General features: G+C 65.2%; 55 protein-coding genes, 1 other RNA gene and 2 pseudogenes (2 of these 58 only partly in view). 29 read left to right on the top strand and 29 right to left on the bottom strand.

Going from position 1 to position 57380, the window contains the following annotated elements:
* Both IBX18_RS25745 and IBX18_RS25740 read right to left on the bottom strand, forming a co-directional pair.
* On the bottom strand, nt 1-741 hold the beginning of the coding sequence (locus IBX18_RS25745; protein ID WP_194836114.1) for a GGDEF domain-containing protein. The gene continues 828 nt to the left of window position 1, outside the view; the window shows 741 of its 1569 coding nt (coding positions 1-741); the start codon lies at nt 739-741; its stop codon lies off the left edge, out of view.
* Nucleotides 741-1310 (bottom strand): hypothetical protein, encoded by a 570-nt coding sequence (locus IBX18_RS25740; protein ID WP_194836113.1) that lies wholly within the window; start codon nt 1308-1310, stop codon nt 741-743. Before IBX18_RS25740 ends, IBX18_RS25745 begins: the two co-directional genes overlap by 1 nt.
* A 170-nt stretch (nt 1311-1480) precedes the next feature.
* Here IBX18_RS25740 and galK point away from each other — a divergent pair, with 170 nt between their 5' ends.
* The 3 genes from galK to IBX18_RS25725 all read left to right on the top strand — a co-directional run bounded on the left by galK (nt 1481) and on the right by IBX18_RS25725 (nt 4830).
* Entirely contained in the window at nt 1481-2614 is a 1134-nt protein-coding gene (gene galK, locus IBX18_RS25735; protein WP_194836112.1) for a galactokinase, read from the top strand.
* Between the two features lie 248 nt (nt 2615-2862).
* Nucleotides 2863-4566, top strand: a complete 1704-nt coding sequence (locus IBX18_RS25730; RefSeq protein WP_147132641.1) for a sodium:solute symporter family protein — start codon at nt 2863-2865, stop codon at nt 4564-4566.
* Nucleotides 4567-4575: 9 nt separating this feature from the next.
* Nucleotides 4576-4830: a hypothetical protein gene (locus IBX18_RS25725; protein WP_194836111.1), complete on the top strand. Its 255-nt coding sequence runs from the start codon at nt 4576-4578 to the stop codon at nt 4828-4830.
* A gap of 70 nt (nt 4831-4900) precedes the next feature.
* Here the strand turns inward: IBX18_RS25725 and IBX18_RS25720 are convergent, their stop codons facing one another.
* Entirely contained in the window at nt 4901-5380 is a 480-nt protein-coding gene (locus tag IBX18_RS25720; RefSeq protein WP_194836110.1) for a DUF4383 domain-containing protein, read from the bottom strand.
* 17 nt (nt 5381-5397) lie between these two features.
* Nucleotides 5398-5859: an SRPBCC family protein gene (locus IBX18_RS25715; protein ID WP_107658875.1), complete on the bottom strand. Its 462-nt coding sequence runs from the start codon at nt 5857-5859 to the stop codon at nt 5398-5400.
* 288 nt (nt 5860-6147) lie between these two features.
* Between IBX18_RS25715 and IBX18_RS25710 the strand changes: the two genes are divergently transcribed.
* The gene (locus IBX18_RS25710; protein ID WP_194836109.1) at nt 6148-6639 is read left to right on the top strand and encodes an FBP domain-containing protein; all 492 of its coding nucleotides are present in this window, start codon (nt 6148-6150) and stop codon (nt 6637-6639) included.
* Nucleotides 6640-6840: 201 nt separating this feature from the next.
* Here the strand turns inward: IBX18_RS25710 and IBX18_RS25705 are convergent, their stop codons facing one another.
* The 8 genes from IBX18_RS25705 to IBX18_RS25670 form a co-directional block, all read right to left on the bottom strand.
* Complete coding sequence (locus IBX18_RS25705; RefSeq protein WP_194836108.1) at nt 6841-8304, bottom strand: PepSY domain-containing protein; 1464 nt, start codon at nt 8302-8304, stop codon at nt 6841-6843.
* Nucleotides 8305-8562: 258 nt separating this feature from the next.
* Complete coding sequence (locus IBX18_RS25700; RefSeq protein WP_194836107.1) at nt 8563-9123, bottom strand: hypothetical protein; 561 nt, start codon at nt 9121-9123, stop codon at nt 8563-8565.
* Nucleotides 9124-9318: 195 nt separating this feature from the next.
* Nucleotides 9319-10977, bottom strand: a complete 1659-nt coding sequence (locus tag IBX18_RS25695) for an acyl-CoA synthetase (RefSeq protein ID WP_194836106.1) — start codon at nt 10975-10977, stop codon at nt 9319-9321.
* A gap of 171 nt (nt 10978-11148) precedes the next feature.
* A complete protein-coding gene (locus IBX18_RS25690; RefSeq protein ID WP_194836105.1) occupies nt 11149-12774 on the bottom strand; it encodes an acyl-CoA synthetase in 1626 nt (541 codons plus the stop codon).
* Nucleotides 12775-13108: 334 nt separating this feature from the next.
* Nucleotides 13109-13600, bottom strand: coding sequence for a helix-turn-helix transcriptional regulator (locus IBX18_RS25685; RefSeq protein ID WP_194836104.1), 492 nt, complete (start codon nt 13598-13600; stop codon nt 13109-13111).
* Nucleotides 13601-13712: 112 nt separating this feature from the next.
* A complete protein-coding gene (locus IBX18_RS25680) occupies nt 13713-14345 on the bottom strand; it encodes a hypothetical protein (protein WP_194836103.1) in 633 nt (210 codons plus the stop codon).
* A 726-nt stretch (nt 14346-15071) separates the two neighbouring features.
* The gene (locus tag IBX18_RS25675) at nt 15072-16301 is read right to left on the bottom strand and encodes an acyl-CoA dehydrogenase family protein (protein WP_194836102.1); all 1230 of its coding nucleotides are present in this window, start codon (nt 16299-16301) and stop codon (nt 15072-15074) included.
* Nucleotides 16302-16334: 33 nt separating this feature from the next.
* Complete coding sequence (locus IBX18_RS25670) at nt 16335-17729, bottom strand: acyl-CoA dehydrogenase family protein (protein WP_373889227.1); 1395 nt, start codon at nt 17727-17729, stop codon at nt 16335-16337.
* Nucleotides 17730-17858: 129 nt separating this feature from the next.
* Here IBX18_RS25670 and IBX18_RS25665 point away from each other — a divergent pair, with 129 nt between their 5' ends.
* Nucleotides 17859-19349 (top strand): glycosyltransferase family 39 protein, encoded by a 1491-nt coding sequence (locus IBX18_RS25665; protein ID WP_194836100.1) that lies wholly within the window; start codon nt 17859-17861, stop codon nt 19347-19349.
* A 203-nt stretch (nt 19350-19552) separates the two neighbouring features.
* On the opposite strand, the gene IBX18_RS25660 is transcribed toward IBX18_RS25665, so the two are convergent.
* Nucleotides 19553-20314: an alpha/beta fold hydrolase gene (locus IBX18_RS25660; protein WP_194836099.1), complete on the bottom strand. Its 762-nt coding sequence runs from the start codon at nt 20312-20314 to the stop codon at nt 19553-19555.
* 50 nt (nt 20315-20364) lie between these two features.
* On the opposite strand from IBX18_RS25660, the gene IBX18_RS25655 reads away from it, so the two are divergent.
* A complete protein-coding gene (locus IBX18_RS25655; protein WP_194836098.1) occupies nt 20365-20733 on the top strand; it encodes a MerR family transcriptional regulator in 369 nt (122 codons plus the stop codon).
* A 149-nt stretch (nt 20734-20882) separates the two neighbouring features.
* Here the strand turns inward: IBX18_RS25655 and ftsX are convergent, their stop codons facing one another.
* From ftsX to IBX18_RS43485, 7 genes and pseudogenes are all read right to left on the bottom strand, one after another.
* A complete protein-coding gene (ftsX, locus tag IBX18_RS25650; RefSeq protein WP_107658863.1) occupies nt 20883-21788 on the bottom strand; it encodes a permease-like cell division protein FtsX in 906 nt (301 codons plus the stop codon).
* Nucleotides 21788-22477, bottom strand: a complete 690-nt coding sequence (gene ftsE, locus IBX18_RS25645) for a cell division ATP-binding protein FtsE (RefSeq protein ID WP_107658862.1) — start codon at nt 22475-22477, stop codon at nt 21788-21790. Before ftsE ends, ftsX begins: the two co-directional genes overlap by 1 nt.
* A 73-nt stretch (nt 22478-22550) precedes the next feature.
* On the bottom strand, nt 22551-22730 hold the full coding sequence (locus IBX18_RS25640; RefSeq protein ID WP_159080682.1) for a hypothetical protein: 180 nt from the start codon (nt 22728-22730) through the stop codon (nt 22551-22553).
* A 25-nt stretch (nt 22731-22755) separates the two neighbouring features.
* A complete protein-coding gene (locus IBX18_RS25635; protein ID WP_194836097.1) occupies nt 22756-23601 on the bottom strand; it encodes a mechanosensitive ion channel family protein in 846 nt (281 codons plus the stop codon).
* A gap of 115 nt (nt 23602-23716) precedes the next feature.
* Nucleotides 23717-24832 (bottom strand): peptide chain release factor 2, encoded by a 1116-nt coding sequence (gene prfB, locus IBX18_RS25630; RefSeq protein ID WP_135232900.1) that lies wholly within the window; start codon nt 24830-24832, stop codon nt 23717-23719.
* Nucleotides 24833-25097: 265 nt separating this feature from the next.
* Entirely contained in the window at nt 25098-25655 is a 558-nt protein-coding gene (locus IBX18_RS25625; protein WP_228541830.1) for a transcriptional regulator, read from the bottom strand.
* A gap of 51 nt (nt 25656-25706) precedes the next feature.
* Nucleotides 25707-25805 (bottom strand): annotated as a pseudogene (locus tag IBX18_RS43485) (helix-turn-helix domain-containing protein); the annotation flags it as partial.
* A 50-nt stretch (nt 25806-25855) separates the two neighbouring features.
* On the opposite strand from IBX18_RS43485, the gene IBX18_RS25620 reads away from it, so the two are divergent.
* On the top strand, nt 25856-27586 hold the full coding sequence (locus IBX18_RS25620) for a recombinase family protein (RefSeq protein ID WP_194836096.1): 1731 nt from the start codon (nt 25856-25858) through the stop codon (nt 27584-27586).
* Between the two features lie 8 nt (nt 27587-27594).
* Here IBX18_RS25620 and IBX18_RS42840 read toward each other — a convergent pair whose 3' ends face one another.
* Nucleotides 27595-27729 (bottom strand): hypothetical protein, encoded by a 135-nt coding sequence (locus IBX18_RS42840; RefSeq protein ID WP_255528101.1) that lies wholly within the window; start codon nt 27727-27729, stop codon nt 27595-27597.
* Between the two features lie 682 nt (nt 27730-28411).
* Here IBX18_RS42840 and mobF point away from each other — a divergent pair.
* Complete coding sequence (gene mobF, locus IBX18_RS25615; RefSeq protein WP_194836095.1) at nt 28412-32560, top strand: MobF family relaxase; 4149 nt, start codon at nt 28412-28414, stop codon at nt 32558-32560.
* A gap of 345 nt (nt 32561-32905) precedes the next feature.
* Nucleotides 32906-33877, top strand: coding sequence for a hypothetical protein (locus IBX18_RS25610; protein WP_194836094.1), 972 nt, complete (start codon nt 32906-32908; stop codon nt 33875-33877).
* Nucleotides 33878-34182: 305 nt separating this feature from the next.
* Here the strand turns inward: IBX18_RS25610 and IBX18_RS25605 are convergent, their stop codons facing one another.
* Nucleotides 34183-35574, bottom strand: a complete 1392-nt coding sequence (locus IBX18_RS25605; RefSeq protein ID WP_228541779.1) for a hypothetical protein — start codon at nt 35572-35574, stop codon at nt 34183-34185.
* Between the two features lie 153 nt (nt 35575-35727).
* Between IBX18_RS25605 and IBX18_RS25600 the strand changes: the two genes are divergently transcribed.
* The 6 genes from IBX18_RS25600 to IBX18_RS25575 all read left to right on the top strand — a co-directional run bounded on the left by IBX18_RS25600 (nt 35728) and on the right by IBX18_RS25575 (nt 39187).
* Entirely contained in the window at nt 35728-36219 is a 492-nt protein-coding gene (locus IBX18_RS25600; RefSeq protein WP_194836093.1) for a DNA-directed RNA polymerase subunit beta, read from the top strand.
* Nucleotides 36212-36475, top strand: a complete 264-nt coding sequence (locus IBX18_RS25595) for a hypothetical protein (RefSeq protein WP_194836092.1) — start codon at nt 36212-36214, stop codon at nt 36473-36475. Before IBX18_RS25600 ends, IBX18_RS25595 begins: the two co-directional genes overlap by 8 nt.
* On the top strand, nt 36468-36722 hold the full coding sequence (locus IBX18_RS25590; RefSeq protein ID WP_194836091.1) for a hypothetical protein: 255 nt from the start codon (nt 36468-36470) through the stop codon (nt 36720-36722). The genes IBX18_RS25595 and IBX18_RS25590 overlap by 8 nt, the downstream gene beginning before the upstream one ends.
* A gap of 212 nt (nt 36723-36934) precedes the next feature.
* A complete protein-coding gene (locus tag IBX18_RS25585) occupies nt 36935-37303 on the top strand; it encodes a hypothetical protein (RefSeq protein WP_228541778.1) in 369 nt (122 codons plus the stop codon).
* Nucleotides 37303-37953, top strand: coding sequence for a hypothetical protein (locus IBX18_RS25580; RefSeq protein WP_194836090.1), 651 nt, complete (start codon nt 37303-37305; stop codon nt 37951-37953). Before IBX18_RS25585 ends, IBX18_RS25580 begins: the two co-directional genes overlap by 1 nt.
* Nucleotides 37928-39187: a hypothetical protein gene (locus tag IBX18_RS25575; protein WP_194836089.1), complete on the top strand. Its 1260-nt coding sequence runs from the start codon at nt 37928-37930 to the stop codon at nt 39185-39187. Before IBX18_RS25580 ends, IBX18_RS25575 begins: the two co-directional genes overlap by 26 nt.
* Nucleotides 39188-39348: 161 nt before the next feature.
* Here IBX18_RS25575 and IBX18_RS25570 read toward each other — a convergent pair whose 3' ends face one another.
* The 4 genes and pseudogenes from IBX18_RS25570 to IBX18_RS25555 all read right to left on the bottom strand — a co-directional run.
* Nucleotides 39349-40206: a helix-turn-helix transcriptional regulator gene (locus IBX18_RS25570; RefSeq protein ID WP_194836088.1), complete on the bottom strand. Its 858-nt coding sequence runs from the start codon at nt 40204-40206 to the stop codon at nt 39349-39351.
* A 255-nt stretch (nt 40207-40461) separates the two neighbouring features.
* Nucleotides 40462-41517: an LPO_1073/Vpar_1526 family protein gene (locus IBX18_RS25565; protein WP_194836087.1), complete on the bottom strand. Its 1056-nt coding sequence runs from the start codon at nt 41515-41517 to the stop codon at nt 40462-40464.
* Entirely contained in the window at nt 41514-41804 is a 291-nt protein-coding gene (locus IBX18_RS25560; RefSeq protein ID WP_194836086.1) for a hypothetical protein, read from the bottom strand. Before IBX18_RS25560 ends, IBX18_RS25565 begins: the two co-directional genes overlap by 4 nt.
* Before the next feature lie 190 nt (nt 41805-41994).
* A pseudogene (locus tag IBX18_RS25555) lies at nt 41995-42132 on the bottom strand (transcriptional regulator); the annotation flags it as partial.
* Nucleotides 42133-42271: 139 nt separating this feature from the next.
* Between IBX18_RS25555 and IBX18_RS25550 the strand changes: the two are divergent.
* Both IBX18_RS25550 and hisN read left to right on the top strand, forming a co-directional pair.
* Nucleotides 42272-42862, top strand: a complete 591-nt coding sequence (locus IBX18_RS25550; RefSeq protein ID WP_194836085.1) for an NADPH-dependent FMN reductase — start codon at nt 42272-42274, stop codon at nt 42860-42862.
* Nucleotides 42863-42908: 46 nt separating this feature from the next.
* On the top strand, nt 42909-43694 hold the full coding sequence (hisN, locus tag IBX18_RS25545; protein WP_194836084.1) for a histidinol-phosphatase: 786 nt from the start codon (nt 42909-42911) through the stop codon (nt 43692-43694).
* A gap of 167 nt (nt 43695-43861) precedes the next feature.
* On the opposite strand, the gene IBX18_RS25540 is transcribed toward hisN, so the two are convergent.
* The 3 genes from IBX18_RS25540 to IBX18_RS25530 are packed head-to-tail and all read right to left on the bottom strand — an operon-like array spanning nt 43862 to nt 46002.
* Nucleotides 43862-44485: a histidine phosphatase family protein gene (locus IBX18_RS25540; protein WP_194836083.1), complete on the bottom strand. Its 624-nt coding sequence runs from the start codon at nt 44483-44485 to the stop codon at nt 43862-43864.
* Nucleotides 44485-44997, bottom strand: coding sequence for a GNAT family N-acetyltransferase (locus IBX18_RS25535; RefSeq protein WP_228541777.1), 513 nt, complete (start codon nt 44995-44997; stop codon nt 44485-44487). Before IBX18_RS25535 ends, IBX18_RS25540 begins: the two co-directional genes overlap by 1 nt.
* Before the next feature lie 36 nt (nt 44998-45033).
* Nucleotides 45034-46002 carry an SMP-30/gluconolactonase/LRE family protein gene (locus IBX18_RS25530; RefSeq protein ID WP_194836082.1) on the bottom strand — a complete coding sequence of 323 codons (969 nt, stop codon included), beginning with the start codon at nt 46000-46002 and terminating at the stop codon, nt 45034-45036.
* 195 nt (nt 46003-46197) lie between these two features.
* Here IBX18_RS25530 and recQ point away from each other — a divergent pair, with 195 nt between their 5' ends.
* From recQ to IBX18_RS25470, 12 genes are all read left to right on the top strand, one after another.
* Nucleotides 46198-48078, top strand: a complete 1881-nt coding sequence (gene recQ, locus IBX18_RS25525) for a DNA helicase RecQ (protein WP_194836081.1) — start codon at nt 46198-46200, stop codon at nt 48076-48078.
* Between the two features lie 232 nt (nt 48079-48310).
* The gene (gene phoA, locus IBX18_RS25520; RefSeq protein WP_373889226.1) at nt 48311-49801 is read left to right on the top strand and encodes an alkaline phosphatase; all 1491 of its coding nucleotides are present in this window, start codon (nt 48311-48313) and stop codon (nt 49799-49801) included.
* A gap of 76 nt (nt 49802-49877) precedes the next feature.
* Nucleotides 49878-50942 carry a metallophosphoesterase gene (locus IBX18_RS25515; protein WP_194836080.1) on the top strand — a complete coding sequence of 355 codons (1065 nt, stop codon included), beginning with the start codon at nt 49878-49880 and terminating at the stop codon, nt 50940-50942.
* 67 nt (nt 50943-51009) lie between these two features.
* Complete coding sequence (locus IBX18_RS25510; protein ID WP_194836079.1) at nt 51010-51243, top strand: hypothetical protein; 234 nt, start codon at nt 51010-51012, stop codon at nt 51241-51243.
* A 56-nt stretch (nt 51244-51299) separates the two neighbouring features.
* Nucleotides 51300-51773: an SsrA-binding protein SmpB gene (smpB, locus tag IBX18_RS25505; protein WP_107658851.1), complete on the top strand. Its 474-nt coding sequence runs from the start codon at nt 51300-51302 to the stop codon at nt 51771-51773.
* Nucleotides 51774-51781: 8 nt separating this feature from the next.
* Nucleotides 51782-52633, top strand: a complete 852-nt coding sequence (locus IBX18_RS25500; protein ID WP_373889236.1) for an EamA family transporter — start codon at nt 51782-51784, stop codon at nt 52631-52633.
* A gap of 89 nt (nt 52634-52722) precedes the next feature.
* Nucleotides 52723-53094, top strand: a transfer-messenger RNA (tmRNA) gene (ssrA, locus tag IBX18_RS25495).
* 440 nt (nt 53095-53534) lie between these two features.
* Nucleotides 53535-54161 carry a Fic family protein gene (locus tag IBX18_RS25490; RefSeq protein ID WP_194836078.1) on the top strand — a complete coding sequence of 209 codons (627 nt, stop codon included), beginning with the start codon at nt 53535-53537 and terminating at the stop codon, nt 54159-54161.
* Between the two features lie 236 nt (nt 54162-54397).
* The gene (locus tag IBX18_RS25485) at nt 54398-55009 is read left to right on the top strand and encodes an NUDIX domain-containing protein (protein ID WP_306796411.1); all 612 of its coding nucleotides are present in this window, start codon (nt 54398-54400) and stop codon (nt 55007-55009) included.
* Between the two features lie 91 nt (nt 55010-55100).
* Nucleotides 55101-56009 (top strand): LysR family transcriptional regulator, encoded by a 909-nt coding sequence (locus tag IBX18_RS25480; protein ID WP_135232887.1) that lies wholly within the window; start codon nt 55101-55103, stop codon nt 56007-56009.
* A 213-nt stretch (nt 56010-56222) separates the two neighbouring features.
* On the top strand, nt 56223-56777 hold the full coding sequence (locus IBX18_RS25475; protein WP_194836076.1) for a cysteine dioxygenase family protein: 555 nt from the start codon (nt 56223-56225) through the stop codon (nt 56775-56777).
* A gap of 39 nt (nt 56778-56816) precedes the next feature.
* Nucleotides 56817-57380, top strand: partial view of a pyridoxal phosphate-dependent aminotransferase gene (locus IBX18_RS25470; protein ID WP_194836075.1) — the beginning only. Its footprint extends 681 nt past the window's final position; the window shows 564 of its 1245 coding nt (coding positions 1-564); the start codon lies at nt 56817-56819; the stop codon falls past the right edge of the window.

The raw sequence follows: 57380 nt of genomic DNA, 5'->3' as shown, positions 1-57380 counted from the left end.
CCCCAGACTCGTCATCGTCGGATGCAGTGCCGCGACACCGACGATCGCGTACGCCGCCAGCAGCGGCGCCACCTGGATCTCGCGGCTGATCGCCGCGGTGCCCGCCGCCGTCATGTTGTCGGCCAGATCGCCGAGCAGTGCCGCGATCAGCCCGAGGTGGATCAGATCCAGCGAGGTTTCCGAGCGGGTCGAGGTGGCCACCGAATGCGCGACCAGCGTCAGCAAAAGCGCGTCCAGCACCGGATAGGTCGCCGCCACCATCGTCTTCAGCACCGTGTCGTGCGACTGGAGGATCGGCGAGATGAGAAAAGTCCAGGAAGCGAGCAGCGCGCCGAGCCCGATCAGCCCGGAGTCCAGCAGTAGGTCGTGATTGCCGCGAGTCTGGCGCGGGCGCAGCCAGATCAGCGCGGCGAGGCCCACGGTCAGGTACCCGAGCAGGGTGAACGCGTCGTTGAGCCAGTGGTCGGCCTCGCGCAACGCCATCCCCGTCGCGGACAGCACGGCCGAGGCCGACAGCAGATACCAGGGCAGGGGGCGGGCGGGCCGGTGCGTCCAGAGGCCGAAGCCGATCATGGTCAGCGTGCCCGCCAGGATGGCGGTCAGCGTGAGATACGACAGCAGCGGGGAATCGACCCACAGGTGGAGCGCGATCATGGCCGCGCTGCCTCCGAGAAGCAGTGCGTACCACCGTGTTCGGAGCAGGTATCGCCGCTCCGACTGCCGCTGTGCGCTGACTGCCATCAGCCCCCCTTGGTCGCTCCATCCCCTGTGAACCAAGCCCGGTAGTAGGTCTGGGAATCCTCCACCGCTACCTCGAGGTTCGCCTGTGTGTCGAGCACCGTCAGCACGCCTTCGGTGAACCAGGACCGAGTGTTGTTGTACGAGCAAATGTCCCAACCGACCGCGGCACGGTCAGCAACCAGAACCTGGACAACTGACTCGATCATGGCACGAAAAGCCGGTCCTTGTCGCGCACTTGGCGCAACAAGGGTGAAACCGACGTAATAGATCGCGTCGCGTGCGGCGTGTTCCGGATATCGGGCGCTGAAATACTCCGGACTGATCCACGGCACGGTGTCGAGGTGTTTGGAGAGGGTAGTGAGCCCGATCGGCTCGCCGGAATCGTTCCATACCACGTGTTTGTCGACTCTGGGGTCGACCATTTCCGCACAGAATTCGTCGCGATGCAGCACCTGCCGGACCATCGACTTGGTGCGGAGTGGGGCGAACGACTCCTCGTAAAGGCGGTGGAATATCGCTATCTGGTCGTCCGGGATCTTGGTTTCGATGGTGATGCGCAGGTCGTTCATGGGGGTAACTCCAGGACTTCCAGGCTTGAGCGGATCTGAGCCTGTTCGGTGTTTCGACTGTGCATCATGGAACACGAATCGCGCACCTGCGGCGGCCGAAAGCAGTGCTCGTGCGGCGTGTCTCGTAACGTGGGCCAGGGCAACCGGACTCGACAGACAGCGAGGGGCAAGTGCAGACGTGGGTGGCACCGGGGCGGGTCAACATCATCGGTGAGCACACCGATTACAACGACGGCTTCGTGCTGCCCATCGCACTGCCGCTGGTGGTGCGTTGCGCGGCTCAGGCGCGCGCGGACGGGCAGGTGCGGGTCGTCTCCCGGCAGCGGCCGGACGAGACGGTGCTGGTCGCGGTGGCCGAGCTCGCGAAACGCCGGGACGGGGTGCCCGGCTGGTCGCGGTACCCGCTCGGCGTCGTCGCCGAATTCGTGCGGCGCGGTCACCGGATCAGCGGAGTCGAGCTCGAGTTGGACGGCGCCGTGCCGATCGGCGCCGGACTGTCGTCGTCCGCGGCACTGTCGTGTGCGGTGGCCATCGCGCTGCGGGATCTGTTCGCGCCCGCCGTCACCGATCGCGAGCTGATCGACCTCGCCCGTGCCGCGGAGAACGGTTATGTCGGCGCGCCGACCGGTTTGCTGGACCAGTCGGCCTCGATCCTCTGCACGGCGGGGCACGCGCTGTTCCTCGACGTGCGGCGCTTCGCCGCCGAGGCCGCCGATGTGGACACGAATACTGTTGCGCACGAACAGATTCCGTTCGATCTGACACGATTCGGACTGGAGCTGTTGGTGATCGACACCGGCCAGCCGCACGAACTGGTCGACGGTGGCTACGGCGAGCGACGCCTCCAATGTGAAGCTGCCGCCGCGGAACTCGGGGTGCCCGCACTGCGCGACGTCGAATCGGTGGCCGCGCTCGCCCGGATCACCGATGTGGTGTTGCGCCGCCGGGCGCGACACGTGGTGACCGAAAACGCCCGGGTGTTGACAGTTGCCGAAAAATTGCGGAGTGGTGCCGATCCGCGTGCCATCGGGCCGGTTCTCACCGAGGGACACGCCTCACTGCGCGACGATTTCGAGGTGTCGACGCCCGAGCTGGACGCCGCCGTCGCCGCGGCGCTCGCGGCGGGGGCGCACGGCGCGCGGATGGTCGGTGGCGGATTCGGCGGCAGTGTTCTCGCGCTGGTCGATCGCGAACGCACCGAGGCCGTGGTGGCGGCCGTGCGGAATCGGTTCGCCCGCGCGGGCTTTGCCGAGCCCCGCACCTTCGTCGTCGGCCCGGCGGCCGGCGCACACCGCGCCGACTGAGCGACCGCCCAGGTTTTGTCCACGATTGTGGCCCCCGAGTGAGGCACAATCACGCAGAGTAGGTGTCGGCCGACACCATTCGGCCGGCGACGAGGGAGTCGCGCGCGCCACGCAGTACCCGTAGACGCACGATCTCGTACCACGAAGGATCTCGCTCGACGCCCGGTTTTACCGCCAGGAGGGACGCTGTGCCGCTTGTCGATTCACCCGTTCTGCCGTCCGCGCTGCTCGCCGCCGAGCCGCAGTCGATGGCATCGACCTATTTAGACGCTTCGGAGTTGCGACTGGACGCGGCTCCGGTCGACTTCGCGCTGGTCGCCTTATATTTCGTGTTCGTCCTCGGCATCGGCTTACTCGCCAGACAGCGGGTCTCGTCCAGCATCGACTTCTTCCTGTCCGGGCGTTCGCTGCCCGCCTGGGTGACCGGTCTCGCGTTCATCTCCGCGAACCTCGGTGCCGTCGAGATCATGGGCATGTCGGCCAACGGCGCCCAATTCGGTTTCCCCACCTTCCACTACTTCTGGATCGGCGCGATCCCCGCCATGCTGTTCCTCGGCGTGGTGATGATGCCGTTCTACTACGGCTCCAAGGTGCGCAGCGTGCCGGAGTTCATGCGCAGGCGCTTCGGCACCGGCGCGCACCTGGTGAACGCGCTCAGCTTCGCGATCGCCCAGGTGCTGATCGCGGGCGTCAACCTGTATCTGCTCGGCACCATCCTGAATGTGCTGCTCGGCTGGCCGCTGTGGCTGTCGGTGGTCATCGCGGCGGTGATCGTGCTGTCCTACATCACCCTCGGCGGGCTGTCGGCCGCAATCTACAACGAGGTACTGCAGTTCTTCGTGATCGTGGCCGCGCTGCTGCCGCTCACGCTGGTCGGCCTGCACAAGGTCGGCGGCTGGGACGGCTTGCGCGAGAAGGTGTCCGCGTCGCCGGGCGGCGCGACGCAACTGGATTCGTGGCCTGGCAACGAGCTCAGCGGATTCGGCAACAACATGCTCTCGGTGCTCGGCATCGTGTTCGGGCTCGGGTTCGTGCTCTCTTTCGGGTACTGGACCACCAACTTCGTCGAAGTCCAGCGCGCGTTGGCGACACACTCCATCTCGGCGGCCCGGCGCACCCCGATCATCGGCGCGTACCCGAAGATGTTCATCCCGCTGATCGTGGTGATTCCCGGCATGATCAGCGCGGTGCTGGTGCCGCAGATGAGCGAGTACAAGGCGGCGAAGACGGCGAATCCGGACTTCAGCGGTGACACCACCTACAACCAGGCGTTGCTGTATCTGATGAAGGACGTGCTGCCTAACGGCCTGCTCGGGGTGGGCATCGCGGGTCTGCTCGCGGCGTTCATGGCCGGTATGGCGGCCAATATCTCGGCGTTCAACACCGTGTTCAGCTACGACCTGTGGCAACAGTACGTGCGCAAGGACCGCCCGGACGGGTACTACCTGTCGATCGGCCGGTGGGCCACCGTCGGCGCGACCGTGACGGCGATCTTCACCGCGTTCATCGCGTCGAGCTTCAGCAACATGATGGACTACCTGCAGACGCTGTTCAGCTTCTTCAACGCACCGCTGTTCGCGACGTTCATCCTCGGCATGTTCTGGAAGCGGATGACGCCGACCGCGGGCTGGATGGGTCTGGTCTGCGGAACCGGTTCCGCCGTGGTGATTTTCATCCTGCACCAGATGGAGGTGTTCCACCTGTCCGGCCAGGGGTCGAGTTTCGTGGCCGCCGGTGTGGCGTTCACGGTCGACATCGTGGTCAGCGTGCTGGTCACCCAGGTGACCCAGCCCAAGCCCGCCGCCGAGCTCGTCGGCCTGGTCTACTCGGAGACGCCGAAGGAAGTGCGCACCGATCCGGAGCAGGCCTCGCTGCCCTGGTATCAGCGCCCGGTGCTGCTCGCGGGCATCGCCCTGGTGCTCGTCATCGCTCTCAACATCATTGTCGGATAAGGAGCCGCCATGCTTTTCGACATCCGCACCATCGTCGGCGCCCTACTCGGCAGCTACGGCGTCATTCTGATCATCACCGGACTGGTCAGCCATACCGCCGCCGATGACGCCAAAACCGGTGGCATCAATGTGAATCTCTGGGCGGGGATCGGCATGGGCGTGGTGTCCCTGCTCTTCATCGCCTGGGTCGTCTTGCGCCCGATCGCGGTGCCGGAGAAGGCACCCGCCGCGGAGTTACCGGACGAGCCGTCGGAAATGCCCTGACCTCCGCGAAACCCCGCCCGGACTACCCGGGCGGGGCTCGCGCAGAGCGTATTCGGTTGTATCGCAGGGATTATCGGAAGGCCTGGTTGCCCTGACCCGGGTGACCCGGCGCGCCGAGTCGTGGCAGCAGGGCGCCGAGGGCGACCATGCCGAGGCCGAGGCCGAGGTGCAGCCAATTATCGGCGTCGTTGACCGGGACGAAGTTGGCGGCGCTGCCCTTATCGATGATCAGGCCGTACAGCCACAGCACCAGATAGATGGCGCCGCCGCCGAGCAGGAACCAGCGGGCGCCCTGGAAGGTACGTGCGGCGAGCAGGCCGGCTACGCCGAACAGCAGGTGCACGATGTTGTGCAGCACCGAAACCTCGAATACACCAAGCAGTTTGGCGTCGGAGTGGTGCCCGGCGAAGGTCATCGTGTCGTAGTCGGTGGTGACGCCCGGAATGAAGCCGAGGACACCGACTATCAAGAAGACGGCGCCGACGGCGAGTGCGGCGATTCTGGTGGGCGTCCATTCGGTGGTTGCCGTGTTCGGCTGGAATGTTGCCATGACTGGCTGCCTTTCGGTCAGGCGTCCGGACGCGGGATATCGCCGCGCCAGGCGCCGGTCTCGTGACCTTGTTTTTCGATGAACTCCTTGAAGCGCTGCATATCTCCGTTGACGCGGTGCTTCAGCACGCCGAGCTTGTCGGCGGCGTGTTCCACGAAGCCCTCCGGATCGACCTCCATCTGGGCAGTCACCCGGGTGGTGGTATCGCTGAGGCGATGGAACGTGATGACACCCGCATGCTCGGGGCCGCTGTCGGATTTCCAGGCGACCCGTTCATCGGGATGCTGTTCGGTAATGGTGGCGTCGAATTCACGCGTGGCCGGACCGACATGGATCCGCCAGTGCGTGTGCTTGTCATCGAGTTGGCGCACTTCTTCGACGCCCTCCATGAATTGCGGGAACGTCTCGAATTGCGTCCACTGGTTGTACGCGGTGCGTACCGGGACTTCGACGTCCACTGTGGCGGCCAACGTACTCACATGTACCCCTTTCGTCGCCCGACCCCGCAGCCTCGCCGGGGCGGGCACTCTCTCGGTCGCTTGTGTCGTGGCGACTCAGGACATCCCGCGCATACCCGGCGCGATCGGTGACAAACAGACCGCGGCGGCCCACTGCCGCACCCAGTGCGAACCGACCAGTCCGGTGATCCTCTGCACACATAGCTGACCAGCCGGTACGTCCGAGTGAAATGCGTTTGTTCGGTGCCCGCCGCGCCCCGTAACCTCACTGCGGTTTGTTACCGATCAGAAGGAATGGAGTACAACGCCATGAAACCAGTGACCGAGCGCGACATCAGGTCGTCGTTCATCAACTGTTCCAAAACCGAGGCCAAGAAGCTGCCGATGCCGCGGGAGCTCGACGAGCGCCCGTGGGACGACCTCGATTTCCTCGGCTGGAGCGACCCGTCGCTGCCGGGCCGGTGCTATCTGGTCATCCCGCAGGACGACGACGAACTGGTCGGCGTCGCGCTGCGCTACGAAACCGGCGGGACGGGTCGAGCCCAGATGTGCTCGATCTGCCTGACCACGCACACCGGCAGCGGCGTTTCCCTGCTGACGGCGGCCAAAGCGGGCCCGTCCGGACGCAAGGGCAACACGATCGGCACCTATATGTGCACCGATCTCGCCTGCTCGCTGTACACGCGCGGCAAGAAGACCCCGGCGCTGGGCAACCGGTACCGGGAGAACCTGAACCCCGAGCAGAAGGTCGAGCGGATGCTGGCCAATATGCGGGCGTTCATCGCCAGGCTCTCCAGCTAGTCACCGTCGGCTGACCGATCGAAACAATGAAATGGAGGTAGATGCCATGCGCCGACACTCGACACTCCGCTCGCCGAACCCGCACCCCGAGTTCCGCGACAGCGCAAGCACACTCGGGGTGCACGGGGTTCCTCTCCGGTCGAGACGGCCCGGCCACTGGACCAGCCGGACCGCCTCATCCGGAGAGGAACCCTTGCGGGGTTACGCGGCGCGCACCCTTGCCGCGACTCCCACCAGCACGTCGACCACGAGGAAGGCGAGCAAGCTCAGCCCGACCAGCGGGGCGAACCAGCCGACCACCAGGGCCACGGCCACCACCGGTACCGCGATCCATGGTGAGGTCCGGCGCAACGCACCCCGTCGCGGAGCCCGGCCCAGCGCGGGCCGTCCTGTCCTACGGGTCGGGCGCCTGCGCCACCACATGAGGTAGCCGCGCACCAGCACGGTGATCAGCCCGACCATGACGGCGAGCAGCAGCAGCTGGTTGAGCAACCCGAACAGCAATCCCATGTGGAATTGGATGCCCCAGTTGGTGAGCTTGGCCATCAGCGGCCAGTCGGCGTACGCGAGCCGATCGGTGACCGCACCGGTGGCGCCGTCGACCGCGACCGCGTCGACCGTGTACGTGCCGGGCATCCGCCGTTCCTTCACCGCGAACGCCTGACCCGGCTGCGCGGGAATGGTGATCTCGACGGCCTGGTTCACGCCGTTGGCGCGTGCGGTCGCCTCGACCCGGTCGACCTCGGCGATCCGGTCGCTCGGGTTGCTCGGCATCGGTGCCATCTGGTGGCCACCGTGATGATCGCTGCCCGAATCATGGCTGGGCGCAACGCTTCCCGGCAATGTCGTGGTGACCGCGGGGGTGGTCCAGCTCAGTTGCTGACGCAGTTCGGTGATGTTGGCGCCGGCGTAGGTCGACCAGGTCATGCCGGTCGCGGACAACAGCAGGATGATCGGCAGCACCCACATGCCCACGGAGCCATGCCAATTCACGGTCCGGCCGCGGCCGTTCTGTGAACGATCCGGTGCGAACAGCCAGCCTGCGGAGTTCCGGTTCCGCCGAGTGCGCACCCGGCGGATCCACACGATCAGGCCGGCCAAGGCGATCACCCACAGCCAGGACGCGGCCAGTTCGCTGTAGAGGCGGCCCGGCTCGCCCAGGTGCAGATCCCGGTGCAACCGGTCGATCCAGGTGCGCAAGGGCAGTGCGCCGGAGCTGCCGTAGACGACGGAGTCACCGACCGGCTGGGCCGTGTACGGGTTGACGAACACCGCGCGGCGCTCGGATTCGCCGAGCGACGGGTCGTCGAACAGCACCCGGGTGGTGTCCTCGGCGCCCGGCGCGGGTGCGACCGCGGCCAGCGCGAGCTGCGGCTGGGTGGCGACGGCGGCGCTGATCTGTTCGGACAGCGGTTTCGGTGTACCGCTCGCCTCGACCGTCAGCAGGTCGCGCGACACGATCGACTCGAGGGTGGGGGAGATCGCGTAGAGGGCGCCGGTGACGGCGGCGATGAGAATGAACGGGGCGACGAATATGCCCGCGTAGAAATGCAGGCGCATGGCCAATGCGTACAGCCCGTTTCGCGCCGCCGGCTTACGCGCGGGCGCGGATTCGGGAGGCGGCGGTAATTCGGCGTCGGGAGTAATGGTTTCTGTTGTGCTCACGGTCTTTTCGTTTCTGCAGCTCGGGAAACCCGGTGTGCGGGCGAAGTTCGGCGATGTCCGGTCGGGACTTCTGCGATGGTCGAAGACGGCATGCGTCGGCGGCGCGAGCGATGCATATCGAGCACTGGGCCGATATTCGTTGCGCGGCAGTGCTTCGCGATGACGGCACGGTGGAAGAACCGGTGCCGCAGCGGTGTCGACGGGACTACACGAATGCTGACGAAGCGATGTCTTCGTGTGAAAAGTGCTGAGTCGAGGTCAGCTGACCGTAAGTGGCGGACCGCGGGTCCGCAGCGACGCGGCGGCGAGGACGCGCAGGATGACGCGGTCGCGGTGCGTGGTGCGCAGCGGCGCGGGGTCCGCGAGCACGGGCGCGGAGCGCGGCGACCGCAGCACTCGGAAAAGCACGGCGGTGCCGCTTCGATAGGCGGTTTCCGCGCCGCGGATCACGAGTGCAGCGGCAATGGCCGCGAGCACATGGGCGGTGAGCATCGTCGGCGTCAGCTGGGCATCGCCGTGGTGCAGATGGCCGGAGTTGAACCCCATGGTGAAGTGGCCGAGCAACTGCCCGGCCACGAGTGCGGTGATCAGACCGACGGAGGTGTCACGCAGCGGTGCGAGCGCGGCCACCAGCGCGCCGATCACCGCGGCGGCCGCGGCCAGCAGGACGAGCGTCGTGCTGTCCGGCGACATGCCCCCGGACGCCCAGCCATGGGCCGCAACGGAAATGGTCCCCGAGATCGCCCCGGCCGAACCACCGCGCACCCACGCGACGGCGCCGCGGTGCCCCGCGGTCGACCGGCCGAACTCGATACTCACGCGCTGATAGTAGCCGACCAATTGCGCGCATCTTCCCCGCCGACAAACGCCCGAAAAACAGCGGGAAACCGAAAATGCCGATTACGTGCGATCACTGCTGCACCCGCACTGTCGTCCCCACACGAATTCGATTGTGAATTCGTGTGGGGAGCTCAGTTAACGGTGTGCGGGCCGGGAGTGCGGGACCACCGGGGTTCAGCTAGCTTCGATGTCCATCTCGACCAGCGGCTTGCGCAGCAGCTTGCCGGTGGCATTGCGGGGCAGTTCGTCCAGGAAGATCACTTCGCGCGGCACCTTGTAGCGGGCCAGGTTCGCCTTGACGAAGTCCTTGATCTCCTGCGGATCGCGCTTGGAGTCCGGGCCGGGCACGACGAACGCCCGCAGACGCTTGCCGAATTCGCGGTCGTCCACCCCGACCACGGCGGCCTCGAAGATGTCCTCGCGCCCGGCGATCAGGTTCTCCACCTCGAGCGGGAAGACGTTCTCGCCACCGGAGACGATCATGTCGTCGTCGCGGCCGTCGATGAACAGCAGCCCGTCGGCGTCGAAGTGCCCGACGTCGCCGCTGGACATCATGCCGTCTACCACCTCTTTGGTGCGGCCGTCGGTGTATCCGGTGAACGCGAAACCGTTGTCCACGAAAATGGTGCCGGTGACGTTCGGCTGGGTGATCGGCTTGCGGTTCTCGTCGAGCAGCACGATCCGGATCCCGACCGGTGCCTTGCCCGCGGTGGTCGGCGCCTTGCGCAGGTCCTCGGGGGTGGCGACGGTCATGACCGCGCATTCGGTGGAGCCGTAGAGGTTGTAGAGGGTGTCGCCGAAGTAGTCCAAGGTGCGGGTGACGACGTCGGGCGCGATGGCCGAGCCCGCCGCGAAGATCACCTTGATGGTGCTCGGGTCGTATTTGGCCAGCACCTCGTGGTCGAGGTCGAGGATGCGCTGCAACATGGTCGGCACCACCACCAGCGAATCGGCCTGGTACTTCACGATGTTGGCCAGCGTCTGCTCCGGGTCGAACCGGCGCTGCTGGAAGACGACCCGGTTACCGAGGGCGACGCCGATGGTGAACTGGGACAGCCCGGTGCCGTGGAAGATCGGCGCGGCCATGATCATGGTGCCGTTGTGCGGCAGCGGCACCCGGTCGACGAACTGAGCTGAGGCGAACGGGCTCACCTTGTCGCGCGGCGCGCCCTTGGGGGTGCCGGTGGTGCCGCTGGTCAAAATGACCATCCCGCCCGGCTTCGCGGGTGCGGGCAGCGGATCGGTGGACCGGCCCGCCGACAGCGACTCGATGGTCGCGGCCGACGGGTCGACATTGTCCTTCGCGTCGACCCAGGTGAGCACCCGCGGGATCTCAGCGGGAATGGCGCTCATCAGGTCGATGAACTCGCTGTCGTGCAGCACCGCCTTCACCTGCTCGCGTGCGGCCACGTCGGCGAACTGCGGCTTGGCGAAGCCGGTGTTCATCAGCACCGTGCGCACGCCGAGCTTGCCGGTCGCGAGCAGGCTCAGCACCATGCCGCGATGGTCGCGAGCCAGCACCGCGACCACGTCACCGGGTTCGATGCCCTGCGCGGCGAGGCCGCGAGCCAGCGCGTTCGACTGCTCGTTCAGCTGGCCGAAGGTCAGCTCGCCTGCCTCGTCGACGATGGCACCCGCCTCGGGCCTGGTCTGGGCGGCGTGCATGGCGACGCCCGCGAACGGGCCGAACTTGACCACGTTGAACGCCGAGCGCGCGGCGTGATCGAGCCGGAGCGGATTGAACAACCGCCGTTTGACCATGACGTTGACGCCCAAGGCGAGAACGCCGGCCTTGCGGGCGGTACCACTCAACGCGGGGAAGGAGACAACCATTCGACAACAACCTTCCGGCGGCCCCACCCAGGGCTGAGCCGGTGGGTGGTTCGGACCGCAACTTCGGGATCCAGTGCTGCCGCTAACAATAGCAACCATCTGTAACCCGATGTGTCACGTATCTCAACAGCACCTACCGCCGGGTAACCAAACGGTGTCGCCCGCGTCGGATCAGGCGTTGACCTCGTACTCCACCAGCACCCGGCGCAGCAGCTTGCCGGTCGGGTTGCGCGGCAGATCGTCGAGGAAAATCACCTCGCGCGGCACCTTGTAGCGGGCCAGATTGTTCTTGACGTAGGCCTTGATCTCCTCGCCGTCGGGCGTCTGGCCCGGCTCGGGAACGACGAAAGCCCTTAGGCGCTTACCGAATTCGGCGTCGTCCACGCCGACCACCGCGGCGTCGAAGATGTCCGGCCGCTCCAGCAGCAGGTTCTCCACCTCCTGCGGGAAGACGTTCTCGCCGCCGGAGACGATCATGTCGTCGTCGCGGCCGTCCACCATGAGCAGGCCGTGCTCGTCGATGTGGCCGACATCACCACTGGACATGAAGCCGTCGATGATCTGCTTGTTGCGGCCGTCGGTGTAGCCCTCGAACGGCGTGCCGCTGCGGATGAAGATGCGCGCGGTCGTGTTGGTCGCGGTCACGTGCTTGTCGTTGTCGTCGTAGAGCCGCACTTCGCAGGTGATCGGCGGGCGTCCCACGGTGCCGGGGGACAGCGCGAGCTCCTCCGGGTTGGCCACCGTGGCGACCGAGCACTCGGTGGAGCCGTACACGTTGTACAGGACCGGCCCGAACACCTTGGTGGCCTTCATGGTCAGCTCGGGCGAGAGCGCCGAGCCCGCGAGCACGATGGCTTTCAGCGACGAGATGTCGTACTTGGCGCGGATCGCCGGGTCCAGTTCCGTCATCCGGTGCAGCATGGTCGGCACCGCGACCAGCAACTCCGCCTTGTGATCGGCGATCAGCTGCAGCGTGGCCTCCGCGTCGAACCGCCTGCGCACCACCACCTTGTTGCCCATGGCCATGCCGACCAGCCCGGTGCCGAAGCCGGTGCTGTGGAAGATCGGCGACACGATCACCTGGGCGCCCTGGAAGGGGAACGGGATTCGGTCGAGGAACTGCGCCGTCGCCAGCGGCGAGACCTTGCTGCGCGTCGCGCCCTTCGGCAGGCCGGTGGTGCCGCTGGTAAGGATGATGAAGCCGCCGGGCTTGGCAGGCTTGGGCAGTTCCTCGGTGGAATTGGCGGCCGCCAGATCGTCGAGCGTCTGTGCGCCCTCGGGCAGGTCGGTGCCCTCGTCGACCCAGGTGAGGAAGCGAGGCAGGTCGGCGGGCAGCGCGTCGAGCAGGTCGAGGAACTCGCTGTCGTGCAGCATTGCCTTGACGTTCTCGCGCTGGCACACCTCGGCGAACTGCGGCTTGGCGAATCCGGTGTTCATCAGGGCCACCCGCACGCCGAGCTTGCCCGCGGCGACCATCGACAGGATGAGGCCGCGGTGGTCGCGGGCCAGCACGCCGATGACGGTGCCCTCGGTGATCCCGGCGGCCTGCAACCCGCGCGCGATCGCGGTCGACTGCTTGTCGAGCTCGCCGTAGGTCAGCTCACCGCGCTCGTCGGCCAGGCCGGGGGAGTCCGGCGTGATGCGCGCCGCATGCCGGATCAAGGTGGCCTGGGGGCCGAAGATCTTGGATTCCTTGATCGTCCTGACGGTCTCCAGCGGCTTGCGCGGGTCGGAAACCCCACGGGACCGGAGCACCCCAAGCGCTTTGACAGTCTCCAGCGCGTGCGCCAACTTCATGGTCGAACACCTCCACCAGCAAACTCGCGTCGGTACTCGACCTAGCGATATAGAAACGGCGTATCAGGTCACTACCGTAGCAGCGGGGTGTCGGGGATCACATCACCACGCCGTCTCGGGTCCGGACCGCGAGCTATTTGACAGCGCCACGCAGAGCGCGTTCGATACGGGTAGGGGGTAGTCGAAGGAAGAATGGAGCTGCGTCGATGATGAATCTCGAGCTTGTTCGATCGGCTGTTGCACCGGATTGCACGTGTGGTCCGGCTTGTCAGTGCGGGTGTCAGTCCGGTGGTCCGTGCGTCTGCGGCGATCGCTGCTGAGCCCGGCTCGGCGGTCAGCGTCGTGCGCTGGCCAATGCGATGAGTAGTGGCACCACTCGGGCCGCGGGCACCTCGAAACGTCCGCGGCCCGCGGTGTGCAACCAGCCGACGGCGGCCAGCTGGCGCAGATGGTGATAGACCTGCCCGGAGGTGCCGACGCCCTCCAGTCCGACGAGTTCGGCCGCGGTCCTTCGGCCACCCATGATCTCGCGCAATAGTCGTAGGCGCACCGGGTTACCCAGCGCGGCAAGGCATTCCGCGGTCTCGGCCCAATCGTCCTCGATGAGGTCGCCGGTGGTGAACGTCGCCTGCCAGCCGTAGTGCTCGCCGGTCGGTAGCCGGGCCGAACCGGCGAACAGGACACCGCCGTTCGGCTCGTCACCCGCGACGAACTGGTCGTGCAGGCGGGTCACCGCCCAGAGGTCGCCCGCCTCGCTCCCGTCCTCGTCGGCCACCATGTCGTCGAGCCGCCGTTCGAGTTCCGCAACCCGCTCTTCCAGACTCACGTCACAGAAGCTACGGAATTACGTAATTCCGGACAAGAGGTCGATCGTGGGTGCTGCGAGAATGTTTTCGGCCCCCATGGAGCGTGCCGTGGGGGCCGAAACGTCGGGTCGATCAGTTGTAGACGGCGCCGAACGACGGCACCGAGATGGTGCCGCGCTGGTACTGGAACCCGTCTGGGTTCGCGTCGCTCACCGGAACCGACCAGCGGTGCCACAGGCTGCCGTACACCGCGGCCACGATCATGCCGCCGCCGGTGTCGAGCTGCCGCGTCCTGATGGTGGTGTCCACGGGGATGTCCTGGTGCTCGTTGAGCACCTCAGTCCCGCTGCGCCCGTTGGACAGGTTGATCCACAGCACTTCCAGCTTGGCACCCGCCTGATTCGGCGCGATCGTGCCCGGTCCGCCGAAGAATCCGAAGCGGAATCCGTCGATCCCGAGCGCGATGCCGGAACCATAGACACCCGGCCCGTCACCGCGACCGATGTCCGACTGCGCCGGAATCTGGAACGGCTGCGCAGGCAGCGCCACCTCTCCGGCCTTGTTCACCTGCCCCGACGCCACCAGGCGATCCACCGCCTGCTCGGCCGCCGGGTTACCCGCAGCGGCCGCCCGCAGCTGCTGTGCGGCACTTGCCCAGTCCACGGTCGCCGGCTCGGCCGCGGCATTACCTGCAAAAACACTCGCTACCACCGCGGTTGCGGCAAAGACAGTAGCAAGGCGACGCGTCACGCTCAGTCGTTCCATATCCAGTTGCTCCTCGAGGGTCTCTGGTACAGCTCGAAAGAAATTCGTCCGCTGAATTTGTCGATCAAGAAACGTAGCCCGTTACGTTGCCAGCGTTCCCCGATCCGGTCCACTATCCGCCCCCGCCGTGTCGGTCCCCGGTCAGGGGGTTCCAGACGCATACGAGTCTCGAAGTTCCCGACTGCAACCACCGTCTTTTGTGGTCATCACGCGGGCCAAAGTGAAATGAACGCGTTCGCACATGGTTTCGAGCGCGGCCGAAAGTTGTTGGTAGGCGCGGGTATTGTGGTGCGCACTTCCTTCCGCGGGGCGATGGACACGGTCCAGACATCGCGCCCAGGGAGGAGGTGGTGGGGAATGGCGAAACATCGCCGGAGGAAGAGCAAGGCCCCGGTCGATTACGGCATCGTAGTAACAGGCGCTGTCGTAATCGCCGGGGCGCTCATCCTGGTCCGCCGAGTTTGGCAGGCTAGGTAACCAACCCACCAGGTAGGGCCGCCGTTACCGCGGCGGTCTTACCGCTCGGCATCACTCGCGTGATGCCCCCATGCTACCAACCCACCCCGCTCGCATGCCAGCAACCAGCCAGCTCGACGCGTCAGCAGGGGCTTCGGCAGATGACGGCCCACTGACGGCCCGGGCCTGGAACGACGCAGCTGCTGATGCAACAGAAAACCGGTGCGCGTCCGCCGAACGGACCCGCACCGGTTTCCCTTGTACGACTTATTACTTCAGCTCGGCGCTGGTCTTGCCCAGCACCCGGCGGGCCACGATGAGCTGCTGGATCTGTTGTGTCCCTTCGAAGATGTCGAGGATCTTCGAGTCGCGGCCCCACTTCTCCAGCAGGGTGCGCTGCGAGTAGCCGATGGCGCCGGCGAGTTCGACGGCCTTGAGGGAGACGTCGGTGCCGGTGCGGCCGGCCTTGGCCTTGGACATGGAGGCCTCGAGCGAGTTCGGCTTCTTGTTGTCGGCCATCCACGCGGCGCGCAGCGACAGTAGGTAGGCGGACTCGTAATCGGCTTCCATGCGCAGGAATTCGGCCGCCGCGGCGTGCTGGTTGTTCGGCGGGGTGTCGTAGGAGATCTCGACACCGGCGTCGGTCAGGATGGCACGCAGCTCTTCGAGCGCGGCGCGAGCGACACCGACCGCCATCGCGGCGACCAGCGGACGGGTGTTGTCGAAGGTCTGCATGACCCCGGCAAAACCCTTCTCCACGTTGACTTCCGGGCTACCGAGGATGTTGTCCTTCGGAATCCGGCAGTCCTGCAACAGCAGTACGGCGGTGTCGGAGGCCTTGATGCCGAGCTTGTGCTCGAGCCGGGCCACCGAGAGACCCGGAGCGTCGCGCGGCACGACGAACGACTTGATCGCCGCGCGGCCCAGGCTCTTGTCGACGGTCGCCCACACCACGATGTGGGTGGACCGCTGGCCCGCGGTCACGAAGATCTTCTCGCCGTTGAGCACCCACTCGTCGCCGTCGAGCACGGCGGTGGTGCTGACGGCCGCGGAGTCGGAACCGAACGACGGCTCGGTGATGGCCATCGAGGCCCACACCTTGCCGAAACGCTTCAGCTGCTCGTCGGTGGCGACGGCGGCGATGGCCGCGTTGCCGAGCCCCTGGTAGGGGATCGAGAGCATCAGGCCGACGTCACCCCAGGAGGTCTCCAAGGCGTTCAACAGCGCGGACATGTTGCCGCCGTTGGAGTTTCCGAGCAGCTCGGTGGCGTGGTTGTCCGACTCGCTGTCGTCCTCGCGGCCACCGGCGGCGCCGCCGATCTTCTGGGTGCCGGAGTCGGCGAGGCCTTCCACCATGGCGGCCATGGTGTCCAGCTCGACCGGGTACTCGTGCTCGGCGAGGTCGTACTTGCGCGAGATCGGCCGGAAGATCTCGGTCGCGACCTGGTGGGCCTGGTTCGCGCTGGCCCGCAGCTTCTTGGGGAGTTCGAGGTTGATCATGGGAAGTCTCCTGGAAGGTAAGGAACGAGCCGGTTAGATGAGCACGACACCTTCGGCGACGCCGATGCCCCGCAGGTCGCGGTACCAGCGCTCGACCGGGTGTTCCTTGGTGAAGCCGTGGCCGCCGAGCAGCTGCACGCCGTCCAAGCCGATCTGCATTCCCTTGTCCGTGGCCAGCTTTCGGGCCAGCGACGCCTCGCGCGCGAAGGACAGACCCTGTTCGGCGCGCGACGCGCCACGCAGGGTCACCAGCCGCAGGCCGTCGAGCTCGATCGCGATGTTGGCGACCATGAAGGCGACCGCCTGCCGGTGCGAGATCGGCTCGCCGAACGCCACCCGCTCGTTCACGTAAGGAATCACGTAGTCCAGCACGGCCTGGCCGGTGCCGACCGCGAGCGAAGCCCAGCCGAGGCGGGCCAGCCGCACGGCGTCGGCGTAGTCCTCGGCCCGCTGCTTGGCGTCGCCGTCACCGAGGATGGCGTCGGTGCCGACCGCGACATTGTCCAGCAGCAGCCTGCCGAGACCGGCGGCCCGCAGACCCATGCTCGGATCGGCCTCGACCACCAGGCCGGGGGTATCCGACGGCACGATGAAAAGCGAAGGGCGACCGTCGAGTTCGGCGGCGATCAAGAACAGCTCGGCATCCGCGGCGGCGGGCACCAGGCTCTTCACGCCGGAGATCCGGTAGCCGCTCGGCGAGCGAACGGCCCTGGTCTGCAACGCGAACGGGTCGAACAGGGCGCGCGGCTCGCTGATCACCACGGAGGCCTGCGGCACGTTCTCGCCGGTGAAGGCGGGCAGATAGGTCTTCTGCTGCGCGTCGGTGCCCCACTGGGACAGCGCGACCGCGACACCGCTCGGCGCGAGGATCGGCAGCGCCAGACCCATGTCGCCGTGCGAAAGCGCCTCGGCTACCAGGGAATTGGTCACCGCGCCACGCTCCGAGGCAGCGCCCTCGAGCTCCTCGGGGACGTTGATCAGGGTGATGCCCAGCTCGGCGGCGCGCTCGAGCAGGTCGCGCGGAGCCTTCGCGGCGGCATCGGCGTCGTAGGCGGCCGGGCGCAGGATCTCGGCGGCGAAGTCCCGCACCGTCTCGACGATCATCTGCTGCTCGTCGCTGGGGGTGAGGTCGAAGAAGTCCTTGTTCTTGGACTCGTTCGGGGCGAGCCGCTTCGGCTGACCGTTGCCGGTGACCTTGGCGAAGGCGCGGGTGGCGGCGCCGAGCGTGCGGAAACCGGTCTTGGTGCCCTCGTAGGTGACTCGCTCGATCGGCTTGCGCAGGTTGTACTTCTCGGCGAGCTCCGACCCGGTAATGGTCGTCATCACCCGCATGGCCGCGCCCATCCAGTCCCGCTTGGGGTGGCTGAGGCCGACTGCGGACGTGTCTGGACTTCGCTTCGTTGCGCTGTCTCGAGTGCTCATCATCACCTGTTTTCTCGGGTGGGTGGGGTGAGGTCTTGTCCCGGCTATCTTACTCCTGAGTAAGACTATCTTACTCCAGAGTAAGAACCGCGTCGAGGTGCAGCATACGCCGCTTATCTGTGCCAGGCTGAACGGGTGCCCATAGGCGCGGCGCTGTTTGCCGTTGTTTTGATCGCATGTGCCCCGCGCTACGGGTATCACCGCGACGAGCTGTACTTCCTTGCGGCGGGTCGCCACCTGTCCTGGGGTTACCCCGACCAGCCGCCACTCACGCCGCTGGTCGCCAAGGTCATGGCGGCGATCGATCCTGATTCGTTATTGATGCTGCGGCTGCCCGCGGTGTTCGCGGCGACCCTGGTGGTGGTGTGCGCCGGGCTGATGGCGCGCGAGCTCGGCGGCGGGCGGGCGGCGCAGGCGTTGGCCGCCGCGGCGGTGGCGAGCGCGGCGTTCGTCATGGGGGTCGGGCACATGCTGAGCACGGCGGTGTTCGACCTGGCTGCGTGGTCGGTGGTGACGCTGATGGTGTTGCGGCTGATCCGGGAGATCGGCGGACCTCCCGAGAGTGCGAATGGTGAGCAGGCCCGTCGAGTCGCCGGGTGGCTCAGCGGGCCGCGGTGGTGGCTGGTGATCGGCCTCGTGGTCGGCGTCGGGCTGCAGAATAAGCTGCTGTTGATCTTCCCGGTGCTCGCGCTCTTGGTGTCGCTGCTGCTGTTCGGCCCACGAAAACTGTTCGTCACCAAGTGGTTTCCGATAGCCGTCGGGATCGCCGTGCTGATCTGGCTGCCGTATCTGGTGTGGCAGGCAGGTAATGGCTGGCCGCAGTGGGAGATGGGCCGGGCAATCGCCGGTGGGTCCTCGGGCACGTCGGATACGCCGATCATGTTCGTGCTCTTGCAATTCGGGCTGATGGGCCCGTTATTGGTGCCGCTGTGGGCGTTCGGATTGTGGCGGCTGGCGCGGGACGTCCGGTATCGGGCGTTCGTGGTCGCCTACGGCCTGCTTTTCGTGCTGTTCTTGGCGATCGGCGGAAAGGCGTACTACCTGGGCGGGATGTATCCGATCCTGCTCGCGGCAGGCGCGGTGCCGGTGGCGGCATGGCTGGGTCGCCGCCGAACACGATGGGCGGCAGTCGGTTTCGTGGTAGCGGTGAACACGATCGGCTCGGCGGTACTGTTCCTGCCGGTGCTGCCGGTCTCGATGCTGAAGAACACTCCGATCCTCGCGGTCAACTACGACGCGGGCGAAACGATCGGCTGGCCGGAGTTCACCAGGCAGGTCGGCGAGGCGCGCGCCCGCCTCGGACCCGACGTCGCGATCCTCACCGCCAACTACGGCGAAGCCGGTGCCATCGAACGCTACGGCGCACCCTACGACCTGCCGAAACCCCACTCCGGCCACAACTCTTACTGGTGGTGGGGCCCGCCGAGCGACGCCGCCACCGAGGTGCTCACCGTCGGCCTCGAGCGCGACTATCTGACACGCTTCTGCACCGACATCCAACCGGCAGGCCAGATCGACAACGGTCTGGATATCGACAACGACGAGCAGGGCGAACCCCTCTTCGTCTGCCGAAACCCGCGCGCGCCCTGGTCGGAACTCTGGCCGCAGGCCAAACACCTCGGCTGACCGGGCCGGTCCGAACCCGAACATCCGCCGCTGACCACTCGGGCCGACGGGCATCCTTCGCTGACTATCGGCCGACCGGCACGACGGCGGCACTCGATCGAGCGCGCCGATCGGTACAGCATCCGGCTCGCCCGCTCGGCCAGGGACATGACGGCGGCCACACTGGGTGAACGCCGCAGCCATGTCCCGCTCGGCACGCTGGATCAGAGCTGGTGGCGGGCGAGGAAGTCCTCGACGATCTTGCCCCACTGCTCGGGTTGCTCAGCCATGAAAACGTGCCCCGCCGCGATCTCGGTGTACTCCGCGCCGGGGATGGTGTCGGCGAGGAATCGCGAATTCGACGGATCGATCAGCAGGTCGTCGGTGGCATTGACGACCAGCGTCGGCACGGCAATCCGGCCCAGATCACCGGTCGTGTCGACGGTTTCGACCAGACTGGCCTGTTGCCTGGTGCCGCCGGGGATGGTTGTCACGCCCGCGCGGACGAACTCGTCGACCTGGTCGGCGGGCAACGCATTGAGGAACGCCGCGCTGAATGCCTGCGAGAGCGTGAATCGGGAGAAGGTCGCGTTGTCGCCACGATCGAGCAGGTCCTGCCAGATCTGTACGGCGAGGCGAGCACGGTTGTCGGCCTTGGCGAATCCCGCGGCGAGGATCAGTCCGCGCACCCGCTCCGGATGACGCACCGCGGCGCGCACCGCCACCGTGCTGCCGAGCGAATACCCCAGCACGGTGAACCGCTCGACCCCGGCGTCGACCGCAGCCGCGACCAGTGCGTCCGCGAGTCCGTCGAGGGTGAGCTGGATATTGCCGTCCGGATAGTCGGAGGCGACCACGGTGTGCGTCGCGGCCAGCGCGGGAATCAGTGCGCCGAAGTTGGTGTCGATGGTGCCGCCCGCGCCGTGCGCGAGGACCACGCCGGGTCCGGAACCGGTGACGGTGGTCTGCAGGGGAATTGCTGTCATGGGAGCAAAGTTAGGAATTGACATCAGTGTGAAGGCAAACGGAGGAAGCGATGTTGATCGGAGAGTTGGCGCGCCGTACCGCCGTGAGCACCCGCTTGCTCAGGTACTACGAGGAGCAGGCCTTGCTCTCTCCGCAGCGGGACTCGCTCGGCTACCGGTCCTATGCCGACGATGCGCCCGAACGGGTGGGTCGCATCAGAGCGATGCTGGCCGCAGGCCTATCCACCGAGGACATCCGTGGCCTGCTGCCGTGCGAGATGGACCACGGCGCCTGGATCCAATCCTGCGACAAGTCGGTGCAGATCGTCGAAAGCCGATACAGCGACCTGGACGACAAGATCGCCGAACTCGAACGGCAGCGCGCGTTGCTGACCGTGCAGCGAGCCTCGATCAGGGATGCGATGCCTGCCGACCAGTGACCTGCCATCCCGGTCTACGCGGACACTTTCGGCACCGCACTGCCGGAAAACCGCTGTGCGGCACGAAAAGTGTCCACGGAGGCCGACCTCTGCAAACAACACGAGCCGGCCCAGCACCCTGGACCGGCTCGCACTGAGTCGTACCTCCGCTACTCGCGCACGTAATACCGCAACGTCCCGTACGCGGTCAGCGCGGCGAAGACGATGCCCACCGGCGCGATCACCAGCGCGACCATCGCGATATCGTCGCCGGTGATCCGCGGAAAGACCTTGCTGGAGAACAGATCCCCGAGGGCGCGATCGATCACCAGCGGCCGCGCGACGAGTAGCCCGATCACCGCGACGAGCGAACCGGCCAGCGCGGCGACCACCGCCTCCAGCAGGAACGGCAGCTGGGTATACCAGCGGGTCGCACCCACCAACCGCATGATGCCGACCTCGGTGCGCCGGGTGAACGCGGCGATCTGCACCATGTTCGCGATCAGCAGCAACGCGGCCAAGGCTTGCAGCACGGCAAGGCCGAACGCGGCATTGCGAAGTCCGTCGAACAGGCTGACCAGCCGGTCCACGATGTCCTTGTCGTTGCGCACCATGCCGACGCCCGGTCGCTGATAGAACTTCTCGTAGATCGACGGATACAGCTCCGCGTTGCGCATCTTCACCCGCAGCGACGCGGGCAGCGGCGTCTCGCTGACGTATTTGGCCAGCTCGGGCTGGTCCTTGAAGGTCTTCTCCTTGGCCTCGCGCACGGCGTCGTCGCGGCTGAGGTACTGAACGGATTCGACGTCCTTGGTGGATTTCAGATCCGCCATCAGCGTCTTACACGGATCGCGGGAGCAGTCCGGGTCGTTCGCCGAAATGTCCTCGGTGAGATACAGCCGCACCTCCAGCCGATCCAAGAAGTACTGCTCGGTCTTGTCCGCGATCCGCACCGCGAGCAGACCGCCGCCGAGCATGGTGAGCGAGACCGCCACGGTCAGGATCATCGCGATGGTCATCGTGACATTGCGCCGCAGGCCGGCGAAGACCTCGCTGAACAGGAAACTCGCGCGCATCAGCGATCCACCCCGTACACGCCGGTCGCCTCGTCGCGCACCAGGCGGCCGCGGTCGAGTTCGATCACCCGCCTGCGCATGGCGTCGACGATGTGGTTGTCATGGGTGGCCATCAGCACCGTGGTGCCGATCCGGTTGATCCGCTCCAGCAGCATCATGATGTCGCCGCTGGTGTCCGGATCGAGATTGCCGGTCGGTTCGTCGGCCAGCAGGACCAGCGGCCGGTTCACGAAGGCGCGGGCGATCGCCACCCGCTGCTGCTCGCCACCGGAAAGCTCGGAAGGTAGTCGATCGGCTTTGCCGCCGAGACCCACCATGTCGAGCACCTCGGGAACGGTGCGCTCGATGAACTGGCGTCGCTTGCCGATCACCTCCAGCGCGAACGCGACGTTGTCGTGCACCGACTTCTGCTGCAGCAGCCGGAAGTCCTGGAACACGCATCCCATCCGCTGGCGCAGCTTGGGCACCTTGCGGCCCGGCAGCCGGTCGACCCGGAAGTCGGCGACCTGGATCTGCCCCGCGGTGGGGCTCTCCTCTTTGAGCAGCAGTCGCATGAAGGTGGACTTGCCCGAGCCGGACGGTCCGATGATGAAGACGAACTCGCCCTTGCCCACATCGACGGTGATGTTGTCCAGCGCGGGTCGCGTCGAGGTCTTGTACGACTTGGTGACGTTCCGCATGGTGATCACGGGGAGCCAGTGTAACCAGCAACCCCGTGCGCACCGCGTTGCCGAGCGCCGACGCCCGGCGAGTCCGCTGAGCTCAGCGTGGCGCTACGGCCGGATTCACCGCTGCCGGAACGGTGTTCAGGCTCGACTGCGGCGTATACGGTTGATCCGGCTTGACCACCAGGTACAGCACGAAGGTGGCGACCCAGGTGGCTATCAGGATCGCGGTGGATCGCCGTGGCCTGGATTCCTTCAGGAGTGTGGTGGGTCGCACCGATTCCTTCAAGAGCGTGATGGTTCTACGTGGTCTCACTGATTCCCTCCCGGCGCAACGCAGCGGCTACTCGTACCCGCAGTTCGCGTCCGACTTCGAACTGTTTGCCCGGCAATGTGCGGGCAACCATTCGGATGTTCATTTGATCAACGGTCAAATCCTCGACGCCCATCACGGAGGGCTCGTCGAGTAGCAGTGGTTTGAGACGAGGGTCTTCGTACGCCCTTGTACCGACCTCGTGCAGGATCTCATTGACCCTGGTGATGTCCGCGCTCGCGGACACCGGAACGTCGATCGCGGCGCGCGCCCAATCCTTCGACAGATTCGTCACTTTCACGATCTGGCCGTTGGGCACGGTGATCACTTCACCGTCGGAGTTGCGCAGTGTGGTGATCCGCAACGTGACGTCTTCGACGGTACCCTCTGCCATCTCCGCGGCTCCAGTCACCGCGATGCGAACTACGTCACCGAAGCCGTATTGGCGTTCGGTGATCAGGAAGAACCCGGCCAGGATGTCCTGCACGATGCGCTGCGCGCCGAAACCGAGAGCGGCGCCGAGCACCGCCGCAGGGGCGACCAGCCCGGTGATCGCGAAGCCGAGCCTGCGCAGCACCTCCATGCCGACCAGCACATAGACAATGGTCAGCACCACCCAGGTGACTACCTGCGCCAGCGCGTGCCGGTGCTTGGCCGCCTCGGTCCGCACCAGCGCGTCGCCGCCCTGGAAGCCCTCATCGATCTTGCGAGTGATCCGATCTCTGATGAAGGTGGCGAACCGGCTGAACAGGATGGCACCGAGGATCAGCAGTACGATCTCGAGCCCATTGGAACGTAGCCAGTTCGTCGTCTCCGAGGTCGTCGCGAGTGACATGGTCAACACCTCGACTGAACTCCCAACTGGACGCACGCCAGACAGGTTACCGCCGTACGTCCTACCATTCCGCGCAAGCGGCACTGCTCGTCGGCTGTTGCGCTACCCGCAACAATTAACTCGGCTGCTCACGCATGCGCCAGCGGATGCCCGATTCGATGAAGCCGTCGATATCGCCGTCGAGCACCGCCGACGGGTTGTTGACCTCATAGTTGGTCCGCAGATCCTTGACCATCTGGTACGGGTGCAGCACGTAGGAGCGCATCTGGTTGCCCCAGGACGCACCCTCGTTGGTCTTCAGCGCGTCCATCTCGGCGCGCTCCTCCTGGCGCTTGCGTTCCAGCAGCTTCGCCTGCAGCACGCGCATGGCGGAGATCTTGTTCTGCAGCTGCGACTTCTCGTTCTGGCAGGTGACGACGATGCCGGTCGGGATGTGCGTCAGGCGCACCGCCGAGTCGGTGGTGTTGACGCTCTGCCCGCCGGGGCCCGAGGACCGGTACACGTCGACCCGGATCTCGCCCTCGGGGATCTCGATGTGGTCGGTGGTCTCCACCACCGGCAGCACCTCGACCTCGGCGAAAGAGGTCTGGCGGCGGCCTTGGTTGTCGAACGGGCTGATCCGCACCAGGCGGTGCGTGCCCATCTCGACCGAGAGGGTGCCGTAGGCGTAGGGCGTCTTCACCGCGAAGGTGGCGCTCTTGATGCCGGCTTCTTCGGCGTAGGAGGTGTCGTAGACCTCGACGGAGTACTTGTGCCGGTCGGCCCAGCGGATGTACATGCGCATCAGCATCTCGGCCCAGTCGGCGGCGTCCACGCCACCGGCGCCGGAGCGGATGTTGACCAGCGCGTCGCGCTTGTCGTACTCGCCCGAGAGCAGGGTGCGGACCTCCATCGCCTCCACGTCACCGTGCAGTGCGGCGCGCTCGGCGTCGGCATCGGCGAGCGCAGTCTCGCGCGACTCGCCCTCTTCGCCCTCGGCCAGTTCGTACAGCACGGGTAGGTCGTCGAGGCGCTGCCGCAATTCCTCCACCCGGCGCAGCTCACCCTGGGCATGCGAGAGCTCGCTCGTCACCTGCTGCGCGTGATCCTGGTCGTTCCACAAATCGGGATCTGCGGCTTGGTGCTCGAGCTCGTCGATACGTCGGCGCAGCTCCTCGATGTCGAGGACCGATTCGACCGTCTTGAGGGTGGCGTCGAGTTCGGCGAGATCAGCGGAAACGTCAGGATGCACGGTGGTCAAGCCTACTGGTTCGGCGTAGCCGCGATAGCAGTGGTGCGGCTGGAATGGGTTGTGTTCGTGGATCGATGAATTGGGGGGGACCCGAACGTGCGGGCGGTGCCGTGGGTCGAGGCGTCGCGTGTGTGCTGCTGTGGCGTGGTGAAGGGTGCTTATCAGCCAGATCGCGCGGCGTGCTGGGGCGACCTGTCGGCTTGACCGCGCTGCGTGCTGGTCGACTTGATGGGTTTACCGCGCAGCGTGCTGATCGACTTATCGGCTAGACCGCGCGGAGAGCACCGGGGCGGATACCCGTGAGCTTGTCCAGGGCGGTGGCGGTGGATTCGTCGGCGGGGAGGTGGACGATCAGCCGTTGATCGTCGTCGGCTGAGAGGTCGAGGATCTCGAAGGCCAGGCGAAGGGGGCCTGCCTCGGGGTGGACGAGCCGGGTGATGCCGGTGGCGGCGGGCAGGCTGGGCACCGTCTCGACCCGGTCGGTGAATTCCGGGCCGACGGTGACGGTGAGTTCGTCGGCGAGCGCCGCGATGTGCGGATCCTTGCGGAACGGACCATGTTTGAGGGTGGCGACCTCTTGGTCGGCGACGTGGCTCCAGTCAGGGAAGGCCGTGCGGGCGCGGGGATCGGTGAACGCGAAGCGAGCCAGGTTCGCGGGACCGCTCTCGAACAGGCCGATCGGCGCCATCACGCGGTGGTAGCCGGCCGTGTACGCGAGCACCTCGGTGAGTCTGTTCACGACCACCGCGGGCGCGGGTTCGAGGCGGTCGAGAATGGCGCGGACGGCGGGACGAACCTCGCGCAGCGGTTGAGCGCCGCCCATACAGCTGAAGCCGAGGTCGGCGGATTTGGTGAGGCGGTGCAGGTGGACTCGCTCGCTCGGGGCGAGGCGCAGCGCGTCGGCGAGCGCGGAAAGCACCTGCGGTGAGGGACGGCGGTCGCGGCCTTGTTCGAGCCGGGTGATGTATTCGACGCTTACGCCGGCGACGTGTCACCTATACACCACATCCGTATCCTGGAGCTATGACCCGAACGAGGACCCTTGCCGAGCCTGGTTGGTTGGCGGAAGTCAATGCGGCTCTTGCCGGTTCGGTAGCGAGGATCGACCCCTCTGAGTGGGTGTATGGCTATGTTCGGATCTCGCGGGATGAGAAGGACCGCGCCGAGGGTGTGCAGTTGCAGGCCAAGAGCCAGGTCGCTCACGCCGAGCGCAAGGGGTTGGCGTTGGCGCGGATCATGTGTGACAACGACCTGTCGGGTGCGGATGCGGACCGGCCGGGATTGGGTGAGTTGCTTCGGTTGGTGACGGCGGGTCCCGCGAAGACCGCGCTCGCTCGTGATGTGGCGCGGTTGACCCGTGACTACGACCTGGGCAACGAGTTGATGAAACTCGGCCGCGATGACGGTGTGCGGTACTTGTTCGTCAAGGACGACGAATACGACCTCACCACGGGCTCGGGGCGTAAGAACTTCATGGTGAAGGTCGCCGAGGCAGCCGAGTACCGAGAGGTGAACACCGAAAACCTGCTCGATCGAATGAGCGAGGAAGCCGCCAAGGGAGTGATGCAGGGTGGTTCGCGCCGGTTCGGTTATGGGCGTGTGGTCGGAGCGCATCCGCTGACCGGGGCCGATGTCTTGGACCGCAATGCGTTGCGTGAGTCCGAGGTCGCGGTGCTGCACGAGGGACGCGACCGGGTAATCAACGGAGAAACGCAGACGACGATCGTCACCGATTGGAACCGTCGTGGGATCACCACGGCCGGCGGCGGGTTGTGGCGGGTGGGTCAGTTGGCCCGCCAATTGTTGCTGGAGGCGTATGTGGCCTATGACTTGGGTGAGCACACCGACGCCCACGGCCGACGCTGCGAGTGCTTGAAAAATCCGGAAGGCAACGGCATTCGTGTGCATACGCGCACCGGTACCCGTCATCGCGCCCAGTGGCCCGCCGTTTTCACTCGCGCCGAGCATGACGCGATGCGGGCCGGTTTGCGGGCTCACCGCCGCGCAGAAGACAAGGAGCGGCCCCGTCAGCGCAACGGGGAATACGGGCTGACCGGGCTGGCGGGATGCGGTGGGATGTGGGCCGAGGCCAGCGACCGCGCGGGCGAGGACTGCGGTTCGTGGATGGTCGGTTCGACCCAAGTGCGCAAACGCAAGGACGGCAGCAAGGAGATCCAGCGCCGCTACCGCTGCCAGCACAGGGACGCGGCGAAGCGGGAGTGCGGGTGCGGGCGGGTATACCGGGACGCGGACGCGCTGGAAACCTATGTCGCGCAGGCGGTGATCGCGGTGTATGAGGACCCGCAGATCATCGCCCGGTTGGATCGCGGCAACGATAACGCCGAACGCATCGCCGGGCTTCAGAAACGGATCGAGGTCACCGCGGGCAATCTCGACGCCGAGACCGACCAGCGCGCCGCCGTTCTGTCCGGTGCCGGGGACGACTACGACTTGCGTGTGATCGAACGCACGATAGCCAGCCTGAAGCAGACGTTGAAAGAACTTCGTGCCGAACAGGATTCGTTGCGCAGCGCGCAAGCGCGGGCGGTCTTGGCCGACATCGGCGAAACGGGCGAGTTGCGTAAGGCGTGGGAAAGCAAGTGTTCGCGGTGGCAGCACGAGGCGGCCGCACGTCTGATCGAGAAGGTGACCGTGCGGCCCGCTCGTGTCTACGCCGCGAGGTGGGTCGATCAGACCGGCAAGACGTGGCGTTTCGACACATCCTCGGTCGATATCTTGTGGCGGGAGTTCTGAGCGCCGTGTCAGCGGTGCTCGCGCCCGTCGTCGCGGTCGAGGGTGTCGAGTGCGTGACGCAGGAACAGCGCCAGTGATTCGATCACGTACGGGTCGTTGATGTAGGGGGTGAGCCCTTGCCTCGCACGGCTTTCGGCGACCATCCGACGCGTGGCCTCACTTGTCGGGCCGATCAAGGCCAGCCCTCGAGTGTTGGTGCGCGAGTCAGGGCGGGGCCGGGGCGCTCGCGTCGCGCCATCGTCGGTTGTCGAGTCCTCGGTTCGCGGACCGCCCGGCGGTGCCGACGCTTTACAGTCGTCGGCTGGGATGATGGGTCCGCTCGGGCGAGCTACATCGGACCCCCGGACGTGCCTCCGGGCGTTCCTGTCGGGTGACATGGCAGTTTTTTCCTCGCTTTCTGCACCTGTCCCCGGCAGCAGTCGTACCTACCCAAGTCCAGTATGCCCGAAGATCGACAGTGCCCGAGTGATCCGGATTGGACCCCGACGCTGGCCTCTCGTCGTGCGGGCCGCGCGCCCGTTGGGTCGCGCCCCGCGCGTCCGGCGCGCCGGGTTCACTGGACTCACTTCATCACCTCGCCGACACGTGCTCACCCAACGCGCATCGCTACCACCGACTGCGCACCCCCTCACCCCAACTGCTGTATGCGCCACCCGCGCAAACATTCTCACCCCTCACCTCATACCCCAGCCCCGTATCCACCCACCTTTCAACAATCAGACATTTTGCATCTCGGGGCGGTATCAACTCGAAAATCGTTGCTCTCGGCTATATTTAAGGGTTACCCTCTTGAATGACGAAGTGTAGTAGGAGCTTCATGTAGGCATGGTCGCGACGATGCACAAGGTCGCCGCAGGCAACGGCTATCAGTACTACCTGCGAAACACAGCCGCCAACGACACCAGCGCGCGCGGGCGCGCCTCGCTGGCCGAGTACTACAACGAACAGGGTGAAGCCCCCGGAACCTGGCGCGGCACCGGACTTTCCGCACTCGGTATCGACCCAGGTGCGGAGGTGACCGAGGAGCAGATGCGAAATCTGTTCGGAGAAGGGATTCACCCGGACGCCGAACAGGTCCGCGCACGCGCCATCGCCCGCCACCGTGCCGCCGGTATGCCGCGCGCCCAAGCCGCCCGGATGGCCGAGAAGACAACCCGACTCGGTAACCGCTACCCGGTCTACGCCTCCACCTCGGGCTACCGCGCCGCCAAAACCCAGGCATACCGCGACTACAACACCAGCGTCGGTGCGTGCACCACCGCGCCCATCGATGATGCTGTTCGCGCTCGGATCAGCACCCGAGTCGCCACCGAGATGTTCACCGCCGAGTACGGGCGCGCCCCGCTCGAAGCCCGCGAGTTGTCCGGGTGGGTGGTCAAGAACTCCCGCCCCGACCGCACAGCGGTCGCCGGATACGACTTCACGTTCAGTCCCGTCAAGAGTGTGTCGGCGCTGTGGGCGATCGCCTCACCGCAGCTGGCGGACATGATCGCCACCGCGCACCGGCACGCGGTCGCCGATGCACTGGCCTGGTTGGAATCTCATGCGTTGTTCACCCGGTTGGGTCGCAACGGTATTCGCCAAGTCCAGGTGCAAGGCGCGATCGCCGCGACGTTCGACCACCGCGACTCTCGCGCATCCGATCCCGACCTGCACACGCACGTGCTAATCGCCAACCGCGTGCGCACCGCTGAGGGCAAGTGGCGCACCATCGACGGCACCACCGTCCACGAGGCAGTAGTCACGGTCTCCGAAATCTATGACACCCGCCTGGAACACCACCTCGAAACCGCGCTCGGTCTGCGGTTCGCCGACCGCCTCGACCGTGACCCCGAACAGGTTCGTATCCGTGAGATCGTCGGCGTTCCGCTGCCGCTGATCCACCTGTGGTCGCGGCGCGGGGCCGCGATCACCGACCGGCTCGACACCCTCACTGCCGCATGGCAGGCCGCGTTCGGGCGCGAACCCGAGCCCGGCGAAGTGCACAGACTGGCCCAGCGCGCGACCCTGGAAACCCGACCGCGCAAGCATGTTCCGGGTTCACGCGCCCAGCAGCGCGCGTTCTGGCGGGCCGAAGCCGCCGCGCTGCTCGGCGGCCCCGAGGCTGTGGACGACATCATCGCGCGCGTTCTGTCAGTCCCGCCCGTCCCGCGTCCGGCACCGGATGGCGCTTTCGTCGCCCGCATCTGTGGCCAGGCGTTGGCGGCGGTGTCGGACAAACGGGCGACCTGGCGTGAGTTCAATCTCCGGGCCGAAGTCGAACGCCAACTCCGAGGCAACGTGGCTCCCGCGGACTACTTCCGCGTCGTTGCCGAGGTCTGCGCGCACGCGCTCGCGCCGACATCCGCACTCGCGCGCGGTGATCCGGACGTGACCGAGCAACCCGACCTGACTGCGGTCCCGGCATGGTTGTGCCGCGACGACGGCACCCCGCTGCACACCCGCGCGAACTCCCAGATCTACACCACCGCATCCACGCTGGCCGCCGAAGCCGAACTCATCGCGCTCGCAGTCGAGCCTGGCGGGCGCGTCCTGAACCCCGCACACGTCGCTATCGCGGTCCACGACTACAACACTGCGCACCCGGACCGGCCGCTGAACCTCGGTCAGATCCGCGTCATCGAATCCTTCGCCACTGCCGGGATGCGCGTGCACACCGCCAACGCGCCCGCCGGAACAGGCAAGACCACCGCCATGGCAGTGCTCACCACAGCGTGGAGATCGGCCGGCGGTGCCGTGCTGGGCTTGGCTCCTACTGCCGCCGCCGCGTCAGTTCTGGGCCACGAGATCGGTGCCCGCTCCGAAACCGTCGACAAACTTCTCCACGTCCTCGACAGCCACCGCCCCGCCGCCCTGACCGGCGAGCAACTGCCGAGCCTGCCGCAATGGGTCCTCGACATTGACGACACCACCCTGGTCATCATCGACGAACACATCAAGGTGCCGACCTCCAAACGCCTGCAACTGCTGCGGTATCTGACCAGCCGGGGCGCGTCCGTGCGATGCCTCGGCGACGACCACCAACTCCCGGCCATCGACGCTGGTGGCGCCGCCGCCGACATGGCCCACGCCGCACCAGCCCAACCAGTCACCCTGACCGAGGTGGTGCGCTTCGCCAGTCGCGGGGAAGCGTTGGCCTCCAAGGGAATACGCGCGGGCGATCCGCTCGCGCTGGCCTGGTATCTCGACCACGGCCGCATACACGCCGGGCACCTGGGCAGCGTCTACGAAGACACCTACCGAGGCTGGGCCGCCGACACCGCGACAGGCGCGCACGCGGTGATGCTGGCCCCGACCCGCGACATCGTGACCGCCCTCAACATGCGTGCCCGCACCGAGCGGCTCGCCCGCACCGCCACACCCACCGGTCCCGATGTCGCACTCGCGGACGGGCTGGTCGCCTCAGACGGTGACACCGTGCACACCCGCCGCAACGACCCCCGCCTGCGCGTCGGTGAACACGATTGGGTCCGCAACGGCTACAGCTGGACCATCCGCGAGGTTCATCCCGACGGCGCGCTGACCCTCACGCGCCGCGTCCACGGCCGAGACACCACTGCCGTCGCGCGCTTGCCCGCGGAATACGTGAGCGAACACCTGCACCTGGGCTACGCCGCCACCATCGACTCCGCCCAAGGCATCACCGCCGACACCTGCCACGTCGCCCTGTCCGGCCGCGAATCACGCCAGCAGTTCTACGTCGCGATGACACGCGGACGCCACGCCAACCACGCCTACATCGCCACCGCTGTCGCTGGCGAGGAAGGCGATATCTACACCCTGCCCGCCCACTACCCCCGCACCGCCGTCGAACACCTGCAACACATCCTCGACCGCGACGGCGCAGCCACATCAGCCCACACCGAACTCCGCGATGCCCTCGACCCCACACGCCGCATCGGCCGCGCCCTCGACATCTACCTCGACACCCTCGCCCTGACCGCCGAACACGCCTGCGGCGCACAACGACTCGACACCATCGACCACATCGCCGAACAGCTCCTGCCAGGACTGACCGACAGCCCCGCCTACCCGGTCCTACGCCAACACCTAGCGATGCTCGCCCTCAGCGGAGCCGACCCGATCACCGCCCTGCGCACCGCGATCACCGCACGCGAACTCGACACCGCCACCGACCCCGCCGCCGTGCTGGACTGGCGAATCGACCCCACTGGCCAGCACTCGGCCGGACCCGGCCCACTCCCATGGACACCCGGACTGCCCACCAACACACCCGACACCCTCGACCCCGACACCCTCGCACCAGTGCGAGCCCGCCAACAGATCGTGACCGAACTCGCCACCCAGATCAGCGACACCGCCCAAGCATGGACCCCGGCCACCGCCCCCAAATGGGCGCGAACCCTGCTCGCGAACCCCGAACTGCTTGCCGATCTAGCCATCTGGCGTGCTGGGCTACACATCCTCGACACCGAGCACCGCCCTACCGGACCGACCCGCTACACCGCCATCGAACGCAACTACCAGCAGGAACTACACCGGCGCATCCTTGACGACGACGGCAAAACCCGACGCCCCCAACATCATTGGTCCGCCACCGCCGACCGCATCGACCCCCGCATCAGCACCGACCCGACATGGCCGGTCATCGCCACCCACATCGACGCCGCCGCCCGCGCCGGAACCGACATAGAACACCAGCTCACCCAGGCCGCACAGCAACGAACGCTCCCCGATGAGATGCCCGCCGCCGCACTCTGGGCACGCCTGGAAATCGACGAAAACGACCTCACCACCCACCAACCCAGCCCCACCCCACACCCGGACAACCAGACCCAACCCGAATCCGCCGACCCTCGCCCCCACAACCCCGACCCGGCCGGACAGGAAATCGCAGACGCCATCCACGCCGCCGACCTCGGCCACCACACCGAATACACCCACGACTACAGCGCCGACCAGAACATCCCCTACCAGCCCGGGCCCGACACGGGCCGCGACATCGACTGGTAAACCCGCACTCGGTGGCTCCATCGGCGATCTGTGACGTCGCTAATCGGCGAATCTCGATGGCGGACTGAACAGGCGTGATGTTGTATCGGCGAAATCTGACGTCGCGATCTAGCTTGGCATCCGCTCTGCGAGCATGGTTTCGATGGCCGTGATCGGCCGATCTTCGAACGTGGCGCATGCCCAAGTTGGCCCGCGCGGTATGCGGCTAGTTACAGGGGCATTCGTTCTGCCGTCTCGCGACCAGATCTCTCGAATGTTGTTGTGTCGCAACGGATAATGTAACGTCATCCTTGCTCTCTACATCGACATCGGTGGCAACTCTGCGACAAAGGATTCGGCAGACGTATGAATAACAGCGCGGCCTATATAACTGAACTCTTCTGGCAGGAGCTCAAATTCAGGTCAACTGTGCTACATGCTCCTGCTGGACAGTTCGAGGAATTTTTCGCGAAGATCATGCGAGCGGCGCACCCGGATTCTTTCCATATTGCCCGTGCTGCAGGTCGGCGAGGCGATTTGAGATGCGACGGATGGGACTCTGAAACAAAGACGCTGTACGCAGTGTATGCACCTTTTTCAATTGTAAAGACGAGCGGTGTCGCTTCCAAGATAGAGAAGGATTTTGTTGGTGCGCGCAAACACTGGCCGGAGATGCGTCGCTGGAGATTTGTTCACAACGACTTTTACGGTTTGAGTGCCCACATAACGCGCGAGTTGGAGAACATTCGATCTGCACCGGAGGCAGAAGGTGTGCAGATTCTAGCGGACTGGGATCCGCAGAGTTTGTGGCTGATCTTCCGGTCACTACCAGATGAAGAACGGAAAGAAATCATTGGCGGACCTGTTCTGTCGGTCGCTCTTGGTGGCGAATCGTTTGAAAAATCTTCGCTCTGGGGGCACGGAAATCTACCGCCTGATGTGCAGCGCGCGGCGGTTCTTAGTCTTGCCCACTATTGGGGAAATTTCCAGCCGGACGGCCTCCTTGACCCTCTGACAGCCTCGGCAGCAGCCGCCGCAATTTCAGCTTGGTGGCTAGATGACAAGCAGCTGTGGATGGAATATATTAAGGTTCTGAGAGATAGGTCGAATTCGAATCCCTACGAAATGCAAATAACAGCAGTAGCCTTTGTCGGTAGGACTGTGGCAATTTGTGCATATAGAGCTGGGATCCCCAAGAGTAGAGTTTATCAAACAGCGAAAGAGGGTTTCAAAACAGATCCGATTAGAGTCTCGGTATTGAACCTAGTTGAAGCGATGTATGAAACAGAAGAATTCTTCCAAAGATTAATGATCCTAACGTCCGTGACGCATTTGTAGAGACTTGTATCGATCTCGTTATCGACTTTACTGGCGTGTTGTCGACGGGTGGCATCCGCCCAGCCTTCTTCCTTCAAGAGATATTTGCGTCCCTGCAACGTCTCGGCGCCGATGGTCCGCATTTTTTCTGATCCCGGCGCGCCATCGATAGCTAGGTGGAACTTCGCGGTTCGCGTTCGGGCGGTGTCACAGGGCAGCCCGGTCGGGTCGATGCGATACTGCGGAGCCGGTTCCATGCTTGAAGGGGTCCTGACCCTATGGAATACCCGATCGGGGTCGTAGCGAGTTCCGACTTCCCGACTCATCTATGCGACGAGCAGTGTTCTAGCACGCTCGTTGAAGTCCGCCACCAATGGATGCGGCCCGAACGCCACCATGCGTTGCTGGATGTCTCGAACAGCTTCCACCGACCGCGAGGACTTGACCTTGCTCGACAGGTTCACCGTGCGCACGCTGGCAGCGTAAGCCGCGTCGAGGTCCCGGTTCTGAAGGTGGCTGACAGCCAAGGCCGCATGCGACAACGCGCCGCGTCGGGCTCGGTTCTGGCTGCGGGCGTACGCGATTGAGCGCTTAGCGTGTGGTGCAGCTTCGTCCGGCTGCCCAAGGTCCCGGAAGGCATTCGCCCACTCGCCACAGATGTATGCCTCATCAATGAACTTCGCCCACTCGGCTTCGCGCTCCGGCTCGACTTGTTCGAAGGCGCGCTCAGCCGCGTTGACCGCGTGCGCGGTGCCGACCTTGTCACCAATCGCTGCTAGCGCCCGTGCCTCGAGCGTCCACAGGTCGGCAAGGCAAGCCGCGGAATCGCTCTTCGCAAGGCCCTGGCGGCCCGCCTGTGCGAGCCGACGGCCCTCATGGGGATGTCCGAGCAGCGTTGCCTGATCGGCCAGCCCCGCCAAGACATGAGCGCCAAGCGGCGCATCTTTGGATTCTTCTGCCAGACGAAGAGCCTGGATCAAGTACCGCTGAGCAGTGCCGTCTTCGCCGTTGTCGAATGCCATCCAGCCCAGCAGATATGTCTGTTCCGCTGCCGCCCCGCACAATGCCCGGCGTACTTCTTCGGTGTGGGTCCGGCGAAGCAACGGGTAGACATGTTCGTTCATGTACGCAGCCAGCACCAGCCGGCCTGACCCGCCGCCCTGGAAGATATCCATCTCCTGGAACGTGCCGAACATGTTCTTCACGGCCGTGACGTCCTCGAGGCGTACGCGTTGGCGTTCATCGGGCAACTGGTCGAGGGTGTTCAGTAGCCAGTCACGGGACGGGCCGATAGCCGCGACTGCTGCAAAGGGTGCGGCCGTGAGTAGCTTCCTGCGGTCCACGTCTGCCCTTCCTAGGTCGGCAACGGCTTCTACCGTCTCGGTCAACGATGGGCTGTAGGTCAGCGATCGGTCAACCGCATCACCTAGACCCAGGTCATAGGTTGTCACGCGGTAACCGAACCGTGCAGAGAACAGATCCGCCAGGATCGCCGGAACGGGTGGCCGGGGACGTTCTCCCTCGTCTACCCACCGCCGCACGCTAGAGGTGTCTGGCCGGACATGATGCTCGTCCCATTCGAAGGCGAGGGCTCGAACTTGCCGCGCCAACTCACCCCGGCTCCATCCGGAACGAGTCAGCCACTCTTCAAGGTGCACGTTCGGACTCTTCATCCTGATCACCCATTGGTCTAGTGGTGGTGGCGAATTCACCACCATTCAACACCCCTAGCTACCTGCTCGTGGCCGCTCAGGACATCCAGACTCAGTTTGTGCCCGGTAGGTGGCTCGAGTCGGACCGAATCACCGCACCCATCCAGCTGCTAGGGGCCGGGCCACCTAATCCACTCCACGCGAGCAGGGGGCCTGCCGATGAAGAACATTTCGTTTGGGGATACACCAGTCTCTCGATGCGTCTACTACCGCCTGGTGTGTGGACTGGCCGCCAACATCGACCCGCCGGGCTCCGAGCGCATCATCTTCCTTGCCGGGAGTACCGGCGCGCTGACCATGCCCGGAACGTTGGGAAGCGTTCTGCGCCAACACATGCAGCGCCACCGCGTAGCGGTCGGTCCGATCGTGGCACACGTCGGCTCGAACCGGTGGTCATTCCTGATACGGCCTGATGTACCCGATGACGACACACGGGTGTTCAACGACTTGTTCCGGCTGAACGTGATGATCGTACGTGAGGGGGCAATCCCGTTGCCGTCACCGACAGCAGAACCCGGAGGCGGTAGCAGACGATGGATTGAACTACCGCGCAATATGTTTCGGCCCTCGGGTCGTGTCGTGGTCGAGGCGATACGGGCGTGTACCGGTATCAATCGCGATCCGCGATCGTTGGCGGTGCATCGTGGCTGATGAGGGGACCGACCGCACGGTGTTGCTGTCTCAGTGCAGCGCGGCGGTGTTCCGCGCGGCCACGGTCACGTTGATGGCGGTGTCGTGCCCTTTGCGTGCGTGTGGGGTGACGGTGCCGGTAGTCGATGGAGTGATCGGCGCACATCTCGGTATGGCGGGTGAATGCGCGCTGGGCGGCGTACGGGTGGTTGATGATCGAGTCTCGGTTGCCGTCACGACTACTGACGCCTTCGACGCGGAGGTGCAGCGTGGCTGACCGGCACGAACTCAGCAAGACGCAGTTGTCGGTCATGCGCGCCATGAACGATGGTCGAGCTCACGATGTCGATGACCTGGCAGCCGATTTGGGATGTTCGAGTCGCGTCATCGCGCGGACGATGACCTGGCTTAAACAGGAGGGTTACGTCGAGTTCGCGCGGTCGTGGCGACTGGCACCGGTCGCCCGTCGGGAGCTGGCTTCCCTCGATATCGAGTCCTGCGCCGACCCGGAGGCGCGGAAATGATCACACACCAATCCCCGCGCCCCAGATGAGCCGGACCTGCACCTACGCGTCACGCTGCGGGGCGCATCCCTCGACTTCGCAGCCTGCCTTACCTCGGCACTGACCTTCATCGAGGAGCAGCGCCAGCGGCACTTCCTCGACGACGTCGACGTAATTCCCGGTGACACAAACGGATTGCGCCGCCTCCCGAACGAACGACTCTACGAGGGGCCATGATGAGACTGAGCTCCGAGACCAAACCCGTAGCGATCGGCTACCTCCGTCGGGACATCGTCGGAGTAGCGCAGGGTTGGAACGAGACCCAAATACGAAGTGTGGCAAGGCGGCTCGGCTACAACCTGGCCAAGACCGTAGTTTTCAGCGCCAAGACCACGAACCCGATACCGGAACTGATAGCCGTGGCTCGACGGGGGAAGGCAGACGCGGTGATTGTGCCCAGCGCTACGCACTTCGATGGCGACGCTATCCCCGACGAACTCACACAGGTAGTCGACGTGATCACCGTGTCACCCGAAGAGACCTACGCCCGTTGGACGTTGAATCCCACACGGTGGAGCGACCAGGCCCAAGGTCCCACGTGATGGATGCAACCTACTTGTATGTTGACCGGGAACGCCGACACACAACCGATCGGCCGTTACGCGAAGGGGCAGATGACGTGGGAAACGATGAACAACTGAGTATGGATCTCGGCGTACCTGTCGAGAAGACCGGGTGGAACAAATGGGTCGACCCCAAACGGCACGCGGGTCAAGTGCGGAAGTTTCTCGATCGTGCCGGATTGCCTGCGCTGCCAGAAGAGCCTTGGGACTTCGAGTCACACGAGGCATGTGAAATCAACGACATGATCCGGACAATACTTCCGGATCTCGAATCTGTGTCACAGCCCGAAAACGCGGACATCGTAGATCAACTGGTGTGCTTCGCGGGAGAGTGCTTCATCCAGTACCTCGATGCGCGATGGATAGATCTGACCAATATCCCACTGGGGTACAACGACAGTAAGAGTGTATCCATTTACGATGGAATAAAGCCCGGCTTAGCTTTCGAGTTCGAGGACTGGAATGCCTTTACCGCCAACCTTCTTGTCGAATTCGTTGTTGCGAACGAATTCATCGAACTCTACGAGCTGCCGTCTGTAGGGTTCTGGAAGCTGCGTAAAGGTAATGAATTCGGCTCCACCTTCTCCGACTTAAGCTCGGAGCTTGCCGGTCGCCCTCCTTTCATGTGAGATCGACTATCTTTCTGGCTTCACAAGTGCGGGGGATGGCGCATTGTCTGGTGACGGCTACGACAGCGAGCGCAGAGGGTTCGACAGCAACGAGCGTGGGCGAATCTTCGAAACTGGAACCGATCGACACTTCCGCGACCGCGAGAACGGTTATGTTCCCGACCCGCGAAAATACGAACACGGACCAGACAAGATTCAGTTCGACAAGATCAAGGTCGAAAACGGGCAAATATCGACTGTCGAAGACAAATCAGGTCGAATAGGTGGGCCGAAGGATGAGAAGCAGTTAGAGGTGGTGTACGAACTCATCAAGAAAGGTGAGATCAACCACCACACTCTGCGATCAGTCGAACGCGAAGTTGTATCCGAACGTTGCCAACAACTCATCGACAAAATACGTGAGGAATTTCCAAACAAGTTTACGCACCTGCAGATATCGCGCTCCGATGCCCGTGAAATATGGGCGCGAGGGCTCGAATTGGAGCGACGCAAACAGCTTGAGAAGGAGGGTAAAGCCGTCCAGCTCGAGTTGCCGGGCGTAGTGCAGAAAGCGCGCGAACAAAAGGGCGTCGACCTTCAAAAACGTCGGGAGAAAATCGCTGACATTGCCAAGTTGCGGGACCGTAAAGAGCGCGCCCGCGAGCGACTCGCAAACATTCGACAAATCGTTAAGACGCGAGAGGAAGCCGACCGCGCCAGAGCCGCTGGCGAGGCAGCCGCCAGACGAGTAGCGCTGGAGTTTCCCGCGTCCGAACATCTCCGACGAATTGAAGCGCCTACGGCTGACCGAGTCGTGGCACGCGAAGCACCTGACGCAGTGAAAGCGGCCCTGGTCGCACAAGTGGAACGTGACGCCGCCCGTCTCGCGGCGCGGGATTTCCCGTTTCCGGTGTCTGATAAGTCCAGAGAGCAACAAACCGTCGAGATTGGTGAGCGGACTACACCGGACATTGCAGACGCTGCCTGTGTGGAACGTGAAGCGGCAGACAAGGCGCGTGCAGCAGAGAAAGAACAACAAGCCCGTCAGGCAGCCCAGGAACGGGCAAGAGCTATGGAACAGGTGCAGCTGCACGGTATTTCGCCTGAAGTCCGGAATCTCCTCGCATTAGGTCAAGCCCATCCGCCGACTGCGGCGGTGGAGACGAAACCGGGCTACGCGCCCGGCGTGGAACGTGGCGGCACCGGACAAGGCAGAGACCCGCGCACACCCGAAATAGGGCCACGCACGCAATGATGCCGTTCCGAGGGACTAACGACGCCTAGCTACTAGTCGAGCCCGATCCGGACGGACCGGGCTCAACGCCGCCCTACGGCGGCACCCGCATTACGAGCCGGTCTAGGAACCGGGGGTGAGGGTTATCCCCCTCCAAGGGGTGACAGATTCAATGATCTGGTTCAACTCGAAACCACGTGCAGCCCAACGTGATAGCGGCCTGTGAGTTCGTCTAACGCAGCAGCGGTGGCCTCATCAGCTGGGAGATAGACGAACAACTGCTGATCGTCATCCGCAGGGAGTTCGAGAGTTTCATATGACAGCCGCAGCCGACCGCTCTCGGCATGCTCGACGCGGGTGACACCGTTCGCGGCAGGTAGACTGGGCACCGTAGCGACACGACGCGTGAACTCAGCACCCGCGACGATCTCGAGCTCATCAGCCAACGCCGCCATCGCCGGATCACTCCGAAAAGGCCCCTGTTTCAGGGCAGCAACCTGTTGATCGGCGACATGGTCCCAATCCGGATAGAAATCCCGGGCTCGCGCATCACCGAAAACGAACAACGCGAGATTGGCCGTGGACGGATCATCGAGAAGACCCGTTGGTGCCATCAACCGGCGATAGCCTTCGGTGTAAGCGAGAACGTCGCTGAGACGGTTCACAACCACCGCGACAGCAGGTTCAAGATGGTCCAGAATCGCCTGGACCGAAGGGCGAACACTGCGAGCTGGGCGCGCATGGCCGATACAACTGAAGCCAGGGTCACCGGCTTTGGTCAGACGGAACAGGTGGATACGCTCGCTCGGCACCAGAAGTAGTGCGTCGGCGATGGCCGAGAGCACTGACGGGGATGGGTGGCGATCGCGGCCTTGCTCGAGTCGAACTATGTACTCGATGCTAACCCCAGCGAGGGTAGCGACCTCCGCACGACGCAGACCGGGCGTGCGACGCCGTGGCCCCGCTGGCAAACCGACACGGGCGGGTGTGACTGCCTCTCGTCGGCTACGCAGGAACAAGCCTAACTCGTTATCGGACATTTCCCCTCCTCCTTAAACTCACACAAGGCTGCCCAGTAGTGCGCTGTCACTTGCTCAAGTACGCCGGACCGACGCCCGACAGCGACATCAACGACTGTGTAACAACATCTCACCCGGGGTCCGGCATGAACTGGGCGGCGACGAGAGCTGTGCAAGCGCGCGCAGGAGCTCTGTTCCTGTCGGTCTAGCTCATAGTTTCCCTCAGTACCGAGCGAGTGGCTGCAGTAGACGTGCGGATGGGCCGCCAATCATGGATCAAAATGACGTGACATCGGCGGTTGGCACTCTAGATCGAACATGCGCGCCACCAATTGCTATGCCAATAGAGGTCAGCTGAAAGCTGTCAACGTTGGTATCCTGCCAGAGGTGGACGAGGGGGGCTAGTCCTGGAACTCGTTTTAGGATTTCGTGCTCTACATCTGCCAAAGGCATCAAGTTCAACTTTTGGACCTGCTTGATTGTATCGCGCTGGTTGTATAATGGATGCCCGCGTTGGATGACCACATCTACGTGATCGCTTGCGATCAATGATATTTGTTGCTTGGAAGAGTCTCGGATCGCGGGAATGAATAAAGTCGGTTCTTCCGGGAAGTGTGGTGGAAGTTCGTCGCTCGAGAATCCGAGAGAGAAAAGTCCGGGATATCGATTCAGTATTTCGAGTATCATTGAGTCGGTGGACGCTATTCCAATCCAGCCCACATTCATAGCTTGCATATGACGTAGGTCGATGGCGCCAGGCAATTGGTCCGTAAACGGAACTACTTCCGTTTCGAGGAAATGATAGAATGCATCGAGGCCAGAAAAATTGAAGACCCGCACACGAATACGCTCAATAATCGCTAGAGCGTTCATCTGAGCCACGGTGAGGTTCGGTGCTACGCGAAGCGACTCAGTAATACTCGTGGCATAGATAGTGCGAATCTCAGTACCCGAAAGTTCGACAAGTAGATCGACAAGAACTCGGCCCAGTTCCTCGTCCCCAGTCATCGCGAATTCCAACTGGGCCGACTGCAGCGCGCGCTGCATATGTGGGGTGCTTAGAATAGAGAAGTGCTCGGGCGCGTTTTGGTAGAGCCTTTCGAGGAAGTTCTCGGTTAGTTCGGTGGCGCGTTCGTACGCGACTTGTGCCGCGTGTGTCGAGAGTCGGTCGAACTCTGGGCGGATCATCTCATTGAAAGTCCGAGCGATCTCGCTCGGCGTTGCGCCGATATTGATATCGCCGTGTGCTTGGTATTGGCGAGAGTCATCGCCTCCGTGTTGTGCTTGGATGGCTTTCTTATCATCGTTGTTCCGACTCCAGAGCCAACTCACTTTTCGTCGCCCATCCCACCCTCGACGTACACATCACCTTGAGCTTGAATCTGGCGCGACCGTTCCCCTGCGGTTTGAGTCATTCGAACATCTCGGTTCGTCGGCTGATCCGATGAACCGGATGACATGAGTTCGCCGTAGGTGATGAAGGCGACAGCGACGAGCGCGAGAGTGCCGAGAGTGATGAGCACCCAGTTCGGCCACCCGTCGAAAATGTCGAGAAGCCCGATGGTGATCGAGACGATTCCAAAGATCGCTCCGCCGATAACCTTCAAGTACACAGCCATGATCAGGTACCACCCCGTAGTCGTTGCAGGTTGAAGCGCTTGCCAGAGCATACGCGGCACCCGTGACACCGGACACATGCGACGAGCGACCGTGGCTGCTGCGCGATGAGGTGTCAGGCTGGTGTACGACGAGACGATATCGTCGGTTCCCCCACGCACGCGAGCATCAACGGCTGTGTAACCAACATCTCACTCCGGCCAGCGTGGCCAGTTCGGCGCGGCGCAGGCCCGGCGTGCGGCGGCGCGCGCCGGTGGGCAGGCCGACCTGGGCCGGGGACACCGCCTCGCGCCGGGTGCGCAGGAACAGGCCCAGCTCGTTGTCACTCACCTCTCGAACCTAACAAGCGGCGGCGGCCGGAGGGTGTCCCTGCCACTACCACCCTTACGGCGGCCTTCCTGGTCGGCGCGGCGGCCAGCAGATTGGAGGAGCGGCCGAAACCGGTCGCCGATCTGTTAGGAGGAACTCGATGTCGGCATTGAAACTCGCGGTGATCATCGGCAGCGTCCGGGAAGGCCGCTTCGGTCCTGTGGTGGCCGAATGGTTCACTGAGCACGCCAGGAGCCATGGTGCGTTCGAGGTGGACGTCATCGATCTGGCGCAGGCCGACCTGCCGCTGGCGTTGCCCGCCGCCCCGCCGGCGCTGGAACCGAATCCCGAGCGGCCCGCCGGCATGGTCGATCTCACCGAGCGGCTCGCCGCGGCCGACGCGTTCGTGATCGTCACGCCCGACTACAACCGCAGCATCCCGGCCGCGCTGAAGGCTGTTATCGATTGGCATTTCACCCAGTGGGACGCCAAGGCAATCGGTTTCGTCGGTTACAGCGGCGCGAGCGGCGGGCTGCTCGCCATCGAGCATCTGCGGCAGATCTTCGGCGAGCTCAACGCGCATACCGTGCGCAACTACGTCGCGTTCCCGCGCTACTACCTGCTCTTCGATGAGGACGGCCGGTTGCGTGAACCGGAGGAGCCTGCCGCGGCGGCGCTGGCGATGCTCGACCAGTTGCAGTGGTGGGCCGACGCTTTGGTTGCGGCTCGCACGGTTGCCGCGGTGGCGTGAGCCAGCACCACGGACTCCGTTCTCCGGCATCCATTAAGGTGCGGGCGTGGCTGTGGACTCTTCTGACCTGGAACTTGCGCTGCGGTTGGCCGATGCGGCCGACGGCATTACCCGGGCACGGTTCGGGGCGCTGGACCTGAAGGTGGATGCGAAGCCGGACCTGACGCCGGTCTCGGATGCCGACCTGGCGGTGGAGCAGGCGATCCGGCAGGTGCTCGCCGAGCAGCGGCCCGACGACTCGGTGCTGGGGGAGGAGTTCGGCGGGGACGCCGAGTTCAGCGGACGGCAGTGGGTGATCGATCCGATCGACGGCACGAAGAACTTCGTTCGCGGGGTGCCGATCTGGGCCACGCTCATCGCGTTGCTGGAAGACGGTGTGCCGAAGGTCGGTGTGGTGAGTTCGCCCGCGCTGTCGCGGCGGTGGTGGGCGGCGGCCGGGGCGGGGGCCTGGGCGAGCTTCGATGCCGAAGCGCCGAAACCGATTTCGGTGTCCGCCGTCGGTGAACTCGGGTCGGCCAGTCTGGGCTTCTCCAGCCTGTCCGGCTGGCGGGAGCGTGATTTGCGGGAGAAGTTCCTGGCGCTCACCGACGATGTGTGGCGGGTGCGGGGTTACGGCGACTTCTTCACCTACTGCCTGCTGGCGGAGGGTGCGCTCGATATCGCGACCGAGCCCGAGGTGTCGCTGTGGGATCTGGCCGCGCTCGACATTCTCGTCCGTGAGGCGGGTGGGCGGTTCACCTCGCTCGCCGGGGAGCCCGGTCCGCACGGTGGTGACGCTGTCGCGACGAATGGGTTGCTGCACGACGAGACGTTGCGTCGGCTGCGGGTCTGAGTCGTGCGCCGTGGCTGGCCGATGTAGCTCGCGTACATCGTCGCGACGATGGCCGCGTGCTGTGCACGCGGCGGGCGATTCACGCAGCCCGTCGGCACCGTCGGGTGGTCGGCACCCCGATGCCGGGCCAAGTCGAGCTGCACCTGACCGATTCGCACCTACGTTTCTCAGAGGTGCAATTCTGGCGGGTATCCGGTCCAGCGCAGGTCCGGTGGTAGGTGGCCGGTGTCGTTGAAGAACAGCACCGAATCGGGTCTGCCTGGGGCGTAACGGATCACCGTGAGCGCGGCGTTGGCGGGGCTGATCCCTATCCAACGCCACTTCGGTGCGTCCAACGCGGCCCGTACCAGCCAGCCGATGAGGAACGCGTGCGTCACCAGCAGTTCGTGCCGGGGAGTGTCGCCCGCGACCGGTCCGGTGAACTGCTCGACGGCTGCCTGCGCCAGTTGCGGTCCGCGGGCTCGCTGCTCGGCGGGGAACTGGGTGAGGAAGCCGAGGATGGCGTCCGCGGACGCTGCGGGCAGTTCGTCTTTCCGTGGCAGATAGGGCAGGTAATCACCGGCGGATTCGGTGGCGTGCAGCGGCACGCCGTCCAGGCGCTCGCCGATCAGCTGCGCTGTCTGCGTCACCTGGGGCAGCGGACCGTGGTGGACCTGCGCGAGCGAACTACCGCGTAGCCGCTCGCCGAGCAGCCAGGCTTGGCTGCGACCGCGTTCGCTCAGTGCACTCTCGTCCGGCGTCGCCTCGCCGTGCCGGGCGAGATAGAGGTACCTGGGGGCCGTTCCGGTCATCAGGCCAGCATCTTCTCCATCAGGACGACGTGTGTGGTGCCGTGGAACTGGGGTGGCAACCGCGTCTCCCGGAGCTCGGTGAAACCTTGTGCGGTGTAGTACTTCCGGAGCACCGCGTTATCGGCGGCGGTGTCCAGGCGTTGCAGGGTGACGCCGTTTTCGAGGGTGTAGTCGGCGCAGAACTGGATGATTCGGGTACCGAGGTCGCGTCCGCGCTGTTCCGGCGCGACCATCAGACCGTGGATATAGCCTGCCTCGGTGTCGTCGTCGGCGCCCCAGAACTCCGGATCCCGCCAGACCACCCGGACAGCGGCGACCAGTGCGCCGGCCTCGCGCCAGACGAACCATTCGCCGCGTGCGGCTTCCTCGGCGACGAGCGTGCTCGGGTACTCGCCCGGCACCCACTGGCCGATGCCGTTGTCGACCATCCACTGGGCGAGCCGATTACGCAGGTGAGCGATGTCTTCGGCATCGTCCGGGGTGGCGACGATCATGGGAGCCGGTTCCGGCATGCTGGTTCCTTTCCGCGCGGGTCCAACCCTTTTGTTCTACCGGCTCGGCGTGGCCGGGGTGAGGTCGATGCCCGCCGGGGGTCGTAGTCGGCGCAGCGTTCCGTCCATTCCGGTGATGTACAGCGCCCAGCCGGCGCCGTCGCGGGCGATGCGTACCGAGGTGGTGCCGTCGGGTGGATTACGCATCGGGCCCGGCTTGATCAGGCCGGTGATGATCGCGCAGGTGGCACCCGTCGTGGTGTTCACCTGGTTGATGGAGCCGAAGGCGTGGTCGGCGACGTAGAGGGTGTCGGCGCGGGTGGCCTCCATATCGTCGGGCATGGAAATGAGATTCGGCACGGCGGAGATGACCACCGGGTTCTCGGGAGCATCCAGGGGGATGCGGAAGATCCGCATGGTCAGGTTGTCGGTGTAGATGGACTTGCCGTCCGGCGCGAGCGCGAGGCCGTTGGTCAGCGGCAGGCTGGACCAGGTTTTGGTGTAGGCACCGGTGGACGGCCGGTAGCGCCCGATCCCGGTGGGCGGCCCGTTGACGCCGATCGTGCTGAACAGGAGGTCGCCGTCCGGTAGCAGTAGCAGTCCGTTCGGGCCGTTCAGCTCGGTCAGCAGGACCGTCGTCGTGCCGGTGGCGATCTCGTATCGCTGCAGCGTGCCGGGCTTTTCGGTGAGCCCGTCGCCGGTCACGAAGTACACATACGGCCCGGCGACCCGGACCCCGGCCGGATGGTCGAGCCCGGTCAGCAGCTTTTCGAACCGGCCCGCGCTGTCTACGTACGCGAAGTACCCGTCGAGGAGGCCGGTGACGTAGAAGCCGCCGTTGCCGTCGGAGTCGAGGTTCTCCAGATTGCCCACCCCCTCGACCAGCGTGGTTGCTTCCCAGCCGTCGGCGCACATCGACGGGATCGGGTCGGCGCCCGCAGTCGGTGCCGCGGCGACCAGCCCTGCGACGAACGCGACTGCCAGCACCGCCGCGCGAATTCGATTTCTCCCCAGCCCTGTTGCCATGTGCGTCAACCTAACAAAACCGCAATACTCCGGCAGCGCGGCAGAATTCGGTTGTTGTGATGAAATTCCAGGTCGGTGCGTCGGCAACGCGAATAGGCCGTCGATCTATCCACATGTGGAGTACTCGAGAAGCGAGCTGGGGATTCTGACGGCGTACCGGTAGCGCCGCGTACGCGCACTCGTAGGATGGGCCGGGTGACTCTCCCCGATGCATTCGCGGCCGCGGCGACCGACACCGATCCCGGTGTGGACGCCGGATCCGGTGCGGCGCAAGAGGTTCTACGCCGAGTCTTCGGCTACGACAGCTTCCGCGGCGACCAGCGCGAAATCGTGGAGCACGTGGTCGCGGGCGGTGACGCGCTGGTGCTCATGCCGACCGGCGGCGGCAAGTCGCTCTGCTATCAGGTGCCCGCGCTGGTCCGGCCCGGCGTCGGCGTGGTGATCTCACCGCTGATCGCGCTGATGCAGAACCAGGTGGACGCGCTCAGCGCGCTCGGTGTGCGCGCCGGATTCTTGAATTCGACCCAGTTCCCGGACGAGCGCCGCGCCGTGGAGGCGCAGTTCGTGGCGGGGGAGTTGGACCTGCTGTACCTGGCACCGGAGCGGCTGCGGCTGGAATCGACGGCGCAGCTGTTCGATCGCGGCAAGGTGGGGCTGTTCGCCATCGACGAGGCGCACTGTGTCTCGCAATGGGGCCACGATTTCCGGCCCGACTATCTGGCGCTGTCCATGCTGCACGAACGCTGGCCCGACGTGCCGCGCATCGCGTTGACCGCGACCGCCACCGCGAAGACCAGCGACGAGATCGTGCAACGTCTCGATCTGGGCAACGCCCGTCGCTTCGTCGCGAGTTTCGATCGACCCAATATCCAGTACCGGATCGAGCCGAAGAACAAGCCCGACCGGCAGCTGCTCGACTTCATCCGCACCGAACACGCAGGCGACGCGGGCATCGTCTACTGCCTGTCCCGCAATTCGGTGGAGAAGACCGCGGCGTTCCTCACCGAGAACGGTGTCAGCGCGGTGCCGTATCACGCGGGCTTGGACAACCGCACCCGTGCGGAGAACCAGACGCGGTTCCTTCGCGAGGACGGTCTGGTCGTGGTGGCGACCATCGCCTTCGGCATGGGCATCGACAAGCCGGACGTGCGTTTCGTCGCTCATCTCGATCTGCCGAAGTCCGTGGAGGGCTACTACCAGGAGACCGGCCGGGCGGGCCGCGACGGGCAACCGTCCACCGCGTGGATGGTGTACGGCCTGAACGACGTTGTGCAGCAACGCAAGATGATCGACTCCTCGGAGGGCGACGCCGCCCATCGCCGCCAGTTGCAGCTGCACCTGGACGCCATGCTCGCGCTGTGCGAGACGGTGTCGTGCCGCCGGGTGCAGCTGCTCAACTACTTCGGTCAGCACGAGCAGCAGCCGTGCGGCAACTGCGATACCTGCCTCAACCCGGCCGAATCCTGGGACGGCACCGTCCCCGCGCAGAAGCTGCTGTCGACGGTGCTGCGGTTGAAACGCGAACGCGGCCAGAGTTTCGGTGCCGGCCACATCGTCGACATCCTGCTCGGTAAGAAGAATCCCAAGGTGCTGCAGCACGATCACCACGAGCTGAAGGTCTTCGGGATCGGCACCGATCTGCGCGATATCGAATGGCGCGGTGTGGTGCGGCAATTGCTGGCAGGCGGGTTGCTCGCCGTGCACGGTGACTACGGCGTGCTGACGCTCACCGACGCGAGCAACGAGGTGCTCTTCGAGGGCCGTCAGGTGCTGCTGCGCCGTGAGCGCGAACGGCCGACCAAACCGGCGCGGGCCGCCAAGGCAGGCAAGGCCGCGGCCGTCGCCGAGATGGCGCCCGCGGATGTTCCGGTGTTCGAGAAGTTGCGCGAATGGCGGGCCGCGACCTCGAAGGAACAGGGCGTTCCGGCCTACGTCGTCTTCCACGACGCGACCCTGCGCGAGATCGCCGCGCGCAAGCCGACGAGCCTGGCCGAGCTCGGCACGGTCACCGGCGTCGGCGAGAACAAACTCGCCAAGTACGGCGAGGGAGTGCTGGAGGTACTGGGCGCAGAGTGACATTCTGCACCCTCGGCCCGATCCGGCAGCTGACTCGACCGGTCTGCCGGATGGCGTCAAATTAACTGCGCGGCAGCGAAATTCGGCTGCCCTGCAACCTGTTCACTTATGCGAACATGCGAATGAGTAATCGTGCGGTAACCGGACGGTTGCCGGACGCACCCTTTCTGTTCAGACGACCTCGTAAAGCTCCGAACATCCCATGTATCTACGAACAACGGAGTTTTCGCTGATGCCCTCTGTCTCGTCGCGCCCCATGCCCCGCCGGTTCCGCGCCGGTGCCGTCCTGGGTGCCGCCGTTCTCGTCGGAGCCTTGGCCGCCTGCGGTTCTTCCGACGCCACGAAGCAGGGCAACGGCGAACTCCTCAGCCCCGCTGCCAAAGGCACGCTTAGTGATAACGGCGGCGCCCGCCGAACCACCGGCGACCGGACCGACGCCCTGCGCGCCTCGCTCAACGGTAACCAGGCCAAGAACGTCATCCTGCTGATCGGCGACGGCATGGGCGACTCGGAAATCACGGTGGCGCGCAACGTCGCCGAGGGTGCGGGCGGCTACTTCAAGGGCATCGACGCCCTGCCGCTCACCGGTTCCTACACCCACTACTCCCTGGACAAGAAGACCGGAAAGCCGGACTACGTCACCGATTCCGCCGCCAGTGGCAGCGCGTGGGCGACTGGAACCAAGACCTACAACGGCGCCATCGGCGTCGACCTGAAGGGCGCCCCGCAGACCAACCTGCTGGAGATCGCCAAGGCCAACGGCAAGGCCACCGGCAACGTGACCACCGCCGAGATCCAGGACGCCACCCCGGCCGTGCTCGGCGCACACGTCACCGACCGCAAGTGTTACGGCCCGGAGGAGACGGCGCTCAAGTGCCCGACCAACGCGCTGGAGCAGGGCGGCCTCGGCTCGATCAGCGAACAGCTGCTGAACACGCGCGCCGACGTCACCCTCGGCGGTGGCGCGAAGAGCTTCGACCAGAAGGCGGCTGCGGGCCAGTGGCAGGGCCAGACCCTGCGTGATCAGGCCAAGGCGCGCGGGTACAACATCGTCGCCGACAGGGCGGGCCTCGACGGACTCGCCGAGGCCGACCAGGACGCCCCGGTCCTCGGCCTGTTCACCCCCGGCAACATGCCGGTGCGCTGGACCGGTGACCTCGCCGTGCCGAACGGCCTGAACCTGCCCGCGCAGACCTGCCGTCCCAACCCCGAGCGCGCCGCCACCCAGCCCGACCTGGCGACGATGACCCGCAAGGCGATCGACCTGCTGAAGCCGCGCAAGAACGGCTTCTTCCTCCAGGTCGAGGGCGCCTCGATCGACAAGCAGGACCACAACGCCAACCCGTGTGGTCAGGTCGGTGAGACCGTCGACCTCGACGAGGCCGTGCGGGCCGCGCTCGACTTCGCCGAGCAGGACGGCAACACCCTGGTGATCGTCACCGCCGACCATGCGCACAGCAGCCAGATCGTCCCGCTCGACACCAAGTCGCCGTCGCTGACCAGCAAGGTCGTCACCAAGGACGGTGCCGAGATGGGTGTCTCCTACGGCAACGCCGACGCAGGCGGCTCGCAGGAACACACCGGCACCCAGCTGCGCGTCGCCGCGTACGGTCCGCACGCCGCGAACGTGGTCGGCCTCACCGATCAGACAGACCTGTTCTTCACCATGTCCGACGCGCTCGGTCTGGACCGGAGCAAGAAAGCGCTAGCTGCGGCAAAGTAGCCGACTGCCGGCCCACCCGGCATCGCCATGGGCGAGGATGATAGCCGGGTGGGTTACGGACTCTCGAGGACATCGCATGCATGACAACAGTTTTGGTCGCCGGGGCTTTCTGGCCGGCGCGGCGGGGATCGCGTCGCTGGTCGGCTTGACGCCCGCCCAGGCGGTACCGGTGGCGGACGGCGTGACCAAGTTCGGTTTCCCGACCGGAAACCGGTTGCGGGTGCTGGTGACCGGTGACGCGGGCACCGGAACGCGCACCCAGTGGGCGGTTGCCGACGCCATGCGTTCGTTCCACCGCCGGGAACCCGTCTCCCTCGCGCTCGGCCTCGGCGACAACATCTACGAGGCGGGCCCGAGCAGCGGCACCGACCGCCAGTTCGCCGACAAGTTCGAAAACCCCAATGCCGGACTGGATTTCCCGTGGTTGATGGTGCTCGGTAACCACGACACCAGCTCCGTCCTGCCCGGTGACGGCGGCTGGCTGCTGCGCGGCAACCACGAGGTCGAGTACCACGCGAACTCGCCGCGCTGGTGGATGCCCAGCCGGTATTACTCGGTGCGGGTACCGGAGCACAACCCCGTCGTCGAGTTCTTCGTGCTCGACCTCAACCCGCTCGCCGCCTATATCCCGCCGATCTTCTCGCCCTACTGGGCGGTCGACGGACAGTTCATGAACGAGCAGCGCGCGTGGTTCGACCAGGCGGTCGCCGCGTCCACCGCCCCCTGGAAGATCGCCTGCACCCACCACCCGTACCTCAGCAACGGCCCGCACGGCAACGCCGGAAACTACGAGGGCCTGCCCATCGAGCCGATCAACGGCGTCCACGTGAAGCGCTTCATCGAGGACCATGTCGCGGGGACCTGCCAGTTCCTGCTCTCCGGGCACGACCATGCGCTGCAGGTACTGGAGCCGACCATCGCCGCCAAGGGCACCAGGCAACTCGTGTCCGGCGCGTCCGCGAAGGTCGTCGGTGCCGAAGACGCCAGACACAGCGGCGCGAACCCCGCGCTGTTCGAGAACTATCACGAGCTCGGCTTCATGGTGCTCGATCTCACCCCGACCGCAGTCGACCTGCGCGTCTTCACCGTCGACGTCGCCAACGCGGCCCCCACGGAGGCCTTCGCCCGACGTCTCGCCTGAGTACCAACTCTGTTGCGGCGCGCGGGAATTACGGCAATCGGCGGCAGCCCCCGCTACGGTGCTGGCTATGGCTACCGGTGATGGCCCTGACGATGATGAAGCGTCGGGCAGTTCCCCTGGTTCCGAGGCCCCGGACGCGCCGCCGAACGTCCGCAGGGAGACCGACCCGTCGGTGGAGAGCGTGTGGCTGCGCCATCGCCTGCCGCCGCGGCCTGGCAGACCTCGCGTTTCCACCGTCTTGCTCGTCGTCGCCTTCATCTCGTTGCTCGCGCTCTGGGTCGTCCTGCGCCCCGGCGGTTAGTGCCGCGCCGCGACCTGGGAATAATCCGGTTGCCGCGTCACTTAAGGTTGATCGTTATGAAGGAACAGGGGCGCAAGGTCATCGCGACCAACCGCCGGGCGCGGCACAACTACACGATCCTGGACGTCTACGAGGCCGGGATCGCGCTGGTCGGCACCGAGGTCAAGAGCCTGCGTGAGGGCAAGGCCTCGCTGGTCGACGCGTTCGCGACGGTCGACAACGGCGAGGTGTGGCTGCGTAACCTGCACATCCCGGAGTTCAGCCACGGCACGTGGACCAATCATTCGCCGCGCCGGACCCGCAAGTTGCTGCTGCACAAGCGGGAGATCGACCGCCTCGTCGGTAAGTCGCGCGAGGGCAATCAGACGCTGGTCCCGCTGTCCATGTACTTCTCCGATGGCAAGGTCAAGGTCGAACTGGCCCTGGCCAAGGGCAAGCAGGACTACGACAAGCGGCAAGATCTGGCAAAGCGCACCGCCGAGCGCGAGGTCACCCGCGAGCTAGGGCGGCGTATCAAAGGCATGCGCTGACCGCCATCCTGCTGTCGCTGGTAGCCGCCCTCGGCTACGGCGTCAGCGACTTCTTCGGCGGCGTCGCGGCCCGCAAGGTGACCGCGCTGCGCGTCGTCATCTACTCCTACCCGATGTCGATCGTGCTCGTGCTGCTGCTCCTGCCGTTCGTCGACGGGGTAGCGGACGCCGAGTCGATGGGCTGGGGCCTGGCGGCCGGCGTGGCCAGCGGCGTCGCGGTCTGGTGGTTCTACGCCGCGCTCGCCAGCGGTCCAATGGCGGTGGTGTCGCCGCTGACCGCGGTGCTGGTGGCCGGCATCCCGGTGTTGGTCGGCCTGATCGCCGGGGAGCGACCAGGGCCGCTCGCCTTCGTCGGCATCGTGTTCGCGTTGGTGGCGGTGTTGCTGGTCAGCCGGGAGTCGCCGGACGCCGTCACCGAGGAGATCACTGGCGGCCGCGAACTGCGGTTCACCAAGATGGTCGCCTTGCTGACCGTCGGATCCGGCTTGGCGTTCGGCCTGATGTTCGTTTTCATGCACGAGACCGCCGCGTCCGCCGGGCTGTGGCCGCTGCTCGCGCAGCGGGTCGCGGCGACCGGTGTGGTGTGGGTGACCGCGTTGACGCGCGGCGAGTTCAAACGGTTGCGCGGCGAACCCTTGCGACTCGCCTTCTACATCAGCGTGCTGGACGTGATCGGCAACGCGGCGCTGCTGTACGCCTTCCACGGCTCGATGCTCGCCCTGGTCAGCGTGATCGGCTCGCTGTACCCGGCGGCCACCGTGCTGCTCGCCATGGTGCTGCTCGGCGAACGCGTAGGCAGGCAACAGCAGGCAGGCATGGTGCTCGCCCTCGTGGCCGTCGGACTCATCGCCGCAGCGTGAGCGGGGTCCGGGACACCGGGCCGATAATGGGAAGAAACGGTCCCTGGCCGGTGTTAATATGAACAGCCCGGCAAGGTGTCGGGACGTACGGGGCTGAACGGTTTCGACTTTGTACGTAGATTCAGGGGAAGCGTGTCGGTGCAGGCAAGAGACCACCGTAAGCGTCATTGCAACCAATTAAGCGCCGATTCCAATCAGCGCGAGTACGCCCTCGCTGCCTAAGTAGCAGGTCGTCTCTGTCAGCCCGGGTTCGTCCCTCGACCCGGGTCCTGGCATCAGCTAGAGGGACTCACCGTCCTGGCCGGTCGCGGACCAGGATGGAACATCAAACAGCGACTGGGATCGTCATCTGAGCTTGTTCGCGAGACCCAGAGATCCGAGTAGAGACACAGCGAACTGCACACGGAGAAGCCCTGGAGACGCGGCGGAGGACCCGGGTTCGATTCCCGGCAGCTCCACTTCACTCGACACGAGGCCCATGCCCACAGAGGGCATGGGCCTCGTCTCGTTTCGTCGTGTCTTGTGGGGGCGCAGCCCCCACACCCCGCCCGGCGGGCTTCACCCCCGGACCCCCACCCAATGGTGCGCCAGCCCCCAGACCCCCTCCCCGGTTTGCCAGTCCCCGACGTTGCGCTCCTTCCGTGGCTCGCCGCCTCGATGTCAGACTGATACGGCAGGATCCACCTGTCGGCGTTCGATCGGTAGCATCAAAGTGCAGAGAGCACGGAATGGATAAGGGGTGAGTCGTGGAGCGTAGTGCGGTATCCAAAGAGGCCGTCAAAAAGGTCGCTGTCCGATCGACCAAGGCTTCCGCGCGGCTCGAGAACCGAGTCGTGCCCGCTGGCTATACGCGGTCAGCGCGGGTCGAGCACTTCTTGGTGACGCGGCGACCGCAGGTCTGATGTCCCTGACGTCGGGCTACGGCGAGACACCCGTCTCCGCTGACGAGGCAGATGCGCTGCTCCCAAACATCCGGGAATTGCTCGGAGAGCCGGTCAGCAAGGCCGCCGTTTACGACCTCGAGCAAGCCATACAAGAACAAGCCAGTGAGACCCTACTGACCGCAGTGCTCGATAAAACGCTGACTCTGGACGAGATGTTGAGCGACTATTTTCTGCGCGACCTTCATCGTCGGCTCTATGGTGACATCTGGGTATGGGCAGGGAAGTTCCGCATGCGTGAGTTGAACATTGGTGTTGCGCCAGAGCAGATCGCTGTTGAGCTCCACGGCTCACTGGAGACCATCCGTTACCGCTGGCACCACACGAACGATTGGACCGCGCGTCAGCTCGGCATCGCGGCGCACGCTGAGACCGTCAGGATTCACCCATTCACGGACGGTAACGGCCGGACGACTCGCCTGCTCGCTGACCTCGTGTTTTTCGCAGCTCAGGACGGTGAGTTGTTGGAGCAGTACGATTGGGAGCTCGATAAGCCTCGGTATATCGATCTGCTGCGCGGATACGACATGCACCGGGACCCTTGTGAACTCGCCGCCTTTATTCCGGTCCGCTCACTCGGTGAATGATCGCGAACCGCGACCGTTCGCTTGGGCGCTGCCCCACACCCCGCCCGGTGGGCTTCGCCCCCGACCCCGGTTTGCTAGTCCCGATGCTTCGGCCCGCGTCAGCCAATTTTGCCCAAGCGAGTGACATCAGCACCCGTATCCTGGGCTCGCTAATAGGCTTTCCAGTTTCGTGCGCAGCGACGAATGGATCACCGTAGCCGCGGCATATCCAACCTGACACGGGCGACGAGTCCACCATGACGCCAGCGACGAATCCATCAGTACACCAGCGACGGATTCACCATCCACAGATTCGAGGAGGACGCGCGGTGCTCGCGACGTCCGGCAGTTGGCAGATATCGAGCGGACGTTCGATCACTACGAGAGAAGCGGGTCAACCGATGAGTGGAACTGCTTGGGAGCCTGATCGGGAGACGAAATTTCGGCGGCACAAGGTGACTGGGGACGTTCATTTGTTGCTGCGGCGTGGTGACCGAGTGTTGTTCGGCAGGCGGCAGAACACTGGGTTCGAGGATGGGGCGTGGCATCTGCCGTCCGGTCATCTCGAGGCGGGTGAGTCTGTGGTTAGTGCGCTGATTCGTGAGGCTGAGGAAGAGATCGGGGTGGTGGTCGAGGCGGGGGATGTGGAGTTCAGTCACGTTATGCACAACGCCTCGTCTGGTGGGCGGGTGGCGTTCTTTTTCACTGTGGCGACGTGGGCGGGGGAGCCTGTCAATCGAGAACCTGAGAAGTGCAGTGCGCTTGGGTGGTTCGCGGTCGATGAGTTGCCGGATCACATGATCGGGTACTGCGGAGTGGCTATGAAGCATGTTGCGGAGGGAACGCCCTTCTCTGTCTATGGGTGGTAGCTGACGAGCGTCGGGCAGGGGTGGACCTGCTGACTTCTCCCCAATCCCGGCGAAACCCTATGCACCCCAAAGAAATGCTTATTCTGGACCGATGTTCGACTCACGGCATGTTCGGGTGTTCGACGAGGTCGTGCGGACGGGCTCGTTTGCGGCTGCGGCGCGGAGTTTGGGGTATACGCAGCCGGCGATCAGTCAGCAGATGAAGGCGTTGGAGCGGTCGGTGGGGACGCCGCTGTTCGTGCGGGTGGGGCGGGGGTTGCGGTTGACGGATGCGGGGCAGGTGTTGGCGCAGCATGCGGCGGGGATTTTGGGGACGATCTCGGCGGCGCAGCAGCAGATGACGGCGATTACCCGGTTGAAGACGGGGCGGGTTCGGGTGTGTGCGTTTCCCAGTGCGAGTGCGACGTTGGTGCCGTCGGCGGTGGCGGCGATCAAGACGCGGCATCCGGGGATCCGGGTCGAGTTGTTCGATGCGGAGCCACCGGATTCGGTGGAGGCGTTGCGGCGGGGGGAGTGTGACATCACGTTGGCGTTCACCTATGACGCCTCGAGTGAGCAGCCGGAATCGGATGACCTGTACAAGGTTTCGCTGCTCGACGATCCGTTGATCGTGTTGCTACCAAAGGGGCATGCGCTGGCGCGGCGGCGAACGGTGGAGTTGGCGCAGCTGGCGGACGAGCGGTGGATCGCCGGGTGTGTGCGCTGCCGTAGTCATTTCATCGAGTCGTGCGCGACTGCCGGTTTCGAGCCGCATATCGATTTCACGACGGACGACAACCTCGCGGTGCAGAGTCTGGTGGCGGCGGGCACGGGGATCGCGGTGATGCCGAGCATGGTGCAGTCGTTCATCCGTCATCCGAAGGTGGTGAGCCGTCCGGTGATTCCGGTGGACTCGCGGACGGTGGCGGCGTACGCGCTGGCCGGCCATCACAACATTCCGGTCACCCGGCTCATGATGGAGGCGTTGCAGGTCGCCGCCGATGAGATGAGCGGCAAGTAGAGCCTGCCGCACACATAACGAATCCTTTGGTTACGGCAACAATGTCTAAGTAGACCGTAGCGTTGCCGCGATGCATGCTGGTCGACATAAGCCGACTCCAAAACCTGGTTGCCAACGATCTTCCGTTGCCGGACAAGGTGTTTCACAAGAGTCGGCAGCGCCGCTGGTCGAAAGTGCGGCGCGCGTTGGTCTACTTGTTCGATCGGAGTCGCCATGTCCATCAGTACTGCCGCCCCGTGTACCCCGGTCCTCACCGATCTTGTCGCCGCGGTCCGGGAAGTCGTCCGGCGCGAACGCCCACCGGCCGAGGCCGCGCAGCTCGTCGCGAATCGGCTCGAAGGCTTTCTGGCGCAGCCGAATCTGCTGCCCGCCGAGTTTCGGGAGGGTTCGCCGGAGAAGTATCGGCAGCACCTCGTGCACACCGAAGACGACGGGAGTTTCTCCGTGGTGGCCCTGGTGTGGCTGCCCGGGCAGCAGACACCGATCCACGACCACGTGTCCTGGTGTGTCGCAGGGGTTTACGAGGGCGCGGAGACCGAATGGCGCTACGAGCTGCGTGGCGAGGGTGAGTCCGCTCGGCTCGTCGCGGTGGATCACGTGGTCAACAAGGCGGGCACGGCTTGCGGTTTCGCCCCGCCCGGCGATATCCACCTGGTGCGCAATGCCGGTACCTCGACGGTGATCTCGATCCACATCTACGGCGCGCACATCGGCAAACTCGGCACCAGCATGCGCCGCGAGTACCGCCTGCCCGTCACGGACGAATAACCAAAGGCGCCAGCCGCTTTCGACATCAGGAGATGACCCTTGGTACCGCGCTCGGCCACGCTGGCCCTCAACGAATCGATCAACGCACGCCGGGCGGCCGGCCAAGACATCCTGCATCTCGGCTTCGGTGAGGCGGGGCTGCCGGTGCTGCCCGAGATCGCTGCCGCACTGGCCGAGGGCGCGACGGAGAACTCCTACGCCCCGGTGGCCGGGACCGTCCGGGCCCGCGAAGCCGCGGCGAGGTACCTCTCGCGGCGTGGTCTGCGCACGGACACCGAGCAGGTCATCCTCGCACCGGGCAGCAAGGCGCTGCTGTACGCCGCCATCGCGGTGCTGCCGGGCGATGTGGTGCTGCCCATCCCGTCCTGGGTCACGTATCCAGCGCAGATCGGCTTCCTGGGCAAACGCGCCATCGGGGTGCCGATCCCGCGCATCGCGGGCGGTGTGCCGGACCCGGACCTGCTCGAACCTGCACTGGCGAAAGCCCGCCAAGAGGGTGCCGACCCGCGGATTCTCATCCTGACCGTGCCGGACAACCCCACGGGCACCATCGCAGGCGCGGACCTGATCGCCCGGGTCTGCGAGATCGCCGACCGGCACGGC

Origin of the sequence: Nocardia sp. XZ_19_369 (assembly GCF_015355715.1) — a bacterium.
In the GTDB taxonomy this organism is placed as follows: Bacteria; Actinomycetota; Actinomycetes; order Mycobacteriales; family Mycobacteriaceae; genus Nocardia.
The sequence above is the reverse complement of the archived record's forward strand: the minus strand, read 5'-3'. Positions and strand labels throughout refer to the sequence as shown.

What these genes read in the sequence shown, in the direction of transcription:
- IBX18_RS25475 (WP_194836076.1), top strand. Translation starts at nt 56,223, where the DNA reads ATGTCCATCAGTACTGCCGCCCCGTGTACCCCGGTCCTCACCGATCTT.
- IBX18_RS25535 (WP_228541777.1), bottom strand. Translation starts at nt 44,997, where the DNA reads ATGCCGGAACCGGCTCCCATGATCGTCGCCACCCCGGACGATGCCGAA.
- IBX18_RS25620 (WP_194836096.1), top strand. Translation starts at nt 25,856, where the DNA reads ATGACCCGAACGAGGACCCTTGCCGAGCCTGGTTGGTTGGCGGAAGTC.
- IBX18_RS25530 (WP_194836082.1), bottom strand. Translation starts at nt 46,002, where the DNA reads ATGGCAACAGGGCTGGGGAGAAATCGAATTCGCGCGGCGGTGCTGGCA.
- IBX18_RS25510 (WP_194836079.1), top strand. Translation starts at nt 51,010, where the DNA reads ATGGCTACCGGTGATGGCCCTGACGATGATGAAGCGTCGGGCAGTTCC.
- IBX18_RS25550 (WP_194836085.1), top strand. Translation starts at nt 42,272, where the DNA reads ATGTCGGCATTGAAACTCGCGGTGATCATCGGCAGCGTCCGGGAAGGC.
- IBX18_RS25585 (WP_228541778.1), top strand. Translation starts at nt 36,935, where the DNA reads ATGATGAGACTGAGCTCCGAGACCAAACCCGTAGCGATCGGCTACCTC.
- IBX18_RS25655 (WP_194836098.1), top strand. Translation starts at nt 20,365, where the DNA reads ATGTTGATCGGAGAGTTGGCGCGCCGTACCGCCGTGAGCACCCGCTTG.
- IBX18_RS25660 (WP_194836099.1), bottom strand. Translation starts at nt 20,314, where the DNA reads ATGACAGCAATTCCCCTGCAGACCACCGTCACCGGTTCCGGACCCGGC.
- IBX18_RS25675 (WP_194836102.1), bottom strand. Translation starts at nt 16,301, where the DNA reads ATGATCAACCTCGAACTCCCCAAGAAGCTGCGGGCCAGCGCGAACCAG.
- IBX18_RS25480 (WP_135232887.1), top strand. Translation starts at nt 55,101, where the DNA reads ATGTTCGACTCACGGCATGTTCGGGTGTTCGACGAGGTCGTGCGGACG.
- IBX18_RS25560 (WP_194836086.1), bottom strand. Translation starts at nt 41,804, where the DNA reads ATGGCTGTGTACTTGAAGGTTATCGGCGGAGCGATCTTTGGAATCGTC.
- IBX18_RS25605 (WP_228541779.1), bottom strand. Translation starts at nt 35,574, where the DNA reads ATGGTGGTGAATTCGCCACCACCACTAGACCAATGGGTGATCAGGATG.
- IBX18_RS25730 (WP_147132641.1), top strand. Translation starts at nt 2,863, where the DNA reads ATGGCATCGACCTATTTAGACGCTTCGGAGTTGCGACTGGACGCGGCT.
- IBX18_RS25540 (WP_194836083.1), bottom strand. Translation starts at nt 44,485, where the DNA reads ATGACCGGAACGGCCCCCAGGTACCTCTATCTCGCCCGGCACGGCGAG.
- IBX18_RS25580 (WP_194836090.1), top strand. Translation starts at nt 37,303, where the DNA reads ATGGATGCAACCTACTTGTATGTTGACCGGGAACGCCGACACACAACC.
- IBX18_RS25610 (WP_194836094.1), top strand. Translation starts at nt 32,906, where the DNA reads ATGAATAACAGCGCGGCCTATATAACTGAACTCTTCTGGCAGGAGCTC.
- IBX18_RS25515 (WP_194836080.1), top strand. Translation starts at nt 49,878, where the DNA reads ATGCATGACAACAGTTTTGGTCGCCGGGGCTTTCTGGCCGGCGCGGCG.
- IBX18_RS25600 (WP_194836093.1), top strand. Translation starts at nt 35,728, where the DNA reads ATGAAGAACATTTCGTTTGGGGATACACCAGTCTCTCGATGCGTCTAC.
- phoA (WP_373889226.1), top strand. Translation starts at nt 48,311, where the DNA reads ATGCCCTCTGTCTCGTCGCGCCCCATGCCCCGCCGGTTCCGCGCCGGT.
- IBX18_RS42840 (WP_255528101.1), bottom strand. Translation starts at nt 27,729, where the DNA reads ATGGTCGCCGAAAGCCGTGCGAGGCAAGGGCTCACCCCCTACATCAAC.
- IBX18_RS25570 (WP_194836088.1), bottom strand. Translation starts at nt 40,206, where the DNA reads ATGTCCGATAACGAGTTAGGCTTGTTCCTGCGTAGCCGACGAGAGGCA.
- IBX18_RS25725 (WP_194836111.1), top strand. Translation starts at nt 4,576, where the DNA reads ATGCTTTTCGACATCCGCACCATCGTCGGCGCCCTACTCGGCAGCTAC.
- IBX18_RS25490 (WP_194836078.1), top strand. Translation starts at nt 53,535, where the DNA reads ATGTCCCTGACGTCGGGCTACGGCGAGACACCCGTCTCCGCTGACGAG.
- ftsX (WP_107658863.1), bottom strand. Translation starts at nt 21,788, where the DNA reads ATGCGCGCGAGTTTCCTGTTCAGCGAGGTCTTCGCCGGCCTGCGGCGC.
- mobF (WP_194836095.1), top strand. Translation starts at nt 28,412, where the DNA reads ATGGTCGCGACGATGCACAAGGTCGCCGCAGGCAACGGCTATCAGTAC.
- IBX18_RS25690 (WP_194836105.1), bottom strand. Translation starts at nt 12,774, where the DNA reads ATGAAGTTGGCGCACGCGCTGGAGACTGTCAAAGCGCTTGGGGTGCTC.
- IBX18_RS25740 (WP_194836113.1), bottom strand. Translation starts at nt 1,310, where the DNA reads ATGAACGACCTGCGCATCACCATCGAAACCAAGATCCCGGACGACCAG.
- IBX18_RS25710 (WP_194836109.1), top strand. Translation starts at nt 6,148, where the DNA reads ATGAAACCAGTGACCGAGCGCGACATCAGGTCGTCGTTCATCAACTGT.
- IBX18_RS25635 (WP_194836097.1), bottom strand. Translation starts at nt 23,601, where the DNA reads ATGTCACTCGCGACGACCTCGGAGACGACGAACTGGCTACGTTCCAAT.
- IBX18_RS25625 (WP_228541830.1), bottom strand. Translation starts at nt 25,655, where the DNA reads ATGGGCGGCGCTCAACCGCTGCGCGAGGTTCGTCCCGCCGTCCGCGCC.
- smpB (WP_107658851.1), top strand. Translation starts at nt 51,300, where the DNA reads ATGAAGGAACAGGGGCGCAAGGTCATCGCGACCAACCGCCGGGCGCGG.
- IBX18_RS25680 (WP_194836103.1), bottom strand. Translation starts at nt 14,345, where the DNA reads ATGGAACGACTGAGCGTGACGCGTCGCCTTGCTACTGTCTTTGCCGCA.
- IBX18_RS25695 (WP_194836106.1), bottom strand. Translation starts at nt 10,977, where the DNA reads ATGGTTGTCTCCTTCCCCGCGTTGAGTGGTACCGCCCGCAAGGCCGGC.
- IBX18_RS25485 (WP_306796411.1), top strand. Translation starts at nt 54,398, where the DNA reads ATGACGCCAGCGACGAATCCATCAGTACACCAGCGACGGATTCACCAT.
- IBX18_RS25720 (WP_194836110.1), bottom strand. Translation starts at nt 5,380, where the DNA reads ATGGCAACATTCCAGCCGAACACGGCAACCACCGAATGGACGCCCACC.